Here is a 55,067-nt window from a genome sequence, read left to right as displayed (position 1 = left end):
CCCGCCCCCGAAACGCTCGCCCGCGCGCGCGCCCAGCGCGCCCCTGAAATCCCCGATCCGGCCCGCGCGCCGGATGACGTTGCCGAAGCCAGCGGCCTGATGGCTCGCATCAGCCGGTTGTGGGAACGCGATCCGGTGCCCGACGCCGCCGCGGTCGAGCCGCTGCTGGCCGCGCGCCTGACCGACGTGGCCGCCAACAAGCTGGCGCGCCTGTGGTGCGCCGGCTATACGGCGGCCGACGGCAAGCGGCGGCGCGCCATGCTGGGCGCGCTGGCCCAGGCGGCCGAGGCCAGCCGCGAGCGCGGCGAAGGCTGCGCGCGCCTGTTCAAGCGCTTCAATGCCCTGCCCGAGGGCCTGCGCTTCCTGGTCGAACTGCGCGCCGACATGCTGCGCTGGCGCAAGCAGGTGGCGGGCGTGCAGGCGCTGGACAAGGAATTGGAAGGCCTGCTGTCCGCCTGGTTCGACGTGGGCCTGCTCGAGCTGCGCCGCCTGACCTGGGATTCGCCGGCGTCGCTGCTCGAGAAGCTGATCATCTACGAGGCCGTGCACGAGATCCGCTCGTGGGACGACCTGCGCCATCGCGTGGCGGGCGACCGCCGCTGTTATGCCTATTTCCATCCGCAGATGCCCGACGTGCCGCTGATCTTCGTCGAGGTCGCGTTCTCGCCGCAGATGGCCGACGACGTGCAGGCGCTGCTGGACACGCAGGCGCCCGCGCCCGACATGGACAAGTCGCGCTGGGCGATCTTCTATTCCATCTCGAACACGCAGGCGGGCCTGCGTGGCATCAGCTTCGGAAACTTCCTGCTCAAGCGCGTCATCGAGCGCCTGCTCGAAGAGGCGCCCAAGCTGAAGTCCTTCGCCACGCTGTCGCCCATGCCGGGCCTGCGCGACTGGTTGTCGAAGCTGTCCGCGCAGGAGGTCGAGCAGATCGTGCGTGAAAGCAAGAGCAAGGTCAGCGCCGGCGCGCCGGATGGCGCGCGCTGGGCCGAGCGCCTGGCGCGGTCGGCCAAGGGCAAGCCCAGCGAGGCGCTGCGCCGCGCCGGCCTGCGCCTGGCCGCGCACTATGTGCAGACGCTGAAGAACGGCCAGCCGCTGGACCCCGTGGCGCGCTTCCACATGGGCAACGGCGCGCGCGCCGAACGCGTCAACTGGGCCGCCGACGTGTCCGAGAAGGGCTTGCAGCAGTCCTGCGGCATGATGGTCAATTACCTGTACGAGCTGGACAAGCTGGACGAGAACCTGACGCGCCTGGGCCAGGGCAAGCCGCCCGCCAGCCGCGCCATCTCGCGCCTGGTATGACGGCGCGGGGCGATGCGCGGACAGGCGCCGCGGAAACCGGCGCCGGCCGTGTCCTGGTCCAGCGCGACGGCCCGGTCGCCCGGGTCACGCTATCGCACCCCGGCCGCCTGAACGCCATCACCGTGGCCATGTGGCAGCAGTTGCGCCAGGTCGTCGACGCCCTGTCCGCCGACGACAGCCTGCGCTGCGTGGTGGTCGCGGGCGAGGGCGGCAACTTCGCGGCCGGCGCCGACATCCGCGAGTTTCCGCGGGTGCGCGGCGACCGGGCCGCCGTGCGGCATTATCACCGAGAGGTGCTGGCGCCCGCGCTGCGCGCCGTGGCGCATTGCCCGCATCCCGTGGTGGCCGAAATCGAAGGCGTCTGCGTGGGCGGCGGCCTGGAGATTGCCAGCCAGTGCGACCTGCGCATCGCCGCCGAGTCCGCGCGCTTCGGCGTACCCATCAACCGGCTGGGGTTTCCCATGGCGCCCGACGAGATGCAGGGCCTGCTGGCCCTGGCCGGCCGCGCCGCCACGCTGGCCATCCTGCTGGAAGGGCGGGTGTTCGGCGCGTCCGAGGCGCTGCGCCTGGGCCTCTTGACCCGGGCTGTCCCCGATGGCGAGCTGGCCGATGCGGTGCGAGACTGCGTGGCGGGCATCCAGCGCGGTGCGCCGCTGGCCGCGCGCATCAACAAACGCCAGTCGCGCCGGCTGCTCGATGCCGCGCCGCTGTCGGAAGCCGAATACGACGATTATTTTTCCTATGCGGACAGCCGCGACCACCGCGAGGGCGTACGCGCCTTCCTGGCCGGCCAGTCCCCCACCTTTACCGGAGACTAGACAAGGTGAGCAACGCCAATCTGTATGCCGTGCTGGAAGGCGGCTTTCCCGCCGATCGCAGCAAGGTCGCGCTGGAGACGCCCGACCTGCGTTACACCTGGGACGACATCGACCGCGCCAGCGCCTGCCTGGCGAATCTGCTGGATTCGCTGAATCTGCCCGAAGGCGCGCGCGTGGCCGTGCAGGTCGAGAAATCGCCCGAAGCGCTGCTGCTGTACCTGGCCACGCTGCGCGCGGGTCTGGTCTATCTGCCGCTGAACACCGCCTATCGCGAATCCGAGATCGAATATTTTCTCGGCAACGCCGAGCCCGCCGTGGTGGTGTGCTCGCCCGCCAATCTGGAATGGGTCAAGCGGGCCGCCGACAAGGCAGGCACCGCCCACGTCTACACGCTGGACGAGCACCGCGGCGGCACGCTGCTGCAAGCCGCGGCCTCCATGCCGCAGACCTTCGACACGGTGCAAAGCCAGCCGGACGACCTGGCCGCCATCCTGTACACCTCGGGCACCACGGGCCGCAGCAAGGGCGCCATGCTGTCGCACGAGAATCTCGCTTCCAACGCGCGCACGCTGCACCAGTACTGGGGCTGGCGCGCCGACGACGTGTTGCTGCACATGCTGCCGATCTTCCACGTGCACGGCCTGTTCGTGGCCTCGCACGGCGCGCTGCTGGCCGGCGCGCGCATGATCTGGCTGCCCAGGCTGGACGTCGAGCAGGCCCTGCGCTACCTGCCGCAAAGCACGGTGATGATGGGCGTGCCCACGTACTACGTGCGCCTGCTGGCCGAGCCGCGCTTCGACAGGCAGGTGTGCCGCAACATGCGCCTGTTCATCTCCGGGTCGGCGCCGCTGCTGACCGAAACCTTCAACGATTTCCGCGAGCGCACCGGCCAGACCATCCTGGAACGCTACGGCATGAGCGAGACGGTCATGCTGACCTCGAACCCCTATCACGCTGGCGAAGGCGAGCGGCTGGGCGGCACGGTGGGCAAGCCGCTGCCGGGCGTCGAGGTCCGCGTGGTCGATGACGCGGGCGCGCCGCTGGCCCCGGGCGAGATCGGCAACGTGCAGGTGCGGGGTCCCAATGTGTTCTCGGGCTACTGGCGCATGCCGGAGAAGACCCGCGAAGAGTTCGCCGAGGGCGGCTGGTTCAAGACGGGCGACGTGGGCCGCTGGGGCGGCGAGGCCGGCGGCCGCGCCGCGCCCGACAGCTATCTGTCCATCGTGGGCCGCAGCAAGGACCTGATCATCTCGGGCGGCTACAACGTCTATCCGAAAGAGATCGAGACGCTGATCGACGAGATGCCGGGCGTGTCCGAGTCGGCGGTCATCGGCGTGCCGCATCCCGATTTCGGCGAGGCGGTGGTGGCCGTGGTGGTGCCGCGTACCGGCGCCGCGCTGGACGCCGCGGCCATGCAGGCCGAACTGAAGTCGCGCATCGCCAATTTCAAGGTGCCCAAGCGCATCCACGTCATCGAGCAACTGCCCCGCAACACCATGGGCAAGGTGCAGAAGAACGTGCTGCGCGATACCTACCAGGCGCTGTAGCCCTTGCGGGGCCGGCGGTGACGAGCCCGCCGCCGGCCATCTCATCCCTTTGAAACAGGAGTCCCATCCTCACCCTTGCGCGTTGCTTTGGATGCTGCAGATTCACCGATCCGGTTCCGGTCCCACGCGGGCCAGGCCGGCCATATAACAAGACGGGCGCACGTCCCGTCCTGCGCTGTACCAAAGAGGAGACATCATGAGACAACCCACCATCGGCGTGGCCGCCCTGGCGCTGGCCGCGGCCTTCTCGTCCGCACCCGCCGCGGCCGAGTGGCCCGAACGCCCCATTACCATCGTCGTGCCTTTTCCCGCCGGGGGCGGCACCGACACCTTCGCCAGGCCGCTGGCCCAGCAACTGGGCTCGCAACTGGGCCAGAGCGTCGTCATCGACAACAAGGGCGGCGCGGGCGGCACCGTCGGCGCGGCCTTCGCCGCCAAGGCGCAGCCCGACGGCTACACCTTCTTCATGGGCGGCGCCCACCACGCGCTGGCCCCCTCCCTGTACAAGAGCCTGAAGTACGACATCCAGAAGGATTTCGTGCCGGTCGCGCTATTGGCGCAGCCGCCGCAGGTCATCGTGGTCAATCCCAAGCTGCCCGTGAAAGACCTGAAGGGGCTGATCGAGTACGCGAAGGCGCGGCCCGGCCAGATCAATTTCGGCACGGCGGGCAAGGGCAGCACGCATCACTTGGCCGGCGAGCTGTTCGCCATGCAGACCGGCATCAAGCTGGTCGATGTGCCCTACCAGGGCGCGGGCCCGATGCTGTCGGCGCTGATCGGCAACCAGGTCGACATGGCCTTCGACGGCCTGGGCTCGTCGGCCACGCACATCCGCGGCGGCAGCATCAAGCCGCTGGCGGTCGCATCGCCACAGCGCTCGCCGTCCTTCCCGGACGTGCCCACTGCCGCCGAGGCCGGCGTGCCGAACTACGAGGTCTCGACCTGGTATGCCCTGTGGGCGCCGGCCGGCACCCCGAAAGAGGCGGTCGACAAGATGACGGCCCACGTCACGAAGGCGCTGCAATCGGCCAAGATCAAGGAAATCTGGGCCAGCAACGGCTCGGCCATCCCCGACATGGCCGGGCCGGCCTTCGGCACCTTCGTCAACAGCGAAGTCGCGCGCTGGGCCAAGGTGGTGAAGGATTCCGGGGTGACGCTGGAGTGACGGCGCGGGGCCGGGCGCGTGCGTTCGGCCATTTACCGAATGTCAAACCTGCGGCCTGCCGGGATCCCTACACTGGAAAGCCGATCACCCGTCCGGCGCCGTGGCGGCAGGACCGCACGCGGCGCGGCGCAAACAGGGAGCAGGCGATGAGGAAGATTGTGATGGCTGGCGCGCTGATGGCCGCCATGTCTTCGGGGGCGATGGCCGCCGAGCAGACGACCGTGGAAATGTTCTTCGTCAGTCCGAAGGGCGTGGAGCAGCCCGCCGGCAAGATCCGCATCGAGCAGAACAAGTACGGGGCCTTGCTCACGCCCGACCTGTTCGGGCTGCCGCCCGGCGTGCACGGTTTCCATCTGCACGCCAACGGCTCGTGCGATCCGGGGCCGGTGGACGGCAAGACCGCCCCGGCCGGCGCCGCGGGCGGGCACTGGGACCCGGACAAGACGGGCGCGCACAAGGGCCCGTACGACGACAGCGGCCACAAGGGCGATCTGCCGGCCCTGTACGTGGCGGCCGGCGGCAAGGCCACCTATCCGGTGCTGGCCCCGCGCCTGAAAGCTTCAGACTTCAAGGGTCATGCGCTGATGGTGCATGCGGGGGGGGATAATCACGCCGATCATCCCGAGAAGCTGGGCGGCGGCGGCGCGCGCATCGTGTGCGGCGTCGTGAAATAGACGGGCTGTCTCCGTCGTTCCGCACAGCCTTTTGCCGCACGCGCGGCGTGGGGGCCATCACCTTTAGGGATTCCCCGGGGCGCTTCGCGCCCCGGGCGCGTTAGACTACGCGTCTCATGCCAGCTGGCCGGGGTGGAGAGAGGACCCGGCGGCGACCGCGCATGTCCGTCATTCAACCCAAAGGGTGCAAGGAGCATAAGAAATGCTGATCGGAAAAAAACATTTTCTGACGGTGGGCGCACTGGCGCTGGCCGCGGCCATCCATGCCGCGCCGGCCGTGGCGCAACAGAAGTCGGTGGCCATCACCGCCATCGTCGAGCATCCCGCGCTCGACGCCGTCCGTGACGGCGTGCAGGAAGCGCTGAAGCAGGCCGGATACGTGTCCGGCAAGTCGCTGAAGTGGCAGTATCAAAGCGCCCAGGGCAACACGGGCACCGCCGCGCAGATCGCCCGCAAGTTCGTCGGCGACCGTCCCGACGCCATCGTGGCCATCGCCACCCCGTCCGCGCAGGCCGTCGTGGCCGCCACCAAGGACGTGCCGGTGGTCTATTCGGCGGTCACCGATCCGGTCGCGGCACAGCTGGTGCCCAGCATGCAGGCCTCCGGCACCAACGTCACCGGTGTGTCCGACCTGCTGGCCCTGGACAAGCAGATCGAGCTCATCAAGAAGGTCGTGCCGCAGGCCAAGCGCGTGGGCATGGTCTACAACCCCGGCGAAGCCAACTCGGTGGTGGTGGTCAAGCAGATGCAGGAACTGCTGCCCAAGGCCGGCCTGACGCTGGTCGAAGCCGCCGCGCCGCGTTCGGTGGACGTGGCCTCGGCCGCGCGCAGCCTGATCGGCAAGGTCGATGTCATCTACACCAACACCGACAACAACGTCGTGTCGGCCTACGAGGCGCTGGTCAAGGTCGGCAACGATGCCAAGATCCCGCTGGTCGCGTCGGATACCGACAGCGTCAAGCGCGGCGCCATCGCCGCCCTGGGCATCAACTACAAAGACCTAGGCATGCAGACCGGCCGCATGGTCGTGCGCATCCTGAAGGGCGAGAAGCCCGGCGCCATCCCGTCGGAAACCAGCTCGAAGCTCGAGCTGTACGTGAACCCGGGCGCCGCTGCCAAGCAGGGCGTCACGCTGTCCGACGCGCTGGTCAAGTCCGCCGCGCAAGTCATCAAGTAATGCCGCATCGGGCACGGCGGCCCACGCGGCCGCCGGCCCGCCTTCTTCCTAACGAAACCAAGGAGGCGCCGACCGCGTTCACGAGACCCGGCCGGCCGTGTTCTCTTTCATGTCTCTTTTCTCATTGCTGGGCGCGCTGGAAATCGGCCTGGTGTTCGCCCTGGTCGCGCTGGGCGTACTCATCTCGTTCCGGCTGCTGCGCTTTCCCGACCTGACCGTCGACGGCAGTTTCCCGCTGGGCGGCGCCGTCTGTGCCACGCTGATCTCGGCGGGCTACGATCCCTTCACCTCGACCGTCGCCGCCACGTTCGCGGGCGCGGCCGCCGGCCTGGTCACCGGCTGGCTGCACGTGCGGCTGCGCATCATGGACCTGCTGGCCAGCATCCTGATGATGATCGCGCTGTATTCGATCAACCTGCGCGTGATGGGCAAGCCCAACGTGCCGCTGATCACCGAACCTACCGTCTTCACGCTGCTGCAGCCCGAATGGCTCAGCGACTACGTGGCGCGTCCCGTCATCCTGGTGTTTGTCGTGATCATCGCCAAGCTGCTGCTGGACTGGTTCTTCGGCACGCAGACCGGCCTGGCGATGCGCGCCACCGGCTCCAACGGCCGCATGGCCCGCGTGCAGGGCGTCAACACCGGCGCCATGATCCTGGGCGGCATGGCGCTGTCCAACGCGCTGGTCGGCCTGGCGGGCGCGCTGTTCGCGCAGACGCAGGGCGGCGCCGACATCTCGATGGGCATCGGCACCATCGTCATCGGCCTGGCCGCGGTCATCGTGGGCGAGAGCATCCTGCCGTCGCGCAAGCTGGTCATGGCCACGCTGGCCGTCATCATCGGCGCCATCGTCTACCGCTTCTTCATCGCGCTGGCGCTGAACAGCGATTTCATCGGCCTGCAGGCGCAGGACCTCAACCTGGTCACCGCGGTGCTGGTCACGATCGCGCTGGTGATTCCCATGCTCAAGCGCCGCCTGGCCGGCAAGAAGGGGTAAATCATGCTCAGCGCAAAAGACCTCCGCATCACCTTCAACGCCGGCACGCCCATCGAGACGCGCGCACTGCGCGGGCTGTCGCTGGAGATTCCCAGCGGCCAGTTCGTCACCGTGATCGGCTCGAACGGCGCCGGCAAGTCGACGTTCCTGAATGCCGTGTCGGGCGACCTGTCCGTCGATACCGGCAACATCAGCATCGATGGCCACGACGTCACCCGCCGGCCCGTCTGGGAACGCTCCAACCTGGTGGCCCGCGTCTTCCAGGACCCGATGGCGGGCACCTGCGAAGACCTGACCATCGAAGAGAACATGGCATTGGCGCAGATGCGCGGCGCGCGGCGCGGACTGTCCCGCGCGGTCAAGGCCAGCATGCGCGAGAACTTCCGCGCCCGCCTGGCCACGCTGGGCCTGGGGCTGGAGAACCGCCTGACCGACCGCATCGGCCTGTTGTCGGGCGGCCAGCGCCAGGCGGTCAGCCTGCTGATGGCGGCCCTGCAGCCGTCGCGCATCCTGCTGCTGGACGAACACACCGCCGCGCTCGATCCGCGCACCGCCGACTTCGTGCTGCAACTGACGGCGCGCATCGTCGCCGAAAGCAAGCTGACCACCATGATGGTCACGCACAGCATGCGCCAGGCGCTGGACGTGGGCGAGCGCACCGTGATGCTGCACCAGGGCGAGGTGGTGCTGGACGTGTCCGGCGATGAACGCCGCGGCATGGACGTGAAGGACCTGCTGGCCATGTTCGAGCGCGTGCGCGGCGAACAGCTGGCCGACGACGCGCTGCTGCTGGGCTGACGCGTTCGGGGGCATCCTGTCCGCCATTTCGCGGCGGGCAGGGTGCCCTGTCCATTATCGAAGACGCCCCGGTTGCGTCCCGGCAGGCTTCGCGGCATCATGACCGCGCTGCTTCCAGGAGCTGACCACCGATGATTTCCTTGCCGCGCATCTTGGCGCTGGCCGGGGCCTGCGGCCTGTTGGCCGCCTGCGCCTCGGGGCCGTCCATCCGCAGCGATTACGATCGCAACGCCGATTTCGGGCGCTATCGCACCTTCGGCTTCACGGCGAACGCCGATGCCGGCCAACCGGGCTACCGCACGCAACTGGCCGACCGCCTGAAGGCCGCCGCGCGCGGCCAGATGGAAATGCGCGGCTATGCCTACACCGAGCAAGACCCCGACCTCCTGGTCAACTTCAGCGCCAAGGTCGAAGAGAAATCCGTGGGCGCGCCCGGCGGAGCCGGCGCGCCGTTGCCGGTCTGGGGCTACCGCACCGGCTTCTACTCGGGCTGGCCCGGCCATCCCTTCGGCGGGCCCGACCTGCAGTATGCCGAAGGCACCCTGAACATCGACGTGGTCGACGCGCGCCGCAAGCAACTGGTGTGGGAAGGCGTCAGCGTCGGGCTGGTGGGCGATACGGCATTGGCCCCGTCGCCCGAGCAGGTCGGCCAGGCCGTGGCGCGCATCTACGCCCGTTATCCCTTCCGCGCCGGGGTGTCGGCGCCGCAACTGCCGGTGCAGTGAATGGCATCACGCAAACAACCCTCCAGACTGCCGAACTACGAAACCGTCGCCCTGGTGCTGCAAGGCGGCGGCGCGCTGGGCGCCTACCAGGCGGGCGTCTACGAAGGCCTGCACGAAGCAGGCATCCGGCCCAACTGGGTGTCGGGCATTTCCATCGGATCGATCAACGCGGCCATCATCGCGGGCTCGCCCGAAGAGGAGCGGGTGGCGCGCCTGCGCGGCTTCTGGGAGGCCATCTGCCGTCCCACGGGCTTTGCCGGACTGCCGTGGGGCGAGACGCTGGCGGGCATGTTCGACGGCATGCCGTTCGGTTTCGGTTCGCCGGTGGTCACAGGCCAACTGGCCGCCTTCCGGGCGCTGACGCAAGGCCAGCCCGGCTTCTTCACGCCGCGCGTGCCGTCGCCCTACCTGCTGCGCGATTCGGGCGCGGCCTCCACCAGTTTCTACGACACCTCGCCCCTGGCGGCCACGCTGCGCGAATACGTCGACTTCGAGCTGTTGAACCGCGGCACGGTGCGCGCCAGCTTCGGCGCCGTCAACGTGCGTACCGGCAACTTTGCGTATTTCGACAGTACGCGCCAACCGTTGGGCCCCGAGCACGTCATGGCCTCGGGTGCGCTGCCGCCGGGCTTTCCCGCCGTCGAGGTCGACGGCCAGTCGTACTGGGACGGCGGCATCGTCTCGAACACGCCGCTGGCCGAAGTGCTGCGCGTGCATCCCATGCCCGACACGCTGGCTTTCCAGGTCGACCTGTGGCCGGCACGCGGCGAACTGCCGACCAGCATGGACGAAGTGGCGCAGCGGCAGAAGGACATCCAGTATTCCAGCCGCACGCGCCTGGTTACGGACAATTACCGTAAGATACTCCAGTTGCGCCGCGGCCTGCAGACCCTGCTGGAACGCCTGCCCGCGGGCCAGCGCAACAGCCCGGACCTGGCCGACCTGCGCGCCCAGGCCTGCACCCCGCTGGTCAATGTGGTGAACCTGATCTACCAGGCCAAGCACTACGAGCGCGAGTCCAAGGATTACGAGTTCAGCACCGAGGCCATGCGCGAGCACTGGCAGTTCGGCCTGGCCGATATCCGCCGTACCCTGGCCCAGCCGCGGGTGCTGGACAAGCCCTCGGTGGATCAGAGTTTCATCACCCACGACGTGCACCGCAGCGCCCCTGATTCGCGGTAAAGTGAGCGCCGGTAGGGGAGCGGCACGTCGCAAAAGACCCGCGTTTCGTCGGATCGGGCCCGCTCTTAATAAAAGCTAAAAAACTTCCGCTACAGTAGCGGCCTTTCAGCACGTCCGGGCACTGGCCAGCCGGCCGGCATCGCCCATGCAGAACACGCTTTTTCAAGCATGAGGACTCCATGCGTCTTTCCTACGAGCGATTTTCCGTCATCAGCGCGGCCACCGTCCTGGCGCTCAGCCTGGCTGCCTGCGGCAAGAAGGAAGAGGGCGGCGGCCCCGGCGGCATGATGCCGCAGGTCAGCGTCGTCACCGTCCAGCCGCAACGCACGCCCATCGTCTCCGAACTGCCGGGCCGTGTCGACGCGGTGCGGGATGCGGAAATCCGCGCGCGCGTCACCGGCATCGTCGAGAAGATCGCCTTCGAGCAGGGTGGCGACGTCAAGAAAGGCCAGAAGCTCTTCAAGATCGATCCCGCACCTTATCAAGCCTCGTACGATCAGGCCGCCGCGCAGCTGAAGCAGGCGCAGGCCGACCTGTACAGCGCGAAGGTGCTGGCGGAGCGCTATGCGCCGCTGGTCAAGGCCAATGCGGTCAGCAAGCAGGAGTACGACAACGCCGTGGCCGCGTTCCGCCAGGCCGAGGCCGCCGTGGCCGCCGCCCGCGCCACGCAGACCTCGGCGCGCATCAATCTGGACTACACCGATGTCACCTCGCCCATCGACGGCCGCATCGGCCGTCCGCTGGTCACCGAGGGCGCGCTGGTCGAGTCCGGCTCGGCCACGCAGATGGCGCTGGTGCAGCAGCTCGACCCGGTCTACGTCGACCTGACGCAGTCCACCTCCGAACTGGCCGACCTGCGCCGCGCGCTGGCCTCGGGCAAGCTGCAGAAGGTGGGCGATGGCGCCCGTGTCACGGTGCTGCTGGAAGACGGCACGCCGTACGAACAACCCGCCAAGCTGCTGTTCACCGGCATCACGGTCGACCCGTCGACCAGCCAGGTCACGCTGCGCGCCGAAGTGCCCAATCCGGGCAACGAACTGCTGCCCGGCATGTACGTGCGCGTGCGCGTCGAGCAGGGCGTGGACGAGAATGCCCTGCGCGTGCCGCAGCAGGCCCTGCAACGCACGCCCGACGGCAAGCAGAGCCTGATGGTGGTGCGCGACAACAAGGCCGCCCAGATATCCGTGTCCACCGGCAACGTGGTGGACAACGAATGGGTCATCACCGATGGCCTGAAGGCGGGTGACGTCGTCATCGTCGAGGGCTTCCAGAAGATCCGCCCGGGTGCGCCCGTGCAGGCCACGCCCTGGAAGAAAGGCGGTGGCGCGGGGCAGCCCGGCGCGGGGCAGCCCGGCCAGCCACCGGCCGCGCAAGGCCAGGGCCAGCAGCAAGGCCAGGCCCCGCAGGGCCAGCAACAGGGCCAGCAAGGCCAGAAATGAGCGGCACGCGGCGCATGACGCGCCGCGTTCCCCGTCCGTGAGCAGCGCTTTACGAGTCAGCCGACATGCCGCAATTTTTCATCGACCGACCGATCTTCGCCTGGGTGGTTTCCTTCTTCATCCTTCTGGTGGGGATCCTGGCGGTCAACAACATGCCGATCTCGCAGTATCCGGACGTCGCGCCGCCTGCCATCCAGATCACCGCGACTTACCCCGGCGCCTCGGCCAAAGAGGTGTCCCAGTCCGTCACCAGCATCATCGAGGACGAGCTGAACGGCGCCAAGGGCCTGCTGTACTACGAATCGGTCAGCGATGCGTATGGCCAGGCCCAGATCACCGTCACCTTCGCGCCGGGCACCGATCCCGACCTGGCGCAGGTCGACGTGCAGAACCGCGTGTCCAACGTCTCGGCGCAATTGCCGCAGGCGGTGGTGCAACAGGGCCTGCGCTATGAGAAGACCAGCGCCGGCTTCCTGATGATCGTCACGCTGTCATCGACCGATGGCACGATGGACCAGACAGCGCTGGCCGACTACGTCAAGCGCAACATCCAGAACCCGGTATCGCGCGTGGCCGGCGTGGGCCGTTTCCAGCTGTTCGCCGCCCCGCGCGCCATGCGCGTCTGGGTCGACCCGAACAAGCTGGTGGGCTTCAACATGAGCATCGCCGAGGTCAACCAGGCGATCTCCAACCAGAACGTGCTGATCTCGGGCGGCACCATCGGCCAGCCGCCCAACCCCGACAGCCAGCGCGCCACGGCGACCGTCATCGCCAACGGCCAGTTGTCCACGGTCGAGGGGTTCGGCAACATCCTGCTGCGCGCCAATGCCGACGGCTCTCGCGTGCTGCTGCGCGACGTCGCGCGGGTCGAGGTGGGCGCCGACAACTACCAGTTCGGCGCGCGCCTGAACGGCAAGCCCACGGCGGCCTTCGCCATCGTGCTGGCGCCGGGCGCCAACGCCCTGGCCACGGCCGAGGGCGTGAGGAAACAGATGGACGAACTGTCCAAGTTCTTCCCGGCCAACATCAAGTTCGACGTTCCCTACGACACCGCGCCGTACGTGAAGGTCTCCATCACGCAGGTGCTGCACACCTTGGGCGAAGCCATGGTGCTGGTGTTCCTGGTGATGTTCCTGTTCCTGCAGAACGTGCGCTACACGCTGATTCCCGCCCTGGTGGTGCCGGTGGCGATGCTGGGCGCGTTCGCGGTGATGCTGGCGCTCGGGTTCTCCATCAACGTACTGACCATGTTCGCCATGGTGCTGGCCATCGGGATCCTGGTGGACGACGCCATCGTGGTGGTCGAGAACGTCGAGCGCATCATGGTCGAAGAGGGCCTGCCGCCCAAGGAGGCCACGAAGAAGGCCATGCCGCAGATCAGCGGCGCCATCGTGGGCATCACGCTGGTGCTGATCGCGGTGTTCCTGCCGCTGGCCTTCATGAGCGGGTCGGTGGGCGTCATCTACCGCCAGTTCTCGGTCGCCATGGCCGTGTCGATCTTCTTCTCGGCTTTCCTGGCCCTGAGCTTCACGCCGGCGCTGTGCGCCACCATCCTGAAGCCCATCCCCAAGGGCCAGCATCACCAGAAGCGCGGCTTCTTCGGCTGGTTCAACCGCAAGTTCGACGCCACCACCCACAGTTACCAGAACTGGGTGTCGCGCACCCTGCACAAGGGCGGCCGCATGATGCTGGTGTTCGCCGTGCTGGTGGTCGCGCTGGGCTGGCTGTACCTGCGCATGCCGTCGTCGTTCCTGCCCGAGGAAGACCAGGGCTACGTGATCAGCAATATCGAGCTGCCCGCGGGCGCCTCGGCCAACCGCACCATCGAAGTCATCGAGCAGGTGGAAGCCTATTTCCGCAAGATTCCCGCGGTCGAGAACATCATCACGGTGCAGGGCTTCAGCTTCAACGGCAGCGGCCTGAACGCCGCCATCGCCTTCACCACGCTGAAGGACTTCGACCAGCGCAAAGGCGAGGAAAACGGCGCGGGCGCCATCGCGGGCGGCGCCATCGGCAACCTGCTGATGGGCATCCACGATGCCATGGTCTTCACCGTGGTGCCGCCGGCCATTTCCGAGCTGGGCAATGCCAGCGGTTTCGACTTCCGCCTGCAAGACCGCGCCAACGCCGGCACCGACGCGCTGGCCGCGGCCACCGCGCAACTGATGGGCGCCGCGATGCAGAGTCCCAAGCTGGCCCAGGTGCGCATCACCGGCCTGGGACCGGGCGCGCAGCTCAGCCTGGACATCGACCGCCAGAAGGCGGCGGCGCTGGGCGTCGACTTCGCGGAAGCCGCCAACCTGCTGTCGACCGCCGTGGGCTCCTCCTACATCAACAAGTTCCCCAACCAGGGGCGCATGCAGAACGTGTGGGTGCAGGCCGAGCAGAAGTACCGCATGCAGGTCGAGGACGTGCTGCGCCTGAACGCGCGCAACAGCAGCGGCGGCATGGTGCCCCTGTCGTCCTTCGTCACGGCCAAGTGGATCCAGGGTCCGGTGCAGGTGGTGCGCTACAACAGCTACGAGTCGATCCGTATCGGCGGCGATGCCGCGCCCGGCTACACCTCGGGCGAGGCCATGGCCGAGATGCAGCGCCTGATGGGCGAGCTGCCCCCGGGCTTCGGCTACGAATGGAGCGGCCTGTCCTATCAGGAAATGCAGGCCGGCAGCCAGGCGCCCATCCTGATGGCGCTGGCGCTGCTGGTGGTGTTCCTGGTGTTGGCCGCGCTGTACGAAAGCTGGGCCATCCCGCTGTCGGTGATGCTGGTGGTGCCCCTGGGCATGCTGGGCGCCGTGGGGCTGGTGTCGGCCCTGGGCATGTCCAACGACGTGTACTTCCAGGTGGGCATGGTCACCGTGATCGGCCTGGCGGCCAAGAACGCCATCCTGATCGTGGAATTCGCCAAGGACCAGTACGCCCGCGGCATGGGGCTGTACGAGTCCGCGGTCGAGGCGGCGCGCCTGCGCTTCCGTCCGATCTTGATGACCTCGCTGGCGTTCATCCTGGGCGTGGTGCCGCTGGCCATGGCCAGTGGCGCCGGCGCCGCCAGCCAGCGCGCGGTGGGCTTCGGCGTGCTGGGCGGCATGCTGGCCGCCACCCCGTTCGCCGTGATGTTCGTGCCGACGTTCTTCGTGGTGGTGCTGGGCCTGTTCAAGTCCAAGCCGCGCCTCTTGGGCGCCGAAGCGAAGGCATTCGAAGCCGAGCAGGCTGCCAAGCGCGCCGAAGAACAACAGGCCGCCGGCCAGGCGACCGATCCCCAAGCGCCGCGCAATCCGCAAGGCGGCCAGGAGAACAAGTAATGATGGCCCGTTCCATGACCCGGCCCCAACTGGCGATGTCCGCGCGCGGCGTGCTGGCGACTGTTCTGGTCGCCGCGCTGGCGGGCTGCTCGCTGGCGCCCGACTACAAGCGTCCCGGCGCGCCCGTGCAGGCCACGTACCCCGACCAGCCCAAGGTGCAGTTCGGCGATTCCCAGACGAAGTCTGCCGTCAACAGCCAGCCGGCTGCGGCGGTGGCGCCGGCCGGCGCCTACGCCGCCGCCGATATCGGCTGGCGCGAATTCTTCCGCGATCCGCGCCTGCAGAAGCTGATCGAACTGTCGCTGGCCAACAGCCGCGACCTGCGCGTGGCGGTGCTGCGCGTCGAAGAGGCGCGCGCGCAATATGGCGTGCAGCGCGCCTCGCAGTGGCCCAGCATCGGCGCCGGCGTGCAAGGCACGCGCCAGCGCCTGCCGGCCAACATGCGGCAAGGCGGGCCGGATTCGCCCGCCATCTCCAGCCAATGGCAGGCCGGCCTGGGCCTGACGTCGTTCGAGATCGACCTGTTCGGCCGCCTGCGCAATCTGTCCGAGGCCGCCTACCAGCAGTACCTGTCGACCGAGCAGTCGCAGCGCAGCGTGCACATCACCCTGGTTGGGGCGGTGGCCGAGGCCTACTTCAACCTGCGCGCCGCCGAAGTCCAGCTCGACCTGACCCAGAAGACGCTGGCCTCGCGCCAGCAATCCTATGACCTGGTGAAGACGCGCTTCGACGGCGGCGTGGCTTCCGAACTCGACCTGAACCAGTCCAAGTCGCTGCTGGACACGGCATCGGCCGACCTGGCGCAACTGGCGCGCGCCCGTGCCCAGGCGCAGAATGCCCTGGTGGTGCTGACGGGCCTGCCCGGCCTGCCCGCCGACCTGCCGGCGCCGCTCGAGTTCGGCCGCGACCAACTGGTGGCGTCCGTGCCGTCCGGCCTGCCGTCCGACCTGCTCGAACGCCGCCCGGACATCCTGGCCGCCGAGAACCAGTTGAAGGCCGCCAACGCCAACATCGGCGCGGCGCGCGCGGCATTCTTCCCGACCATCTCGCTGACCGGCCTGCTGGGCTCCACCAGTTCGTCGCTGGGCGACCTGTTCAAGGGCGGGCAGGGCTTCTGGAGCTTCTCGCCGTCGATCCAGACGCCGCTGTTCGCGGGCGGCAGCATTCGCGAGGGCCTGAACCTGGCCCGCGCACGCGATAATATCGCCGTGTCGCAATACGAGCAGACGATCCAGCAGGCATTCCGCGAGGTCGCCGACGCGCTGGCCGGAGAAGCCACCTACAATGCCCAGCTCGACGCCCAACGTGCCCTTCAGGTGTCGTCGGCGCGTACGCTGGAACTGTCGGACATGCGCTATCGTGGCGGCATCGACAGCTTCCTGCAGGTGCAGACCGCGCAGGTGGATTTCTTCAACGCGCAGCTCTCGCTGGTGCAGACCGGGCTCAATTCCCTGGTCAACCGCGTCGAGCTGTACAAGGCGCTGGGCGGCGGCTGGAATGAAACGACCGTAGCCGCGCAGCCCGCGCCGCAAACGGCATCTCAGCAACAATGATAGAACTCGGCGTCAACATCGATCATGTAGCCACCCTGCGCCAGCAGCGCCACACGCCTTACCCCGATCCGGTACAGGCGGCGCTGCGGGCCGAGGATGCGGGCGCCGACCTCATCACCCTGCATCTGCGCGAAGACCGGCGCCACATCCAGGACGCCGACGTGCACGCCATCCGGCCGCTGCTGCGTACGCGCATGAACCTGGAATGCGCCGTCACGCGCGAGATGCTGGACATCGCCTGCGCCGTCCGGCCCAGCGACGTCTGCCTGGTGCCCGAGAAGCGCACCGAACTGACCACCGAAGGCGGCCTGGACGTGGTGGGCGGTTTCGAGGCGGTGTCCGATGCCGTGGCGCAACTGGCCGAGGCCGGCATCCGCGTGTCGTTGTTCATCGATCCCGAACCCGCCCAGATCGACGCCGCCGTGCGCGCCGGCGCGCCGGTGATCGAACTGCATACCGGCGCCTATGCCGAAGCCACCCGTCCCGAGCAGGAGCAGGCCGAGCTTGCCCGCGTGCGCGCCGCCGTGGCCCACGGCCTGCGCGCCGGGCTGCGCGTCAATGCCGGTCACGGACTGCACTACGGCAACGTGTCGGCCATGGCCGCCATCGACGGCATCGCCGAACTGAACATCGGCCACGCCATCGTGGCGCAGGCCGTGTTCGACGGTTGGGAAAAGGCCGTGCGCGACATGAAGGCGCTGATGGTGCAGGCGCGCCTGCAAGCGCAGCGCGGCCAGCGGGGCCGCGTCTGATCCTCTGCTGGCCGTTCGCCGAACCGATCCGCCATGCCCCGCACCGCCACCACCGTTGCCGACGCTTCCAGCGAACTGTCCGCCATCGACCTGACGGCGGTCGTCCGCGCGCTCGAAGAAGACATCGTCCTGGGCCGCCTGCATCCGCGCGAACGCCTGATCGAGGACGACCTGATGCGGCGCTTCAACCTGAAGCGCCACGTCGCCCGCACTGTGCTGGGCGAACTGGCGCTGCTGGGCCTGGTCGAGCGGCGCAAGAACATCGGGTGCGAAGTGCGCGCCTTCTCGCCGCGCGAGGTGGCCGACCTCTACCAGATGCGCGAATTGCTGGAAACCGAGGCGGCCCGTCATCTGACTTGTCCGTTGCCACAGGCCGCCCTGCAGGAACTGATCGCCATCCAGCGCGAGCACGACGCGGCCGTGGCGGGGCTGGATCCGCGCGCGGTGTTCCGCAGCAACGTGCGTTTTCACCAGGCGCTGTTCTCGCATTGCGAGAACGCCGTGCTGGCCAAGGCCATCGTCGAATACGCGCGCCAGACGCATGCCATCCGCTTCAGTTCGCTGGCCGATGCGCGCTACCGCGAACGCGCGCGGCAAGAACACTGGGCGATGATCGAGGCGCTGAAAACGGGCCGGCGGGATGACTTGATCCGCCTGTGCCGCGACCACCTGGCGCCGTCGCGCGATGCCTATCTGGCGATGAACCGCCATCTGGCCACTTGAATTTTCCGGGCGGCGTGCAAGCGGCCGCCCTTCGTCCTTTCCTGGAGCGCTTGCAATGCGTGCCCTTGCGGTACTCGTCTGCCTGACCGCCCTGGCGGCTTCCGCCCACGCCGCTGCCCCCGTCGCCGGACGCTATGGTCCGCTGCTGCTGGCGGTGCATGACGGCGTGGTCAGCGGCGTTTTCTCCGAGGCGCGGGGCGGGCAGGGCGGCCCGTCGTTCTCGTGCACCTTCCTGTTCGAGGGCAGGCTGCAGGACGGCAACGCCGACATCGCGGTGCGCCAGGCCGCGCCGGGCGAGAGCATCGAGGGCAAACTCACCTCGCAGGGCGACGCCGTGGCGCTGCAACTGGACGAGAACGGCGACGGTTGCCTGATGACCTCGGGCGACATGGTCAGCGAACCCTATGTGCTGGACCTCGACGACAGGCAGCCGGCATGGATCGGCGCGGGGGTGGTGTCGGCGAAGAAGACGGTGCTGCAGAAGGGGCCGCAGCGCGACGCCCAGCGCAGCAAACCCTATCTGGTGAAATTCGATGCGTTCGCCGTATTGCAGCGGCAGGGCGACTGGCTGCAGGTGCAGTTCGTGGGCGGCAACAAGCCGGTGACGGGCTGGGTGCGGGCATCGGACGTGATGCTGGCGCCCAGGCCGTAGACACACCCGGACGACGGATGACGCGGGCCGCCGTGCGCCGCCCGAGAGCAGCAGGGCAAGGCCTTGCCAGCCCGCTGCGCGATCGATCCGGAGCCTCGCGTATCATTCGTCCATGAGCGTGCCGCAGCGCCATGCGCGCATTCGTTTCATGCGTCCCTGTTTCCAGCGATTCCCATGTCCGACGACTCGACCGCCCCGATTCCTCCCGCCCCCGCCAGCATCGCCGGCATCGGCATGGACCTGATCCGTGTCGACCGCATCGAGCGGGCGCTGGCGCGGCATGGCGACCGTTTCGCCCGGAAGATCCTGGGCGCCGAGGAACTGCAGAAATTCCACGCTCGCCGGCAACGCGATCCGGCGCGCGGCATCCGCTTCCTGGCGACGCGCTTCGCCGCCAAGGAGGCCTTTTCCAAGGCGATCGGACTGGGCATGCGCATGCCCATGACCTGGACGCGCGTGCAGGCGCTGAACGCGCCGGGCGGCCGTCCCGTATTGGTGCTGTCGCCCGAACTGCGGGTCTGGTACGCCGAGCGCTACGGCGCCGCGCACGTCTCGCTGACCGACGAATCCGACATGGCCGCCGCCTACGTGGTGGTCGAGCATCGTCCCGCCGCGATCGCGGCCGGGCTGGCCGCCGCACTCGCCGCCCTACAACAAGGAGCCGCCCATGGCACGTCGTAAATCCAAGCATGTCCTGCCGCCCGGTCCCGTCGTGGTCGACGTGGCCGGCACGCGGCTGACCAAGGAAGAGAAGCGCCGCCTGCGCCATCCTCTGGTGGGCGGCGTCATCCTGTTCGCGCGCAACTTCGAGAACCGCGAGCAACTGTGCGAACTGACCCGCAAGATCCACGAAGCGCGCGAAGAGCCGTTGCTGATCTCGGTGGACCACGAGGGCGGCCGCGTGCAGCGTTTCCGCGACGACGGCTTCACCGTGCTGCCGCCCATGCAGGCGCTGGGCCGCGTGTGGGACCAGGACCCGCTGGGCGCCATGCGCATGGCCACCGCCGCGGGCCATGTGCTGGCCGCCGAATTGCGGGCCTGCGGCGTCGATTTCACCTTTGCGCCCGTGCTCGACCTGGACTACGGCGTCAGCAAGGTGATCGGCACGCGCGCCTTCCACCGCGACGCCCGCGTGGTCGCCATGCTGGCGCGCGCGCTGTCGCAGGGCCTGGCCTCGGCCGGCATGGGCGCCTGCGGCAAGCATTTCCCGGGCCACGGCTGCGTGGGCGCGGATTCGCACCACGAGATCCCCGTGGACCCGCGCACGCTCGAACGCATCATGACCGACGATGCCGCGCCCTACGGCTGGCTGGGCGAGCACGTGCTGCCGGCCGTGATGCCGGCGCACGTCATCTATCCCAAGGTCGATTCGCAACCGGCCGGTTTCTCGCGCCGCTGGATCCAGGAGATCCTGCGCGGCAGGCTGGATTACGAGGGCGTCGTGTTCTCCGACGACCTGACCATGGAAGGCGCCACGGTGGCCGGCGACATCCTGGGCCGCGCCCAGGCCGCCCTGGTCGCGGGCTGCGACATGGTGCTGGTGTGCAACCGCCCCGACATGGCCGACGATCTGCTGGCCCGCCTGGAATTCACGCCCAGCGCCGAATCGGTGGCCCGCATCCGCCGCCTGGCGCCCAGCCGCCGCGCCCTGAACTGGGATACCCTGCAGGCAGACAGCCGTTATCAGCATGCCCGACGAATTCAATCTCAAATCGTTCCTGTCTGACCTGCCGCACCTGCCGGGCGTGTACCGGCACCTGGATGCCGCGGGCGAGGTGATGTATGTCGGCAAGGCGCGCGACCTGAAGAAGCGCGTCTCGTCGTATTTCCAGAAGACGCTGTCCAGCCCGCGCATCGCGCAGATGGTGGCCAAGGTGGCGCGCGTGGAAGTCACGGTCACGCGCTCCGAGGCCGAGGCGCTGCTGCTGGAAAACAACCTGATCAAGCGCCTGCGTCCGCGCTACAACATCCTGTTCCGCGACGACAAGTCGTACCCGTACCTGCTGATCACGGCGCACAAGTTCCCCCGTATCGCGTATTACCGGGGCTCGACCAGCCGCGCCGGCCAGTTCTTCGGCCCGTTTCCCAACGCCTGGGCGGTGCGCGAGACCATCCAGATCCTGCAGAAGGTGTTCCGCCTGCGCACCTGCGAGGACACGGTCTTCGCCAATCGTTCCCGCCCCTGTCTGCTGCACCAGATCGGCCGCTGCACGGCGCCCTGTGTGGACGCCATCACGCCCGAGGCCTATGACGGCGACGTGCGGCGCGCCGCGCGCTTCATGAATGGGTCGGCGCAGGAGGTGCTGGGCGAGATCGAGGCGCGCATGCTGGAGGCATCCATGGACCTGCGCTTCGAGGAGGCCGCGGCGCTGCGCGACCAGATGGGCACGCTGGCGCGGGTGCTGCATCAGCAGACCATGGAAAGCACCAGCGGGGAAGAGGACACCGACGTCATCGCCGTGGCTATCGCGGGTGGCAAAGTCTGCGTGAATCTGGCCATGGTGCGGGGCGGCCGCCACCTGGGCGACAAGCCGTTCTTTCCCACCCATGCCGAAGGCGAGGCCGCGGCCGACGTGCTGGAGGCCTTCGTGGCCCAGCACTACGTGGAAGGGGCGATGCCGCCGGTGCTGGTGTGCTCCCATGCGCTGCCCGACACCGACCTGACGGTCCTGCTGGCCGAACAAAGCCAGGCGCGTCCGCCGCGCGTGCTGACGCGCCCGCAGGGCCTGCGCCGCTCGTGGCTGGAGCAGGCCCAGAAAAATGCCGAAATGGCCCTGGCCCGCGCCCTGACCGAATCGGGCGCGCGCGCCTCGCGCACGCTGGCGCTGGCCGAGGCGCTGGACCTGGATACCGACGAGACCGCACTGGATGCGCTGCGCATCGAGTGCTTCGACATCAGCCACACCGCCGGCGAGGCCACGCAGGCGTCCTGTGTGGTGTACGAGCACCACGACATGCAGCCTTCGCTGTACCGCCGCTACAACATCGTGGGCATCACGCCGGGCGACGACTACGCCGCCATGCGCCAGGTGCTGACGCGCCGCTTCGGCAAGGTCGCCGACGGCGAGGCGGTCATGCCGGGCCTGGTGCTGATCGACGGCGGCAAGGGGCAGGTCGAGGTGGCGCGCCAGGTTTTCGTCGAGCTGGGCCTGGACATCCAGGCGCTGGTGGGCGTGGCCAAGGGCGAGGGCCGCAAGGTTGGCCTGGAGACGCTGGTGTTCGCCGACGATCGGCTGCCGGTGGCGCTGGGCAAGGAGTCCGCCGCGCTGATGCTGATCGCCCAGGTGCGCGACGAGGCGCACCGCTTCGCCATCACCGGCATGCGCGCCAAGCGCGCCCGCGCCCGCAACGTGTCGCGCCTGGAAGAGATCGAGGGCGTGGGCGCGCGGCGCCGCCAGCGGCTGCTGGCAAGATTCGGCGGGCTGTCGGGGGTGACGTCCGCCAGTGTGTCCGACCTGGCGTCGGTGGATGGCATCTCGGACGAACTGGCCGAACGCATCTACGACGCGCTGCACGGTTGAGCCATCCCGCGCGATATTGTGCACCGCCAGCCCCATTCCGCGTCCTGGCCGCCATCGCCCTGAGGTAGCATACGAACACTATGCCTATAAATGTACCGATCATCCTGACCTGGCTGCGCATCGCCTTGATCCCGCTGGTGGTGGGGTTGTTCTACATCCCCGAAAGCTGGATGGCCATCGAGACGCGCGATACGCTGGCGGCCTGGGCGTTCATCATCGCCGCCCTGACCGACTGGTTCGACGGCTGGCTGGCGCGCCGCTGGAACCAGACCTCGGCGTTCGGCGCCTTCCTGGACCCGGTGGCCGACAAGCTGATGGTCTGCGCCGCGCTGCTGGTGCTGCTGGACCTGAACCGTGTCGACGCCTTCATCGCGCTCATCATCATCGGCCGCGAGATCACCATCTCGGCGCTGCGCGAGTGGATGGCCAAGATCGGCGCCAGCGCCAGCGTGGCCGTGCACCGCCTGGGCAAGTTCAAGACCGCCGCGCAGATGATCGCCATTCCCTGCCTGCTGTACGCGCGTCCGCTCTACGGCGTCGACCTGCGCTGGCTGGGCTTCTGGCTGATCATGGTGGCCGCGGTGCTGACGGTCTGGTCCATGCTGTATTACCTGCAGCGGGCCTGGCCGGCCATCCGCGAGAAAGCGCAGTAGCAGGAAAGCGCAGGAGTAGAATCCGTTACGCGGCCTTCAGGGCCGCGTAATCAATTTCAGGCACCTATAGAACCCGACGCGGCGCATCAGACGCCAGCACGGGCGAAACATGACGGAGGGGCTCGCGGCCGCCGTCCCGGAGACAACCCCCGACGCGTCCACGCGCGTCACCAGGGCGGCCATTGGCCGCAAGTACACATGACCACCGCTGCAGATCCCGCCTTGCTCGACACTCCTTTCCTGCGCCGCCGCGATTGGCAGATCATCATGCTGATCGGCGTGGCGCACGCCAGTTCCCATTTCTTCCAGCTGGTGCTGCCGTCGCTGTACGTGGCGCTGGGGCGCGAGTTCAAGCTGGATTTCGCCGAGTTGGGCCTGCTGGTGTCGACGTTCTATGTGGTGTCCGGCCTGGGGCAGGCCTCGTCCGGCTTCGTGGTCGACCGCATCGGGGCGCGCCCGGTGCTGTGGTTCGGCCTGGCGTGCTTCGTGCTGTCGGGCATCCTGATCGGATCGGCCACCGGCTACGCCATGCTGGTGCTGGCCGCCGTCGTGGGTGGGGTGGGCAATTCGGTGTTCCATCCGGCCGACTACTCCATCATGAACCACCGCATCAGCCCGGCGCGCCTGGGCCATGCCTTCAGCACCCACGGCCTGACGGGCAACCTGGGCTGGGCGCTGACGCCAGTGTTCATCGGCACGATTTCCGCCCTGGCCGGCTGGCGCGTGGCCGCCTTCAGCGCGGCGGCGCTGGTGGCCGTGGTGCTGGGGCTGACCATCCTGGGCCGCAATCTGCTGGGCGATCCGGCGGGCAGGCGAGAGGCCGAAAGCGCCGCGCGCGGCACGCAGCAGGCGGCTTCCCGTCCTCAGGAAAGCGCATGGCAGACGCTGCTGGCCCTGCTGGCGCGGCCGGCGTTGTGGGGCGCCTTCCTGTTCTTCGCGTTCTCGTCGATCGCGCTGTCGTCGGTGCAGAACTACACGATTCCGCTGCTGGATCATCTGTATGGCTTGTCGGAACTGGCGGCCAGTTCGGCGTTGTCGGGCTATATGGTGGCGTCGGCGGTGGGCATGGCGGCGGGCGGTTTCCTGGTGTCGGCCACGCCGCGCACCGAGCGCACGGTCATGCTGGCGCTGATCTGCGCGGGGGTGACGCTGGTGGTGCTGGCCATGGGGTGGCTGCCGCCGCTGATCGCCGCGCCGATGGTGGCGGTGGCGGGGTTCTGCTCGGGCGTCGCCGCCCCGTCCCGGGACATGCTGATCCGGCGCGTCACGCCGCGCGGGGCCACGGGGTCGGTGTACGGGCTGGTGTATTCGGGGATGGACGCGGGGGCGGCGTTGGGGCCGCTGGTGTTCGGGTTGCTGCTGGATGCGGGGTTGTCGCATGGCCCGTGGATCGGGGCGGGGGCGGCGTTCGTGATCGCGGCATTGCTGGCGCAGTGGATTGCGCAGCAGGCGCGGCGGGTGGGGCCTGTGGCGGCTTGATCGCCATTCGGGATCTTCTTTTGGCCGGGAAGGGGCGGTTGCGGGCGGTTGGTTGGAGTTCTTCTGGTCGCCGCAGCCGTCCCTGCGAAGTCCCGTCCTCGCGCTTTCGCGCTGCGGGCGCGACTTCTCCGGAACGGCTGCGGCTAGCAGCCGCTTCAATCGGGCGGCCGCGCTTTCTAGCGCCATACCGTGCAAATAGTCAGACAGAGGCGCGACGCCTCTGTCTTCCCCATATCCATCACTACTGCCGTGCCGTGCGCGATTCCGCGATCACGGGCGCGGCGGCGTTGCTGCGCCACGGGTTGATGTCCAGGCCGCCGCGGCGGGTGTAGCGGGCGTAGACGGTCAGTTCTTCCGGGGCGCAGGCGCGCATCAGGTCGGCGTAGATGGTTTCCACGCAGTGTTCGTGAAAGCCCGCGTGCTCGCGGAAGGAGACGATGTACTTCAGCAGCGCCTCGCGGTCGATGGGACGGCCGCGGTAGCGGATCTGCACGCTGCCCCAGTCGGGTTGGCCGGTGACGGGGCAGTTGGATTTCAGCAGGCGCGAGCACAGGGTTTCTTCGACCACGGGGCCGTCCTGGCAGCGCAGCAGTTCGGGCGCGGGCTGGTAGGCATCGATCTCGACGTCCAGCTTGTCCAGGTCGATGCCGTCCAACTCGGCGATCTGCTGGCGGGCGAAGTGCTGCGGCAACATCATTTCCAGGGTGACGGGGGCGCCGGCGGCGGCGCTCAGGTCGCGCTCGAGCCTGTCGCGCAGGGCCTGGGCGTTGTCCAGACGCGTCTGGTTGAACGAATTCAGATAGAGCTTGAACGACTTGGATTCGATCAGATTGGGGCTGTCGGCCGGCACGGTGAACGTGGCCATGGCCACGCGCGGCTTGCCCTTGGGCGTGAGCCACGACAACTCGTAGGCCGTCCAGATGTCGGCGCCCGTCCACGCTGGCGGCTCGGCCAGTGGCAGCGACGCGCGGTTCTGCGCGCGGGCGATGGGGAACAGGACCGAGGGGTCGTACCGGGAAGGATAAGAGACGGTTTGCCCCAGCGGGGCGTCTGACAGCGACATGGTTCAGGCAGGCGGATGACGAGCCTCCATTGTAGGCCTGCGCGACCGTGCAAATTTCGTATTGTGAAACGCTGTTCGCGGCATGCGGAAATGCATGCCGCACTGCAGCGGCAGGGCATTTCATGCCGGGAAACATCGTTTCGCATTGAGAAATTTAATTGGCAACGTGTTGATTTTAATGATTAAAAAATTTTGTCTTCTATAAGACATAAACCTGCGTTGCCGCGCAGCACGAGGAATAGACTTTTTCCCAACGGCGCGCGTTTTGCGCTGCTGTATCTCCCGCAGTTCCCTACCTGTCCAAATCGAGGAGTCATCATGAACCAACGCGATACCGAGATCCGCAAGCTGGAACAAGACTGGGCGCAGAATCCGCGCTGGGAAGGCATCAAGCGCGGCTACGACGCCGCCGAAGTGGTGCGGCTGCGCGGCTCGCTGGCCGTCGAGCACACGCTGGCCCGCCGCGGCGCCTGCCGCCTGTGGGAACTGCTGCATGCAGAGCCCTTCGTCAATTCGCTGGGCGCGCTCACGGGCAACCAGGCCATGCAGCAGGTCAAGGCTGGCCTGAAGGCCATCTACCTGTCCGGCTGGCAGGTCGCTGGAGACGCCAACCTGGCCGGCGAGATGTACCCCGACCAGTCGCTGTATCCCGCCAACTCGGTGCCGCAGGTCGTGCGCCGCATCAACGCCTCGCTGACCCGCTGCGACCAGATCCAGTGGATGGAAGGCGTCAATCCGGGCGACGAGGGCTACATCGATTTCTTCGCGCCCATCGTGGCCGACGCGGAAGCCGGTTTCGGCGGCGTGTTGAACGCCTACGAGTTGATGAAGGGCATGATCGAGGCCGGCGCGGCCGGCGTGCACTTCGAGGACCAGTTGGCTTCGGTGAAGAAGTGCGGCCACATGGGCGGCAAGGTGCTGGTTCCCACCCGCGAAGCCGTTGCCAAGCTGATCGCCGCGCGCCTGGCCTCCGACGTCATGGGCGCCCCGACACTGCTGCTGGCGCGCACGGACGCCGACGCCGCCGACCTGGTCACCAGCGACGTGGACGAGAACGACCGCCAGTTCATCACGGGTGAGCGCACGGTGGAAGGCTTCTTCCGCACGCGCGCCGGCATCGACCAGGCCATCTCGCGTGGCCTGGCCTACGCCGAGTACGCCGACCTGGTGTGGTGCGAGACCTCGACGCCCAACCTGGAATACGCGCGCAAGTTCGCGGAAGCCCTGCACAAGCGCTTCCCGGGCAAGCTGCTGGCCTACAACTGCTCGCCGTCGTTCAACTGGAAGAAGAACCTGGACGACGCCACCATTGCCAAGTTCCAGCGCGAGCTGGGCGCCATGGGCTACAAGTTCCAGTTCATCACGCTGGCCGGCTTTCACTCGCTGAACTACGGCATGTTCGACCTGGCCCACGGCTATGCCCGCCGCCAGATGAGCGCCTTCGTCGAGCTGCAGCAGAAGGAGTTCGCGGCGGCCGAGCGCGGCTTCACCGCGGTCAAGCACCAGCGCGAGGTCGGCACGGGCTATTTCGATGCGGTGACGCAGACCATCGAGGGCGGCCGCTCGTCGACCACCGCGCTGACCGGCTCGACCGAAGAGGCCCAGTTCCATCACGACGACGCGCCGGCGATGCGCGTGGCCTGATGATCTGACAGAGCAGTGGAGGGCGGCGAGCCCGTTTGCCGTCTTTCTTTCGGCGCCCGATGGGGCGCCGTTTTTTATTGGGGGGTCGGGGGCGTGCCGGTGGGCGTGTCGAGCTTGCGGATGCGGGTGAGCAGCACGTCTTTCAAGGCCAGGTTGGCCTGGCGCAGGTCGAAGTCGATCTGCAGGTGCAGCCAGAAACGGGCCTCCATGCCGAAGAACGCGCCCAGGCGCACGGCGGTGTCGGCGGTGACGGGCCGTTTGCCGTTGACCAGTTCGCTGATGCGGCTGGGCGGCACGTCGATGTCCGCCGCCAGGCGGCGCGCGGTGATGCCCAGCGGTTTCATGAATTCTTCCAGCAGGACTTCGCCGGGGTGGATGTCGGGCAGAAGGGCCGGGGTGGGGAGGGGGCCGGTCATGAGGGGGATCCTAGTGATAGTCCACAATTTCGACATCGTGCGCGCCGTCCATGCGCCAGATGAAGCACACACGCCATTGCGCGTTGATGCGAATGCTGTGCTGGCCCGCGCGATTGCCTTTCAGGGCTTCGAGGCGGTTGCCTGGCGGAACGAGCAAAGTAGCGAGCCAGTTCGCGGCGTGCAACATCAACAGCTTTCGGCGGGCGACCCGTTCGATGTTGGCGAAGCGGGGCACGGCAAAACCAAGGAAGAGCGTTTCGGTGTCGAGACAATTGAACGAGACAATCACAGAATATTCCGTAAAACAGAATCTGTAAAGGAGAATTTATGATCGGAAAGATAGCGGTATGTTGGGGCAAAAGGGGTGTCGCGTCTGGAGGACAGTGCTGTTTTCAGCATCGGCAATAAAAATATCTTGCGATTTAATCGCACACGATCTAATATGGATCCCATCATGAACACGCAAGCCACGCTCTCCCCCTCGCTGCTGCTGGACAACCAGTTGTGCTTCGCGCTGCATTCCACCACGCTGGCGCTGCACAAGGTCTACCGCAAGCTGCTGGCCGGGTTGGGGCTGACGTACCCGCAGTACCTGGTGATGATGGTGTTGTGGGAACAAGACCAACTGACGCTGTCCGATATCGGCAAGCGGTTGTACCTGGATTCCGCCACGCTCACGCCGCTGCTGAAGCGGCTGGAATCGGCGGGCCTGGTCACCCGGATGCGGGCCGAGCACGACGAGCGCCAGGTCATCATCAGCCTGACGGAGCAGGGCCGCGAACTGCAGCGGCAGGCGCTGGCGGTGCCGCAGGAATTGGTCTGCGCCATGGCCTGCACGCCGGACGACCTGCAACGGCTGAAGCAAGAGCTGGAAACCTTGCGCGGCCACCTGGCGGCGCACGAGTAAGACGCAGGACAGATTCAGCATCAATGGCTTGACTAACTAAATAGCGCACGATTTAATAGCTAACGATTTTTAACCGAAACCCGTCCCAGTACGGCACATCCGCCTCGGGACTTCACCGCAAGACCCTCTACGCCAGTCCCTCTACTTTCAGGAGTCTCACCATGTCCGTCGAAAAAGTTCTGTACCGTGCCCAAGCCCAAGCCACCGGTGGCCGTGATGGCCGCGCCACCTCGTCCGATAACGTGCTGGACGTCAAGCTGACCACCCCGCGCGAGCTGGGCGGCGCTGGCGGTGACGGCACGAACCCCGAGCAACTGTTCGCCGCCGGCTACTCGGCCTGCTTCCTGGGCGCCATGAAGTTCGTGGCCGCCCGCGACAAGATCGCCATCCCGTCCGACGTGTCGGTGCAGGGCTCCGTCGGCATCGGTCCCATCCCCACCGGCTTCGGCATCGAAGTCGAGCTGAAGATCTCGCTGCCGGGCATGGACCGCGAAGCGGCCCAGACGCTGGTCGACCGTGCCCACATCGTGTGCCCGTACTCGAACGCCACGCGCGGCAACATCGACGTCACGCTGACCCTGGCCTGATGTCTGCCGTCCACGCGAGCCCGGCGAATGGGCTCGCGGGACGACGCCCCTGGGGCGCGCCCCGGCTTTGGCCGTGGCGCGCCTTTCTCATTGGATGCCGGGCCATGCGCGCCGGACGGGCCCGCCGGCCATCTGGCCATCGACGGCGCGGTGTCTCGTGCAGGATGGCCGCATTTTCGCGCTGATGCCTGGCTGAGCGCTCTTGACCTGCGTGAAACAGACTTGTTCGCCACGGGAACCAATCCTGCCACGCATGCAAAGTAGAATCCCGCAAGAAAGTCCACCCGCGGGCTGTGGGCGCCCCACGCGTGCCCGGTCCGCCGCTATCCCGAGGTGTGCGTGCAGCCAGTCATATCCGTGCAGGGCCTGTCCAAGCAATACAAGTCAGGACACCAGGCCCTCAAGAACATCAATCTAGACATCCGGCGCGGCGAGATCTTCGCCCTGCTGGGCCCCAACGGGGCGGGCAAGACCACGCTGATCAGCATCATCTGCGGCATCGTCAACGCCAGCCAGGGCACCGTGCTGGCCGACGGCCACGACATCGGCGCCAATTACCGCGAGGCGCGCAAGGCCATCGGCCTGGTGCCGCAGGAGCTGACCACCGACGCGTTCGAAACCGTGTGGAACACGGTGACGTTCAGCCGCGGCCTGTTCGGCATGCCGCCCAATCCCGCGCACATCGAGAAGGTGCTGCGCGACCTGTCGCTGTGGGAGAAGAAGGACACGCGCATCATGGCGCTGTCGGGCGGCATGAAGCGGCGCGTGCTGATCGCCAAGGCGCTGTCGCACGAGCCGCGCATCCTGTTCCTGGACGAACCCACCGCGGGCGTGGACGTCGAACTGCGGCGCGGCATGTGGGAAATGGTGCGGCGCCTGCGCGAGAACGGCGTCACCATCATCCTGACCACGCACTACATCGAAGAGGCGCAGGAGATGGCCGACCGCGTGGGCGTGATCCGTCGCGGCGAGATCATCCTGGTCGAGGAAACGCGCACGCTCATGCACAAGCTGGGCCGCAAGCAGTTGGCGCTGTCGCTGGCCGAGCCGCTGGCGGCGCTGCCCGACTCGCTGCAGGGCGAACCGCTGGAGCTCTCTGCCGACGGCCGGCAACTGGTCTACACCTATAACGACCAGCAGGAAGGCGGGGGCGGCATCGCGGCCCTGCTGCGGCGCGTGGACGACGCCGGCATCGTCTTCAACGACCTCAAATCCTCGGAAAGCTCGCTGGAAGAGATTTTCGTCAGCCTGGTGAGCAAGGAATCATGAACTGGTACGGCATACGCGCAATCTATCTGTTCGAGATGGCCCGCGCCTGGCGCACGCTGGCGCAGAGCGTGGCGTCGCCTGTCATCTCGACGGCGCTCTATTTCGTGGTGTTCGGCTCGGCCATCGGCTCGCACATGGTAGAAATCGGCGGCGTCAGCTACGGCGCCTTCATCGTGCCCGGCATGATCATGCTGGCGCTGCTGACGCAAAGCACGGCCAACGCCTCGTTCGGCATCTACATGCCGCGCTTCTCGGGCACCATCTACGAGATCCATTCGGCGCCGGTGTCGTACATCGAGATCGTGATGGGCTATGTCGGCGCGGCCGCCAGCAAGTCCATCATCCTGGGCCTCATCATGCTGGCGACCGCGCGGCTGTTCGTCAGCTTCGGCATCGCGCATCCGTTCGTGATGATCCTGTTCCTGGTGTTGACCTCGGTTACCTTCAGCCTGTTCGGCTTCATCATCGGCATCTGGGCCGACGGCTTCGAGAAGCTGCAGATCATTCCGCTGATGGTCATCACGCCGCTGACCTTCCTGGGCGGCACGTTCTATTCCATCGACATGCTGCCGCCGTTCTGGCGCACGGTCACGCTGTTCAACCCGGTGGTCTACCTGGTCAGCGGGTTCCGCTGGAGCTTCTACGGCATCTCGGACGTCAGCGTATCCGTCAGCCTGGGCATGACCGTGGTGTTCCTGGTGGTGTGCATGCTGATCGTGCGCTGGATGTTCCGCACCGGCTACCGGATGAAGCAGTAAGCGTGGCGGGGCGCGCGGCCGTCCGCCGCTGCGCCCTCAGCCATCGGCGCGCGGGGCCCGCCGCCCCATGCCGCCATGCGCGTCCAGCAGGCGCTCGCGCCAGGCGCGCACCGCCTCGTCGTCTTCGCGCAGCAGTTCCACCGGGCTCACGCACCGCGCCCACATGAACATGCCGAACACCGCGTAGTCCGCGTAGGCCGGCGCGTCGCCCGCCAGATACGGCTGTTCGCGCAGCGTATGGCGCAGCGGCAGCAGCACGCGGTGCAGCGTTTCCAGATGCGCGGGTTGCTCGGCGCGCAGCGCCTGCAGGCTGCCCATGCGCTTCTCGCGCGATTCCACGAAATACGGCCGGTCCGCGGCGTCCAGGCGCGCCGGAATGTCGGCCACGATGATCTTGGCCACGGCGGGCAGCAGCGCGGTGTCGGCCCAACTGTTGGCAAAGCGCGCCAGGGCCCGGGCCTGCGGACCGCCGAACAGGGCGGGACGGTCGGGGTAGTGTTCTTCCAGATGGCAGGCGATCCGCCAGGAGTCGTTGACCCACGCCTCGCCATGCACCAGCACCGGCACCAGTCCCTGGCCCGTGAAGGCGATGCGCGCTTTGTCGCTGAAGCGCCACGGCAGGCGTTCCGCCTGCAAGCCCTTGTGCGCCAGCGCCATGCGGGTCTTCCAGCAATGCGGGCTGAAGCGGACCTCCGGATCCGCGCCCGCCAGTTCGTAGAGGGCCAGTTGTTCGGTCACCGTTGTCTCCTGGTTCATGCCGCTTTTGAAAGGGATATCGGGCAAGGATAGCAGGGGGTGAGGACGCTTGAATAAACCGCCTGGCACGCTCGTTGTGTCCCGTGTTTCCATTGCTGCACCGCCGCATCGGAATTTCGGATCGGGCGGTCAAAAACGGCCACAATGCGCAAGCGTGCCGAAAAATAACGGAGGGAGAGGAGAATGGCTACCACCTACGAGGGCGGGTGCGCCTGTAGCGCCGTGCGCTTTCGTCTTACCAGTGAACCCATGTTCGTGCACTGTTGCCACTGCACCGAGTGCCAGCGGCTGACGGGCAGCGCCTTCGCGATCAGCGCACTGATCGAGGCGGATCGCGTACACATCCTGCGCGGCACGCCGCGCGCCCGTGTCCTGCCTGCCGATACGGGCCGCACGCGCACGATCTTCCGTTGTCCCGACTGCGGGGTGGCATTGTGGAGCCACCATCCCGACCTGGGCGAACGCGTGGCGCTGGTGCACACGGGCACGCTGGATCACGGCGACGAGCTGCCGCCGCAGGCGCATTGCCATACGCAGTCGAAGTTGCCCTGGGTGATGCTGCCGCCCGACATCCATGCCGCCGATGCGCACTATGAACTGGATGCCTGTTGGCCGGCGTCCAGCCTGGCCAGGCTGGACGCCGCCCTGGAGACCTGACGATGCGGCGCGACTTGGGGTCTAATTGCGCCATGGATATTCAAGACGACACCGAGCGGCGCCTGACGCAGCTGGAAATCAAGGCTGGTTTTGCCGACGACCTGCTGGATCAGTTGAACCAGACCGTGTACCGGCAGCAGCAGCAGATCGAACTGCTGATGCGGGAAGTGCTCGAATTGCGGAACCAGGCCGCGCCGTCAGGGGCGGGGCAGTTCCGCAGCCTGCGGGATGAGTTGCCGCCGCATTATTGAAGGGGTGGCGCTGTAGGGCGGTGTATGAGTTCTTGCGGCCGCCGAGGGGTGTCCGAGGGGACCGGGCCGGCCAAGTCGTCGGGCTCTGGCGCGCCAGGAGGCGCCCTCGGTCCCGCTGCGCGGGACTTCCCCGACTCCAATTGGCCGGCGCGCCCCACCCGGAACCGGCGCAGGACGCCTTCAAGCCAAACCCGCCACGATCAAAGATCGACGACCCCGATCACCCCTGCTCCCCACATGGCGGGGCGCTTTCCATGGCTTTGCGGATCTCTTCCGGCGACAAGTCCTGCTTGTGCGTCGCCAGCGACCACTTGTGCCCGAACGGATCGGTCAGTTGGCCGTAGCGGTCGCCCCAGAACATGTCGGCGGGCGGCATGGTGACGGTGGCGCCGGCGGCGGCGGCCTGGGCGATGGCGGCGTCCACGTCTTCGACGTAGAGATGGATGATGACGGGCGAACCGTTCAGGCCCTTGGGGTCGAGCACGCCCCATCCGGGCATCGCATCGACCAGCATCAGCGGGGAGTCGCCGATGCGCACCATGCCGTGCATCAGCTTGCCATCGGGGCCGGCCAGGCGGGCCAGTTCGACGGCGTTGAAGGCCTTGACGTAGAAATCGATGGCGGCGGCGGCGCCGTCGCAGACCAGATGCGGGGTCAGCGCATGCATGCCATCGGGGATGGGTTTCACGGGGGCGGACATGGTCGTGCTCCTGTTACGGGAACGGCGCCGGGCCGGGATGGCCGGCGCTTCATGGATACGACGGACGGGATGAGCGGGATTCGACAGGCGGCCGGATTTATTTTTCTCACCGCCTGACCGGAACCGGCGGGGCCTAGCCCGAGACCAGCACCCCGAAGCCACCCCAAGCCATGCGCTTGAAGTCGAAGACGCCTTCGCAATCCGTCTCTTTCAGGCGTGGGTCGTTCATGACCTGCGCATTGATGCGGTCACGCTCGGCCTTGTTGGCGAAACGAATCCACGAGAACACCACGGCTTCGCCTTCTTGGGCGCCCGCGGCGGTGCGGAATGACGCAAACCCCTCGTTGACGATGTCGTCTTCTACACACTCGCGGAAGTCCAGCGCCCCGTGCTCTTTCCAGATGGCGCCGGCATGTTGCGCCATTTTTTTGTAACGATCCAGGTTCTCCCGGGGGACGGCCAGCAGAAAGCCGTCTACGTACTCTTGTTCCATGGTGAGTCTCCTCGGTTAAGATGCTGACTGTTCGCTGAACGTTTTTGCGATCTCTGACTCTAACCGGGAAACCACTCCGCCGAAGATAGAGGATTGCGACATTCCTGCGGGTGGAATGCGACCTTAACCCAGCCGCGAAGCTGCTTTCATGAAAAATATTGCCTTTCTGCTGCCTGTCGGCGCAAACATCGCTTCTCTCGAAAACGCCCGCCAGGGTTTCCTGGCGGCCAATCAGTTTCTGCAGGATCGCGGCGAGGCGCCGCGGTTCTCGGTGCAAATGCTGGCGGCCACGCCGCAAGTCCACCTGGACGGCGGCCGTTTTACCGTTCACGCCGATGCCGTGCTGGACGAGGCGCGCGGCGTCGACATCTGCATCGTGCCGCCTCTGACGAACACGCTGCCTGAAGCCATGCAGGCCAACCGGCCGATGATCGACTGGTTGGTGCGCCACTACAAAGGCGGCGGCGAAGTCGCCAGCCTGTGCCTGGGCGCGGCCCTGCCGGCGGCCGGCGGCCTGCTCGACGGCCAGCGTGCCGTGGTGCACTGGGCCGCGCAGAACCAATACGCCGGCCTGTTCCCGTCGGTGCAGTGGGTCAGCGACCGCGTGGTGGTGGCCGGCAATGGTATTTATACCAGCGGCGGGGCGTTTTCCGCCGCCCATCTGGTGCTGCATTTGATCGAGAAATATACCGATCGCGACACCGCCATCTGGTGCGCCAAGCTGTTCCAGCTCGACTGGAGCCGCCAGAGCCAACTGCCGTTCGCCATCTTCTCGGGCCGCCGCACGCATGGCGACGACGTGGTGCGCCAGGTGCAGGATCACATCGAGGCCCGCTACGCCGACCGCGTCACGGTCGAACAACTGGCCAGCCGCTACGCCCTGGGCCGCCGCACGCTCGAGCGACGGTTCCGCCAGGCCACCGGCAACAGCGTGGTCGAATACCTGCAGCGCATCCGCGTCGAGGCCGCCAAGTCGCAGCTGGAAGGCTCGCGCAAGACGGTGGCCGAGGTCATGTACGAGGTCGGCTACAACGATGCCAAGGCCTTTCGCGAGATCTTCGGCAAGCACTGCGGCATGTCGCCCGCGGCCTACCGCGAGCGCTACGCCTAAGGCAACGGGCAGGGCGGCGGCGTTCAGAGGTTTGTACGCTGCCGCGTGCTACACCGACGGCGTCGCCCGTCGCGTGTCCCGCGCATGGCGGGCTCGTCACGCACGCCTGCCATGTCCGCCTCCGATCTCCCGGCTTCGGCCAACCGCCCCACTGCGCTGGGGCTGTTTTTCATCTTCGCCCGTATCGGACTGACCAGCTTCGGCGGCGGCCTGAGCGGCTGGTTCCTGCGCGAGTTCGTGCAGCGGCGCCGCTGGATGACGGAAGACGAGTTCCTGAACGGGCTGTCGATCTCGCAGGCGCTGCCCGGCGTCAACGTCAAGAACATGGCCATCTGGATCGGCTACCGGCTGGCCGGTCCGGCAGGGGCGTTCGCGGGCTTCTGCGGCATCATCGTGCCGCCCGCGCTCTTCATCGTGCTGTTGGGCACGCTGTTCGCCTATCTGTCCGGCAGTCCGTTGACGCACGTGGGCCTGGCCGGCGCGGCAGCGGCGGCCATCGGGCTGTCGCTGTCGATGGCCATCACCTCGGTGCGGCGGGTGCGGCGACGCGCATTGCCGCTTGCCGTGATGGCCTTCGTCTTCGTGGCCGTGGCCTTCCTGCACTGGCCCTTGCTGTGGGTGGTGCTGGGCATGGGCGGCCTGAGCGTCGCGGCCGAATATCTGCGCCTGCGCGGCGCAAGCCGGCAGTAGGCCATGGAGAACCCGACCCCACGCCTGCTGCTGGGCCTGCTGACGGTCTTCGCCCCGCTGTCCCTGGCCACCATCGGCGGCGGGCAGGCCACCATCGCCGAGATCCAGCGTCAGGTGGTGGACGTGCATCACTGGCTGACGCAGGCGCAGTTCCTCAGCGACTTCGCCATCGCGCGGCTGGCGCCCGGTCCGGGGTCGCTGCTGGTCACGCTGATCGGCTGGCAGGTGGCGGGCTGGTCGGGCGCGCTCGTGGCCACGCTGGCGCTGTTCGCGCCCACCGCCTTCCTGCTGTATGGCGTGGCCTATCTGTGGCGGCGGCATCACGGCGCGCGCTGGCAACAGGCGCTGGAAAACGGCCTGCGGCCCGTGGCGGCCGGCATGATCGCGGCGGCCGTCTACGTGCTGTTCAGCGCCCTGGACGGCGGGTGGGCGGCCCGGGGCATCGCGGTGGTGTCGACCGTGCTGGTGATGACCACGCGCGTCAACGCGCTGCTGCTGGTGCTGGGCGGCGGCGGGGCGCTGCTGCTGCTGCACGCGGCGGGCTGGACCTTCTGACATGCCTGCCGCGACCGCCCCGTCACGGAACTATTGCGTCCCGCGCCATCTAATCCAGCAATAACAACTCACTCCCCCCGCACCGTGAATCTGGATTGGCATGCGCAACTGAGCGACAGCCTGTGGTGGCTGTTGCGGGCATTCTTCATCACGGCCATTGCCTCGGCGGCTGTCGCCACGCTGCTGGTGCGAACCACGCGCTGGGGGCGGCAGTTCTGGCGCCTGGCCTGGCCTTATCTGACGCCACGGCGCAGTTGGCGGCCCTTGCTGACGCTGGCCCTGCTGCTGCTGCTGGCCTTGTCCGGCGTGCGCCTGACGGTGCTGTTCTCCTTCTGGTACAACGGCTTCTACAGCGCGTTGCAGGCGCTGGATCGCGGCGGATTCTGGACTTATCTGGGCATCTTCTCGGTGCTGGCCGCGATACATGTGGGCCGCAGCCTGGCCGACAGCTACGTCGGCCAGATGTTCGACATCCACTGGCGCACCTGGCTCAACCAGCGGCTGACGCGCGACTGGCTCGAGGGCCGCGCCTATTACCGCAACCAGTTCGCGCAGCCGCCCGCCGACAATCCCGACCAGCGTATCCAGCAGGACATCGGCGATTTCGTGATGAATTCCCGATCGCTGGCCATCGGGGCCTTGAGCGCCATGGTGTCGCTGGTCGAATTCACCCTGATCCTGTGGAATCTGTCCGGTCCGCTGGACATCGCCAGCGTCGAGATCCCGCGCGCGATGGTGTTCATGGTGTACCTGTATGTCATCGTCGCCACGCTGGTGGCTTTTCGCATCGGGAGGCCACTGATCGAACTGAGCTTTCTCGGCGAACGCCTGTCCGCCAATTTCCGTTATGCCTTGATGCGCCTGCGCGAGAACGCCGAGAACGTGGCGTTCTACCAGGGCGAGCGCGCCGAGGGCGGCACGCTGTGGACGCGCTTTTCCGCCTACATCGCCAACCTGTGGGCCATCGTGTACCGGGGCTTGAAATTCGACGGGTTCAACCTGACGATCAGCCAGATCGCGGTGGTGTTTCCCTTCCTGCTGCAGGCGCCGCGCTTTTTCTCGGGCGCGATCAAGCTGGGCGACGTGATGCAGACCGCGCAGGCCTTCGGGCAGGTGCAGGATTCGCTGTCGTTCTTCCGTTCCTCTTATGACACCTTCGCCATGTACCGCGCCACGCTGGATCGCCTGGACGGATTCCTGGATGCCAATGCGCAGGCGCGCGCGCTGCCGGCCGTGCAAACCGTGGCGGCCGAATCGGGCCTGCGTGTCGAGGGCCTGGCCGTGCGGCGGCCGGACGGCGGCGTCCTGCTGCAAGACCTGCGCCTGCACGTGCCGCAAGGGCAGGCCCTGCTCGTCAAGGGACCGTCGGGCAGCGGCAAGACCACGCTGCTGCGCGCGATCGCGGGACTGTGGCCCTATGCGCAGGGTCGCGTGATGCGGCCCGAGGGGCAAGAGGCGCTGTTCCTGTCGCAGCGGCCCTATCTGCCCTTGGGCGCCTTGCGGGTGGCCGTGGCCTATCCGTGCGTGTGCACGCCCGCCGACGATGCGCGCCTGCAGGATGCCTTGCGGCGAGCCAGCCTGGGCCATCTGGCATCACGGCTCGATTGCGTGGACGATTGGTCGCGCATCCTGTCCCTGGGCGAGCAGCAGCGCCTGGCGTTCGCGCGCGTGCTGTTCAACCAGCCGCGCATCGTGTTTCTGGATGAAGCCACTTCCGCGCTGGACGAGGGCCTGGAACACGCCATGTACCAGGCGCTGCGCGGCCTGCTGGCGGGCTGCGCCATCGTCAGCATCGGGCATCGCGGCACGCTGGATGCGTTCCACGACGTGTGCCTGAGGCTGGACGGAAACGGCGGCTGGCGTACCGAGGCGCTGCCGCCCGGGCACGCATTCAATCGCGCGGCGCCGGCCTTCTGATCCTGCCGCACGCATCGGATGGGCGGGGCGGCGCGGCCCCGCCCGTCGGCCTCGGCGGGAGCCGTTTACGTGCCCACGCGCAGCGCGCCGGTCAGCTTGCGCAGCGCGGCCACCACGCTTTGCGCGGTGATGCGGCCGGTCTTGGGGTTCTCGGACGGGATGTTCTGGATTTCCATCGAGAACGCGGCCGAATCCGAATCGACCTCCACGCGGTGGATGTTGCGCGTGACGCCGGGGTCGGCCCAGATTTCCAGCGTGGTGCGGTCCGGTCCGATGCCGGCCAGCGACACGCTGACCGCCACGTTCAGGTTGGCCGGGAAGCCGATGGCCGCGTCGCGCGGCGTGCCGCGGAAGATCAGCGTGGGTTCGGTGATCTTGGTGACGTCGATGCCGTGCGTGTCCAGGTACGGCGCGCCCAGCAGGCCGCGCGGCGGCTTGCGCGTAATCATGGTGACCGAGTGGATGGTGCCTTCGGCCGCGGCCGTGATGGCGTCCAGGCCCAGGATGGCGCCCGAGGGCACGATGATCTGGCCGCCATGCTCGGCCGCCAGCGCGATCAGATCGTCGTTGCGCAGCAGGGCGCCCGAGCTCAGCACCACCAGCTTCTTGCCGGCGCGCAACACGGGTTCGGAGAGCTCGCGGATGACGGCGGCGGGCGCGCATTCGACCACGACGTCGCAACGCTCGGCCAGGCCGGACAGCGTGGTCCATTCGGGGGCGGCGCCTTGCCAGGCGGTGGCGGGGGGATGTTGCGGATCGCGCACGGCGATGGCGGCCAGCGTCAGGCCGGGCACACCGGCATCCAGCACGCGCGCCACGGCCTGGCCGATGGCCCCGAAACCCGCGATGCCGACTCGATAGTGATTCATGCTGCCGTATGTCCTGTTCAATGAGTGAAAGCGAGTGCCCGTGATGTCAGCGGGCGGCTACGTTGGCCATGCCGGCGCGCCACGCGCGGCCAGCATGGCCCGAGACAGCACACTACGGCAGCCGCGCCGCCCCGGCAAACGATTATTCATTCCCCTACGGATGGGCGTGCTCGTCCTGATGCGCCAGTTCGCGCATCAATGCCACGGCATTGCCGACCGACTGCGAGCCGCCGGCGTGCCGGTAGACCATGTCCAGTTGCGCGTGCGGCGCATCGCCGCGGATGGGGCGGTAGGCGATGCCTTCCGCGCCCATGTGCCGCATGGCGGCGGGCACCAGCGCCACGCCGATGCCGGCGGCGACCAGGCTGACGATGGAGGCGATCTGCGGCCCCTCCTGCGCCACGCGCGGCGTGAAGCCGGCGCGCTGGCAGGCATCCATGATGGCGTCGTACAGGCCGGCCCCGATGGCGCGGGGATACAGTACGAAGTCTTCGTGGGCCAGCGCCTGCATCGGCACCGCGCGGCGCCGGCACAGGGGATGATCGGGCGGCAGCGCCAGCAGCATGGGCTCGTCCAGCACGCGCTCGGCGGTGAACTCGGCATCGAGCAGATAGGGCGGCCGCACGAAGGCCACGTCCAGGCCGCCATCGCGCAGGTCGCGCAGCAGGGACACGGTATTGCTTTCGCGCAACTGGATGCGCACGCCCGGATAGCGGTCGCGGTAGGCGCGGATGGCGCGAGGCAGATAGGGATGGAACACCGCCGAGGCCGTGAAGCCCACGGTGATGGCGCCGCTTTCGCCGCGTCCCAGCCGGCGCGCCGTATCGACGGCGCGTTCGGCGCTGGCCAGGATGGCGCGCGCGTCGACCAGGAACTGTACGCCCGCCTCGGTCAGCGCGATGCCGCGCGGCAGGCGCAGGAACAGCGGGGTGCCCAGCTCGCGTTCCAACTGCTGGATCTGCAGGCTGAGCGGCGGCTGGCCGATGCCCAGCCGGGCGGCGGCGCGAGTGAAGTGCAGTTCCTCGGCCACGGCCGTGAAATAGCGCAGGTGACGCAGTTCCATTTTTTATAGGTATGACGATCGCCAGTTCTATATATTGGACAAATGCACGGGCGAGGTCTATCTTTTTTCCCATCTTTTCCCGTGTTATCGAGAGTTTCATCATGTCCGCCCCATCCGCCGCTTCCGTCCCATCCACCGCCGCGCAGGCCGGACCGGGCACGGTGCCCCAGGGTTACGCCCTGGTGCGCGGCAGCGATGCCTTGCGGCGCGCCCAATGGGCGCTGTTCGCCGCCGGCTTCGCCACCTTTTCCATGCTGTATTGCGTGCAGCCGCTGCTGCCGCTGTTCACCCACTCCTTCGGCGTGTCGCCCGCGCAGAGCAGTCTGGTGCTGTCGTTCAGCACCGGCATGCTGGCGCTGTCGATCTTCCTGGTCGGCCTGTGGTCGCAGGCCTTGCCGCGCAAGCGCGTGATGGCCGCCTCGATGTTCGCCTCGGCCGTGCTGGCCACGGTGGCCGCGGCGGCGCCCGACTGGCACTCGCTGCTGTTGCTGCGCGCCGTGCAGGGGCTGGCCATGGGCGGCGTGCCCGCCGTGGCGATGGCTTATCTGGCCGAAGAGGTCGAGCCTGGGACACTGGGCTTCGCCATGGGCCTGTACATCAGCGGCAGCGCGTTCGGCGGGCTGTCGGGCCGCGTGGTCACGGGTACGGTCTCGGACCTGCTGGGATGGCGCTACGCGCTGGGAGCGATGGGCCTGATCGGCCTGGTCGCCGCGGTGTTGTTCATCTGGCTGCTGCCGCCGTCGCGCCGCTTCGCCCCCCGTCGCGGCAATGCGCTGGCCGCCATGCGAGAGGGCCTGTCGATGCATCTGCGCAACGGGCCGCTGGTAGGGCTGTTCGCCATGGGCGGACTGCTGATGGGCGCCTTCGTCACGGTCTACAACTACATCGGTTTCCGGCTGATGCTGCCGCCGTTCTCGCTCAGCCAGACGCTGATCGGCGCGATCTTCGTGGTGTACCTGGTGGGGATCTTCTCGTCCACGTTGTTCGGCCGCCTGGCCGACCGCCACGGACGCGGCACGATGCTGTCGACCGCCACGCTGCTGGCCCTGGCGGGCCTCTTGCTGACGCTGTCGGACAGCCTGCCGGCGGTGGTGGCGGGCATCGTGGTCTTCACGTTCGGATTCTTCGCCGCGCACGCAGTGGCCAGCGGCTGGGTGGGCCAGATGGCGCAGGGCTACAAGGCCCAGGCCGCTTCGCTGTACCTGCTGGTGTACTACGTCGGCTCCAGCGTGCTGGGCGCGCTGGGCGGCAGCAGTTGGTCCGCGGCCGCGTGGATCGGCGTGACGGAACTGGCGGGCGGCTTGCTGGGGGTGGCGCTGGGGATCAGCGTCTGGCTGAATCGCGGCGCGTTGGCGCGCGGGCAAGCCGCCACGGACCCGCGCTAGGGCCTGTTCGCATGCGAGGCTCCTGGCGTCGACAGGCCCGGGGGCGAACCGGCCGCCAAGGCGGCGGGTCCGTTGCACGAACGGCTAGTTGCCGTCCTTCAGTTTCGCGTAGATGCGATCCTTCAGGTGCAGTTTCTCTTTCTTGAGTTTCTCGATCTCGAGGGATGACCCCGTGGCCCGGCCCGTTTCGATGTTCTGGATCTGCTGGTCCAGCGCAGTGTGCTTGCGGCACATGCTGTCGAAATGCCGATCATTGTTCTGAAGCGAGGACAGCCGCTGCTGAAACTCAGGGAACATAAGTGCACCTCCTTGACGAAAACTGCCGTCATGCCGCGCTCGTGGGTGAACTGCTTCAGTCAGGGCGTATCGCCCGGCCTGGCGCGGCCGGCGGCAAAGGCTGCCCCTGCGACGGGCGCGTGACCGTGCGGTCAGGGCCCTACCCAGAGGCGTGAAGGCCTGTCGCCAGGATGGCGGACAGGCCGGTGGGGTTGCCGTTGCCTGGATGTCGTGACCAGTATATCGCCATAAAACGGAAGGGCCGCAGTCCGGTTTTGCACCGGACTGCGGCCCTTTTTTCGGGAATGGCGCGGGAAGCGGGAGGCCGCCGTCAGGAGAGATCCTGCGGCAGGCGCAGGGTCCAGGCGTCGTCGTCGCGCCGCGCCTGCCAGCCATGCACGCCGGCCAGGGCGATGCATTCGTCGGCGGTGATGCCGGAGCGGGCCGTGGTGGCGGTGCCGGGGTTGCCGCCGTGGGCATGGGCGCGCAGCAAGTCGGCGCCGACCGACTCGATGCGCAGCTCGCCGCCGTCGGGAACGTTGTCCAGCATGTTCAGCAGCCAGGCCAGCAGCACGTAGCGCGCGGCGAATTCCGGCAGCACCGCGGTGGGGCATTGCTCGGGCAGGTGGATCTGCTTGCCCGAGCGCAGCAACTGCGTGAACACCAGTTTCTTGCTCAGGGCCAGCAGGTCGGACAGCAGCATGGTGCCGCCGGCATCTTCCAGCCAGTCGCTCAGGCGGCGCACGTCGGCGGTGCTTTCGGACAGCATGCCTTCCAGGTCGCCGATGAGATCGTCCTGGCGGTGCTGGGCGTCGGCGCTGCTGGCGGGATGCTCGGGCACGTGGCGCAGCATGGCCGCCGCCAGCGAGGCGTTGGAGATCGGCCGCATGACCTCGTGGCGCAATACCGGGAAAATCAGCGCCAGTACTCGAAACTGCACGCCAGCCGCGTAGCGGGGATCGGACATGCCTTGCGTCAGGGGAAACGATGACATCCTGCAGGCCTCGTGAAGCGGGAATCAGGCGGGGGTAACCAGCTCGACCAGCCGCGTGGGGTCGGCGGGTTTCTCGACCCAGGAGTCGAAGACGTCCGCATCGCCGCGTTGCGGATCGCGCGGCAGGCCGCTCAGGGCGATCAGGCGCAGGGGCTGGTCGGCGTGCTGCGCGCGCAGCCGGCCGGCCAGCACGTAGCCGTCGGTGTCGGGCAGCACGATGTCGACGATGACCGCGTGCGGCTGGAATGCCGCGCTTTGCTCCAGCGCGTCGGCGCCGTTGCCGGCCCTGCGGACGTCGATGCCGGACAGCGACAGGAAATCGGCCAGCAGTTCTGACGCCATGGCGTTGTCGTCCACCAGCAGTACGCGCGGCGCGTGCGGATTGGTCAAGCGAGGTTCTCCTTTGGAGAGGCTGTGCGAGGCGGCGGCCCGCTGGCCGTGCCGCGTTCGGAGAATTCTGGTTTTTGGTACGGGAAGCGGCCACGCTGGAACGGCGTGGCCTTGCGGGTCCCGGTGCCCCATTATGCCAACTTCCTGGACCGGCAGGGAGCGGCCCGGCGGGCGGGCTCAGGGCACCCGGGCCAAGGTGCCGGCCGCCGCTTGGCTTACGCCAGGGGCGGGCCCCTCGTTCGGAAGCGCTAGCACGTGGCCGTGGACGACCTGGAAACGCCGCCTTCGGCCCGCATCGTCCAGCTCGATCGTGGCGCCATCGGGCAGCCAGGTGAAGGCGCCGCGCGTCACGTCGGGCTGTCCTGCCCGGTCCTGCGGCTGCATGCGCAGTTCATAGCCGCCCGTGGCTTCCAGCGTGAGGCGCGTGCGCACCGCGGGGCACCCGGCGCAGGGCAAGAGGCCCTCGTAGCTGCCGACCCAGTTCAGGGCGTTGCGGGCATTGTTCGATCCGGCGGCGGGAATGGGCCGGGAGTCGGGGCGGCGCAAGCCGGCGACCGGCGCCGTGCAGGCCGCCAGGGTGGCGAGCAGGCCGAGCAGGCCGAGCAGCGCCAGCGCCCGGCAGGTATGGGTGGTTGCAATTGGTAGCAAAATATCCTCGTGCCTAGCCGTCCCGATAGACCTGCACGGCCGCCAGCACGGCGGCCTGCTGCACGGTGTGTGCGAAGCGGAAGCGTTCGCCGTAGACGGTTTCGTCCGGAAATTCGGTCAACAGGGCCAACGGCGCCAATTCCCGGTTACTTTCGGCAAGGGTCACGGCGATGCCATTGACCGTTTCGAAACCACGTTGGCCGGCATGGGCCTCGAACAGGGCGGTTTGCCGCGCATTGAATGCCAGCAGGCCGGGCAATTTCGCCAGGCGGGCGGTCACGCCTTCGATCAGGCGTTCGGCCTGCTGGCGGCGGCCGGCATGGTGGCGCATGACCAGGAAAAAGCCCTTGGGCAGCGTCCACAGTTCGAAGTGGCGAGGCAGATAGCCGGACAGGGGCCGGGTCCATTCGTGGGCGGGGTAGCCGTGCAGGTTGATGTGCAGTTGCGCGCCGCTGATGGCCAGGGCGTCCATGCGGGCCTGCTGTTCGTAGCGGGGCGCGCCCTCGCGATAGGCGACGTCGTCGCCCAGTGCGCTGTAGCGCGCGGCATGATGCATGTGGCGGGGGTGGATGGCGCAGAGCTCCTGGTGCAGCGCATAGCCGTCGGGATTCTCCGACGGGATCAGCGCGAAATGCGCATCGCCCGCCTCCCGAAGCGCCTGGGCCGCACGCAGGGCGCCCACCACGCCGGAGGTTTCATTGGCATGTTGGCCGGCCGAGATCAGCACGGCGGGGCCGGCGCCGCTGAAGTACGCGCCCTGCACGGGGCGGCCCTGCCGGGAGGTGGCGCGGAACGGCTCGCCGCCCAGGGCGGCCAGGTGGCCGGCGATCAGCGCGGGCGCAAGTGGCGCGTCCGCCTGGGCCAGCGGGCTGTCCGGCGGCTGCGGTGCGGCGGTCGCCGCAGTCGGGAAGGGTTCGGCGGCGATGCGCAGCCGCGCCGGCCCGTCGTGCGGCCGCACGTCGGGCACGATCTGGCCGGGCTGCAGGCCGCGGTCGCCGGGCGGACGGCCCGACAGGCGCTGGAAGTGTTCCAGCAGCGAGAAATACAGGTCTTCGTGCAGCGCTTCGCAGGTGCTCAGCAGGTCTTCGTCGCGGTCCAGGGCGAATTCGATGGCGGGGATGTCGATGCGCAGCGACAGCCGCTCGAAAAAGGGTTCGCCGCGATGCCATGCCTGACCCTGCACGCAGGCCAGCGCGGCGTCGTATACGGCCTGGTACTCGGTTCGCCAGGCGGCGTCGCGTACCCGTTCGCCATCGGTATCGCGCACCCGCAGCCAGCCGGTGGGCGACAGGGTGGGGCCGTCGGGGGTGTCTTGCAGCAGGTTCGGCGCCGGCACGTCGTGCGACAGCGTCCGGCCATCGGCATAGTGCAGGGCCAGGGCGTAGCGCGGCATGGGATCCAGCATATCGGCCTGGCCCGCCGTGAAGGATACGGCCACGCCAGGCAGCAGATCCGCCAACGGATACGCTTCCAGGGTGTAGCGATTGGGCGCGGCTTGGGGATGGACCGGATAGCGCACCTCGATCCGCCGCAGGCCGGCGGGATCGACTTCCTCCAGCACGTGGTGCAACAGCGGCTTGTAGGCGCTGCGCAGGTGCGCGGTGACCCCGGCCCGGGCCAGCGTGGCCTGCGCCGAGCGGCGCGCCTCGGGGCCTTCGAACAGCCAGCCTTCCACGCGGGCGCCGCGCCAGGCAGGGGCGGAGAATTCGCGTACCCAGGCGTCGAGGGTGCGGTCGAAGACGGTGTCCAGCAGGATCACGGGCAGCTCCAGGCGATGGGGTGCTCCTGCTTGTACCACGGACGCTCTGTTGCGGTTGGACACGCCCAGGGCCGTCGCGGGCGGCTACCATAGCCGCGGCGGCTCGCCCTGTCGCGGCGGCCGCGCCGTTTCCGAGGTGGTTCCATGAACGTACGCATGCAAGCGCTCGCCGCGCTGGGTTTCTCCGTCCTGTCCTGCGCCGCGCTGGCGCAACCGGTCCAGCAATACGACTTTCCCTCGACGCCGGGCAGCGCCTCGCCGCCGTCGACGTTGCGCATTACCGAGACGCCCGGCGCCATGGCCGTGCCGCCGGCCAACCCGCCCGTGGTCGTGCGCGACACGCCCGAGAGCCTGGACGAATACCAGCGTTGCCGCACGGTGTCGGACCGCGCCGCGGTGGACAGCCAACAGATGCGCATCGGCGTGGCGACCTGCCTGAAGGAACTCGAGGCGCGCCGCCAGCCGCGCTGACGGCGGACAGGCCCGGCGGCGCCGGGCCGGTGGATAGGGGCCAGGCCTTGCAGGGCTGGGGGGCGTCACGAAGCCGCCGCCCGGGCGGTGGTAAGCTGGCTCGCTTCCGAATCCCGCCGCCGTACCCGCCATGAGCCAAGACGATACTCACCTCATCGAAACTCGCTTGCAGAGCGAGCTGATCTGCGACGGCAGTTTCCTGAAGGTCCGCCGCGACACGGTGCGCCTGCCCAGCGGGCGCGAGGCCACGCGCGAGTACGTGGTGCACCCGGGCGCGGTGGTCGTCATCCCCATGCTGGACGATGGGCGCGTGCTGGTCGAACGCCAGTTCCGCTATCCCATCGGGCAGGTGATGACCGAATTCCCGGCCGGCAAGCTCGATCCGGGCGAGGATCCCCTTGTGTGCGCCAAGCGCGAACTGTTCGAGGAAACCGGCTATACGGGTGCGCAGTGGGCCCATGCCGGCCACCTGCACCTGGCCATTGCCTATTCCACCGAGATCATCCACATCTTCTTCGCGCGCGGCCTGACGGAGGGGCAGCGGCAACTGGACGAGGACGAGTTCCTGGATGTGGTGGCCGTCGACGTGGACGAACTGGCGCAAGCCTGCCGGCAGGGCCGCGTCACCGACACCAAGACGCTGACCTGCATGCTGTGGCTGCAGAACGTGAGCAGCGGCGCGTGGGCGCTGGAGTGGCGGGATGCGTGACGCGAGCGCTGGCGTGGGCGCGGACTTTCCGACCGAGGATCCGCCTGGCCGGGACGGCGCGCCCGGTTCGGCGCCGGTTTACAGCGTCGAGCTTCGGCCCAGCGGTTGGCGTTATGCCTGTTCGTCCACCAGCACGCTGCTTCAGGCGGCCGCCAAGGCTGGCATCCGTCTGCGCAGTTCCTGCCGCAACGGCACCTGCCGGACCTGCATGTGCATCATGCTCGAAGGCAAGGTGCGGTACGACACCGAATGGCCGGGGGTGGCCTCTGACGAGCAGGCCGAGGGCTGGATCCTGCCGTGCGTGGCCGTGCCGGAAAGCGACGTGGTGCTGTCGGCGCCCAAGGCCAGCGGGTTGGTGCCGCGTCCGCCGTCGAACAATCTTACGGGTGCGCGGCGCGGCTAGGTTCGATTCCCTTGAGCGCGATGCACGAGGCGGCGTTCGGCGCCGAGACGGCCCCCGCGCCCATCAGCGCCTGCACGCCGCAAACCGAACCGTACAGGTCGGCGTCGCCGTGGCCGGCGTTGCCGACCTCGAAGGCACGATGCGTCAGCGGCGCCACGCGCTGGCTGTCGCGCGTGTCGTAGCGCCAGTAATTCAGGCCGCGCGCCAGCCGCGTGGCGCCCTGCGCCTCGGCGCCGCAGGTCTTGTCCAGGCCGGCCTGCTCGGGATTGTTGTCGGCGCTGCCGAACAGATAGGTGACGCTGCGCGCGGCATAGCGGGCGGCCAGGCGGACGCGGTCGGGCTTGCCCAGCGCGGCCGGCAGGTTGTCCAGGCCATAGCGGTACTGGTCGTAGGTGGGGCAGATGCCGCGTTCGTAGCGGGCAAAGCCCCGGCCATCGGCGCGTGCCCGGTCCGGCGTCAGGTACAGGTACGAGTCGGCGCTGGACACCACGTAGGTCATCGCAATGCCTCCCGCGCGCAGGCCTTCATCGACGTTGTTCAGCACGGCGTAGCGCTGCACCATCTGGCCGCCGCTGCCGTGGCCGGCCAGCACGATCTCGTGCAGCAGGGGCAGGCGGCCCTGGGCGGACAGGTCGCGCAGCAGGTCGTCGAGCACCTGGAAGGCGCCCACCGGCCCCGGGCGGCCCCGCAGCGCGGCGCTGGGCTGGCCGTCTTTCCAGTCGCCGCGCCGCCAGGCGGGCAGGCCGCTGAAACCCGCGTCGACGGCGCTGGGAAACTTGGGCGCGAGCACCAGCGTGTCGTCGGCCCGGTCGCGGTTGCCGGCATACAGGTCGGAAGCGGACTCGTAGGCGCGCGCGGCATCGCGCCGGTCGTCGTGCACCACGATCACTACGCGGCGCACGTTGCGCAGCTGCGCGGGCTGGTCCAGCCGGCGGCTGGCATAGATGGGAAAGGGGTAGCGCTTGCTGGCCGCACCGAGCTCGACGCGGCGCCACTTGGGGGCGGCGCGCGGCGGGGGCGGCAGGTGCTCGATGTAGGGATCTTGCGGCAATGGCCGAACGGCCAGCGCGGCGCCGGGCGCCACGGCGGCGGCCAGCACCGCCACCAGCGCCAGCGCGCCCGTGCGGCGCGGTGTGCGCTGGTCATCCATCAGAAAAACCCGCTGCGGCATTGCAATCCCTTGGAAGCGCGGGCCAGCAGGGCCACGGCGGCGGCGCCATTGTAAGCCTACGTCTGGCCGCGAATCGTGTGTCTCGAAGCAACCCGCGTGCCCGCGGGCGGGGCCGCGTCGCGGCTCAGGCGATAGGCCACCCAGTCGTCGGCGTCGATGTCCGGCGCCTGACCGCGAAAGGCGGGGTCGATGGGGTAGTACTGGCAGGCGACGACGCCGCCGGCAGTATCGGCCTGCGTGTCGGCGCGTACGAAACAGCAGGATGCGTGGGGCGTGTATTCCTCGATCTGGTCCATCAGCGCCAGCAGTTCGGGCGTGACCAGGTAGAGCTCGCCCAGGATGGGACGCGCGTCGGCCGCCGCAGGCAGCAGGCCCGGCCAGTCGCCGAAATCGACCAGACGGCCCCGTACGCGGCCCGGACCGGCGTGGCGTGGCGCCGGCAGGCCGGCCCGTTCGGCCGCGCGGGCCAGGTCGTTGATCTCGCCCTGGCGTAGCGTGCCGTAGACGAATACGTATATGCTGGTCTGCATAGGTCGTGCCAGTCGTGTGAGGGGTGCGGGCGCGGGCGGGTATTGAAATCGCCGCGTGCGTCCGCACATTCAGATCATCGGTTCGCCACCGTCGGCGAGCCCCCAAATTGCCAACCGACACCATGCGATTCGACAAACTTACCACCAAGTTTCAGCAAGCGCTGGCTGACGCGCAAAGTCTTGCCGCCCGCAGCGACCATCCCTATATCGAACCCGCCCACGTGCTGGCCGCCCTGCTGGGCGACCCCGACAGCGGCGCCGCCAGCCTGCTGGCGCGCGCCGGCGTGGCCGTCAACCGCGCGCAGTCCGCGCTGGACACCGCGCTGAAGAACCTGCCGCAGGTGCAGGGCGCCGACAACGTGCAGCCCAGCCGCGACCTGCAGGCCATGTTCACGCGCACCGACAAGGAAGCCGCCAAGCGCGGCGACACCTACATCCCCAGCGAACTGTTCCTGCTGGCGCTGGCCGAGGACAAGGGCGATGCCGGCCGCATCCTGCGCGACGCCGGCCTGCAGAAGAAGGCGCTGGAAGCCGCCATCGACGCCGTGCGCGGCGGCGAGAGCGTCTCGGGCGCCGAGGGCGATGCCAACCGCCAGGCCTTGAGCAAGTACACGATGGACCTGACCGAGCGCGCCCGCCAAGGCAAGCTCGATCCGGTGATCGGCCGCGACGACGAGATCCGCCGCACCATCCAGATCCTGCAGCGCCGCACCAAGAACAACCCTGTCCTGATCGGCGAACCCGGCGTGGGCAAGACGGCCATCGTCGAGGGCCTGGCGCAGCGCATTGTCAACGACGAAGTGCCCGAGACCCTGCGCGGCAAGCGCGTGCTGTCGCTCGACCTGGCGGCCCTGCTGGCCGGCGCCAAGTTCCGCGGCGAGTTCGAGGAACGCCTGAAGGCCGTGCTGAAGGAGCTGTCGCAGGACGACGGCCAGAACATCGTCTTCATCGACGAGATCCACACCATGGTGGGCGCGGGCAAGGCCGAAGGCGCCATGGATGCGGGCAACATGCTCAAGCCCGCGCTGGCGCGCGGCGAGCTGCACTGCATCGGCGCGACCACGCTGGACGAGTACCGCAAGTACATCGAGAAGGACGCCGCGCTGGAGCGCCGCTTCCAGAAGGTGCTGGTGGGCGAGCCCGACGTCGAGTCCACTATCGCCATCCTGCGCGGCCTGCAGGAGCGCTATGAAATCCACCACGGCGTCGAGATCACCGATCCCGCCATCGTGGCGGCGGCCGAACTCTCGCACCGCTACATCACCGACCGCTTCCTGCCCGACAAGGCCATCGACCTGATCGACGAGGCCGGTGCGCGCATCCGCATGGAGATCGACTCCAAGCCGGAAGTGATGGACCGCCTGGACCGCCGCATCATCCAGCTCAAGATCGAGCGCGAGGCCGTCAAGCGCGAGACCGACGATGCGTCCAAGCGCCGCCTGGCCGTCATCGAGGAAGAGCTCGAGAAGCTGCAGCGCGAGTACAACGACTACGAGGAAATCTGGAAGGCCGAGAAGGCCGCGGTGCAGGGCACGCAGGCCATCAAGGAAGAGATCGACCGCGTGCGCGCCGAGATGGCCGAGCTGACCCGCAAGGGCCAGTTCGACAAGCTGGCCGAACTGCAATACGGCAAGCTGCCCGAGCTGGAAGCGCGCCTGCAGGCGGCCGACACGGCCGAACAGCAGGACGCCAAGCCCGCGGACGCCAGCCGCCCCCGCCTGCTGCGCACGCAGGTCGGCGCCGAGGAAATCGCCGAGGTCGTCTCGCGCGCCACGGGCATTCCGGTGGCCAAGATGATGCAGGGCGAGCGCGACAAGCTGCTGCACATGGAAGACGTGCTGCACAACCGTGTGGTGGGCCAGGACGAGGCCGTGCGGCTGGTGTCCGACGCCATCCGGCGTTCGCGCGCCGGGCTGGCCGATCCCTCGCGGCCGTACGGCTCGTTCCTGTTCCTGGGTCCCACGGGCGTGGGCAAGACCGAACTGACGCGCGCGCTGGCCGACTTCCTGTTCGACTCGCAGGAGCACATGATCCGCATCGACATGAGCGAGTTCATGGAGAAGCATTCGGTGGCCCGCCTGATCGGCGCGCCGCCGGGATACGTGGGCTACGAAGAGGGCGGCTACCTGACCGAGGCCGTGCGCCGCAAGCCGTACAGCGTGGTGCTGCTGGACGAGGTCGAGAAGGCGCATCCGGACGTGTTCAATGTGCTGCTGCAGGTGCTGGACGACGGCCGCCTGACCGATGGCCAGGGCCGCACGGTGGACTTCCGCAACACGGTCATCGTGATGACGTCCAACCTGGGCTCGCAGCATATCCAGAGCCTGGCGGGCCAGCCTTACGACGTGATCAAGGAAGTGGTGTGGGATGAGCTGAAGCAGACCCTGCGTCCCGAATTCCTGAACCGCATCGACGAGGTCGTCGTGTTCCATGGCCTGGAGGCGCAGCACATCGAGTCCATCGCGCGCATCCAGTTGAAGCGCCTGGCGCAGCGCCTGGAGAAACAGGAGATGCGCCTGGACGTGACCGACGCGGCGTTGGCCGAGCTGGCGCGCGCGGGCTTCGATCCGGTGTTCGGCGCGCGGCCGTTGAAGCGCGCGATCCAGCAGCAGATCGAGAACCCGGTCGCCAAGCTGATCCTGGAAGGCGTGTTCGGGCCACGCGACGTGGTGCCGGTGGATTGGCGGGACGGCAAGTTCGTGTTTACGCGGACGTTGCAGTAAAGGGGGAACGGTCTCTTCGTAGGGCGTTCCATGGGGCCGGGAGGCCGCGCCGGCCAAGTCGTCGGGCTCGGGCGCGCCAGCAGGCGCCCTCGGTCTCGCTGCGCGAGACTGCCCCTCCTCCAATTGGCCGGCGCGGCCTCCCGGCCCCATGGAACTCTCGCCGTTGTGGGTTGGTATGCCCTTGCGGTCTGTTGGGGGAGGGGGAGGGCGACGTCTCAAGAACGAACGACCTTATCCCCAGCAACACTCGCGCCCATCGGTAGAGAAACTGGATCGCTCAGTCGCAGCCCTTCGACACCCCATCGAGGGGCTTCTTGTTTGGGACCGCCGCAGCGGCGCGCTACGATGTGGCTCTTTTCCCATCGCCCCGCGCCTCGCGACCCATGAACGCTCTGCTTCCCTTCAATTTCCTCGCCATCGGCCTGGGCGCCGCGGCGGGCGCCTGGCTGCGCTGGCTGCTGGGAATGCGCTTCAACGTGGCGGGCTGGCCGTGGGGCACGCTGATGGCCAATCTGGCCGGTGGATACCTGATCGGCGTGCTGGTGGCGGTAGTTGCCGCGCACCCCGAATGGCCAGCCTGGGTGCGGCTGGCTGTCATCACGGGATTCCTGGGGGGATTGACCACGTTCTCGACCTTTTCGGCGGAGACGGTGGGCATGCTGCAGCGGGGGGCCTACGTGACCGCGCTGGGCTACGCGGCGTTCAGCCTGATGGGATCGCTGTGCCTGACGGCACTGGGGCTGGCGACGGTGCACGCGCTGCGCTGAGCGCATCGGATCGGCAGCGCCGCCTCGCAAGAATGCATCGCGGCGCGCCGGCCCTACACGTGCGACGTCGGTCCGCCCGCGGCGCCCGCCTGCACCACGCGCGCGGCCTGCAGGCCGCTGCGCACCGCGCCTTCCAGCACGCCGGGGTAGCCGGTATCGGTCCAGTCGCCGGCCAGGGCCAGCGTGCGCCACGGCGTGTGGTTCAGCGGCCGGGCGCGGTTCGGCACGGCGGCGAAGGTGGCGCGCTTCTCGATGAACAGTTCGGCCAGTTCCACGGCCGGCATGGGCGGCAGGCCGGCGGGATGGCGGGCCGCCTGTTCACGGATCTGTTCGACCAGCTTGGCGATGACGGCGGCGCGGTCCGTGTCGGCCAGCCCGACCGCGGCACTGACCACCACGGCCAGTTCCGCGCCCTGACCGGCGCCGGTCAGCCGCGAACGGTCGAACAGCCATTGGCCGGCATGGCCGCGTGCGCTGTCCTCGCGCAGCATCATCATGGGCTCGGGCAGCGGCCAGGGCTGCGCCAGGCGCAGGTTCAGCGTGGCGATCGGCATGTAGTCGAAAGCCTGCAGCGCCTTCAGCAGCGCCTGCGAGCCGGTCTCGCGCAGCGCGTTGCCCAGCAGGCGCGCCGCCACCAGGGGCGGCACGGCCAGCACGGCGGCGTCGAAACGCTCGCCGTTGACGTCCACCCACCGGTCGGACGGATCCAGCTGGCGCACGGTGCTGCCGTAGCGCATCGTGACCTGGCGGGCCGCCGCATCGGGCCACAGCGCGGACAAATCCACACAGGGCAGCAGGATGTCGCTGTCGCGCAGGCCGCCAGCCAGGCTGTCCTTCAGCACGCGCACGAACAGCGCGGCGCTGGCCAGGGCGGGCGGGGTGTTCAGCGCGGCCAGGCACAGGGGCTCCCAGACCAGCCGGATCAGATCGGAGGTCTGCGCGTGATGGCTCAGCAGACGGCCCACCGTCCATTCGGCGGGCACCTGCCAGCCGTCGCGGCGCAGCGCGTTCATCATGCGGATGGCGGCCAGCTTGTCGCGCCAGTGCATGCCGCGCGCGGCCAAGAGCGCCAGCGCGGCATGCCACGGCGCGGGCAGGCGCGCGGCGGACAGGCGGAACGCCCCGTCCAGGCTGGCCAGGCGCAGGGGCCGGCGCATCAGCAGGGCATTGGGGTTGCGGCCCAGGCGGCGCATCAGCGCCAGGGTCTGCGTGTAGGCGCCCAGCAGGATGTGCTGGCCGTTGTCCAGGCCATCGCCGAACTCGGGGTGCACCACGCGGCGCGCGCGGCCGCCCGGCGTGCGGCCGGCTTCGAAGACGGTGACGGTGGCGCCTGCGTCGCGCAGCGCCGCCGCCGCGGCCAGGCCGGCCCAGCCGGCGCCGATGATCGCGGCCTTCATAGCGACAGGCGGCGCACCAGGCCGCGACCGCCGCCGACCCACACTCGCCACGCCAGCATCAGCTTGCGCAGCGGGGTCAGCGAGATGCGCTGGTGCAGCACCTGCCAGTTGTCGCGTTCGATCTCGTCCAGCAGCGCGTAGTAGATCGCCGCCATCATCAGGCCGGGCCGCTGCGCGCGGCGATCGGCCTCGGGCAGGGTGGTCATGGCTTCGCGGTACAGCTGGCGCGCGCGATCGGCCTGGAAGCGCATCAGCGCGGTGAAGCGTTCGGAGTAGACGCCATTGAGGATGTCCGCGGCCTTCACCTCGAACTGCTGCAGTTCGTCGACGGGCAGGTAGATGCGGCCGCGCCGCGCGTCGTCGCCGACGTCGCGGATGATGTTGGTCATCTGGAAGGCCAGCCCCAGCTTGCTGGCGTATTCGAGCGTGCGCGGGTCGGTGTAGCCGAACACGCCGGCCGACAGCTCGCCCACCACGCCGGCCACGTGCCAGCAGTACTTGCGCAGGCCGGGCCAATCCAGGTAGCGGCTCTGGTCCAGGTCCATCTGCATGCCGTCGACCACGGCGATGAGCCGGTCGCGGGTGATGCCACAGGATTCCAGGTGGGGTTGCAGGGCCAGCGTGACGGGATGGTCGGGCTTGCCCGCGAACATCTGGTCGACCTGGGTGCGCCACCAGGCCAGCTTGATGCGGGCCACGGATTCTTCCTTGGCTTCGTCGACCACGTCGTCGACCTCGCGGCAGAAGGCGTACAGGGCCGTGATGGCGCGCCGCCGCTCCGGGGGCAGGAACAGGAAGGCGTAGTAGAAACTGGAGCCGCTCTTGGCGGCTTTTTCCTGGCAGTATTCGTCAGGGGTCATGTCGTTGCTCGCCCGTCTTCCTGCATCTTGCGTCGTTGCCGCACTGGCTGACGGGTGGGGTTGTTCATCTTAGGGCGCGCCACAGCATGACGGCCCAGTCGCGCGCGCCCAGTTCGGGGCGGTTCATGAAGACGTCGTACCGGGCCTGCTCGATGCGTTGCAGGATGCGCAGACCGCCCTGGACCACCAGCCGGAGTTCCAGGCCGATGCGCCCGGGCAGGCGGCGCGGCAACGCAGCCCCGGAGTGTAGCAGTGCCCGTGTGCGTTCCACCTCGAAGGCCATCAGCGCGCGCCATTCGGGTGTCAGGCGGCCGGTGGCGAGGTCCTGTTCCGACACGCCGTGGCGTTGCAGGTCTTCCTGCGGCAGGTAGACGCGCTGCTTGCGCCAGTCCACCCGCACGTCCTGCCAGAAGTTCACCAGT

General features: G+C 68.2%; 57 protein-coding genes (3 of these 57 cut by a window edge). 39 read left to right on the top strand and 18 right to left on the bottom strand.

What is annotated here, in order from left to right:
- Positions 1 to 47 carry the final stretch of a GntR family transcriptional regulator gene (locus A7W11_RS25055; protein WP_066420559.1) on the top strand. Its footprint begins 727 nt before the window's first position, so only the last 47 of its 774 coding nucleotides appear in the window; the start codon falls outside the window, past its left edge; it ends in the stop codon at positions 45 to 47.
- Positions 1 to 1,302, top strand: partial view of a malonyl-CoA decarboxylase domain-containing protein gene (locus tag A7W11_RS25050; RefSeq protein ID WP_066420557.1) — the 3' portion only. The gene continues 3 nt to the left of window position 1, outside the view; the window shows 1,302 of its 1,305 coding nt (coding positions 4-1,305); its start codon lies beyond the left edge, outside the window; its stop codon occupies positions 1,300 to 1,302. Before A7W11_RS25055 ends, A7W11_RS25050 begins: the two co-directional genes overlap by 50 nt.
- A complete protein-coding gene (locus tag A7W11_RS25045) occupies positions 1,299 to 2,120 on the top strand; it encodes an enoyl-CoA hydratase/isomerase family protein (RefSeq protein WP_066420555.1) in 822 nt (273 codons plus the stop codon). Before A7W11_RS25050 ends, A7W11_RS25045 begins: the two co-directional genes overlap by 4 nt.
- Positions 2,121 to 2,125: 5 nt before the next feature.
- Positions 2,126 to 3,667, top strand: a complete 1,542-nt coding sequence (locus A7W11_RS25040) for a malonate--CoA ligase (RefSeq protein WP_066420553.1) — start codon at positions 2,126 to 2,128, stop codon at positions 3,665 to 3,667.
- A 196-nt stretch (positions 3,668 to 3,863) separates the two neighbouring features.
- Positions 3,864 to 4,832, top strand: coding sequence for a Bug family tripartite tricarboxylate transporter substrate binding protein (locus tag A7W11_RS25035; RefSeq protein WP_066420546.1), 969 nt, complete (start codon positions 3,864 to 3,866; stop codon positions 4,830 to 4,832).
- A 146-nt stretch (positions 4,833 to 4,978) separates the two neighbouring features.
- A complete protein-coding gene (sodC, locus tag A7W11_RS25030) occupies positions 4,979 to 5,506 on the top strand; it encodes a superoxide dismutase family protein (RefSeq protein ID WP_066420540.1) in 528 nt (175 codons plus the stop codon).
- A gap of 202 nt (positions 5,507 to 5,708) precedes the next feature.
- Positions 5,709 to 6,683, top strand: coding sequence for an ABC transporter substrate-binding protein (locus tag A7W11_RS25025; protein ID WP_066420538.1), 975 nt, complete (start codon positions 5,709 to 5,711; stop codon positions 6,681 to 6,683).
- Positions 6,684 to 6,792: 109 nt separating this feature from the next.
- A complete protein-coding gene (locus A7W11_RS25020; protein ID WP_066420536.1) occupies positions 6,793 to 7,680 on the top strand; it encodes an ABC transporter permease in 888 nt (295 codons plus the stop codon).
- A 3-nt stretch (positions 7,681 to 7,683) separates the two neighbouring features.
- Complete coding sequence (locus A7W11_RS25015; protein ID WP_066420534.1) at positions 7,684 to 8,478, top strand: ABC transporter ATP-binding protein; 795 nt, start codon at positions 7,684 to 7,686, stop codon at positions 8,476 to 8,478.
- A 134-nt stretch (positions 8,479 to 8,612) separates the two neighbouring features.
- Positions 8,613 to 9,203: a DUF4136 domain-containing protein gene (locus tag A7W11_RS25010; RefSeq protein ID WP_173678845.1), complete on the top strand. Its 591-nt coding sequence runs from the start codon at positions 8,613 to 8,615 to the stop codon at positions 9,201 to 9,203.
- Positions 9,204 to 10,385 (top strand): DUF3734 domain-containing protein, encoded by a 1,182-nt coding sequence (locus tag A7W11_RS25005; protein ID WP_066420529.1) that lies wholly within the window; start codon positions 9,204 to 9,206, stop codon positions 10,383 to 10,385.
- 179 nt (positions 10,386 to 10,564) lie between these two features.
- Positions 10,565 to 11,824: an efflux RND transporter periplasmic adaptor subunit gene (locus A7W11_RS25000; RefSeq protein ID WP_066420527.1), complete on the top strand. Its 1,260-nt coding sequence runs from the start codon at positions 10,565 to 10,567 to the stop codon at positions 11,822 to 11,824.
- Between the two features lie 65 nt (positions 11,825 to 11,889).
- Positions 11,890 to 15,123, top strand: coding sequence for an efflux RND transporter permease subunit (locus A7W11_RS24995; RefSeq protein ID WP_066420525.1), 3,234 nt, complete (start codon positions 11,890 to 11,892; stop codon positions 15,121 to 15,123).
- 35 nt (positions 15,124 to 15,158) lie between these two features.
- Entirely contained in the window at positions 15,159 to 16,676 is a 1,518-nt protein-coding gene (locus tag A7W11_RS24990; protein WP_156523260.1) for an efflux transporter outer membrane subunit, read from the top strand.
- Positions 16,673 to 17,428: a pyridoxine 5'-phosphate synthase gene (pdxJ, locus tag A7W11_RS24985; RefSeq protein ID WP_066420523.1), complete on the top strand. Its 756-nt coding sequence runs from the start codon at positions 16,673 to 16,675 to the stop codon at positions 17,426 to 17,428. The genes A7W11_RS24990 and pdxJ overlap by 4 nt, the downstream gene beginning before the upstream one ends.
- Positions 17,429 to 17,461: 33 nt before the next feature.
- A complete protein-coding gene (locus A7W11_RS24980; RefSeq protein WP_066420521.1) occupies positions 17,462 to 18,151 on the top strand; it encodes a GntR family transcriptional regulator in 690 nt (229 codons plus the stop codon).
- A gap of 55 nt (positions 18,152 to 18,206) precedes the next feature.
- Entirely contained in the window at positions 18,207 to 18,803 is a 597-nt protein-coding gene (locus A7W11_RS24975) for an SH3 domain-containing protein (protein WP_066420519.1), read from the top strand.
- Positions 18,804 to 18,977: 174 nt separating this feature from the next.
- Positions 18,978 to 19,484, top strand: a complete 507-nt coding sequence (gene acpS / locus A7W11_RS24970; RefSeq protein ID WP_082887473.1) for a holo-ACP synthase — start codon at positions 18,978 to 18,980, stop codon at positions 19,482 to 19,484.
- Positions 19,471 to 20,529 (top strand): beta-N-acetylhexosaminidase, encoded by a 1,059-nt coding sequence (gene nagZ / locus A7W11_RS24965; RefSeq protein ID WP_066420515.1) that lies wholly within the window; start codon positions 19,471 to 19,473, stop codon positions 20,527 to 20,529. Before acpS ends, nagZ begins: the two co-directional genes overlap by 14 nt.
- Positions 20,492 to 22,324 carry an excinuclease ABC subunit UvrC gene (uvrC, locus tag A7W11_RS24960; protein WP_066420507.1) on the top strand — a complete coding sequence of 611 codons (1,833 nt, stop codon included), beginning with the start codon at positions 20,492 to 20,494 and terminating at the stop codon, positions 22,322 to 22,324. Before nagZ ends, uvrC begins: the two co-directional genes overlap by 38 nt.
- Positions 22,325 to 22,404: 80 nt before the next feature.
- On the top strand, positions 22,405 to 22,977 hold the full coding sequence (pgsA, locus tag A7W11_RS24955; RefSeq protein ID WP_066420503.1) for a CDP-diacylglycerol--glycerol-3-phosphate 3-phosphatidyltransferase: 573 nt from the start codon (positions 22,405 to 22,407) through the stop codon (positions 22,975 to 22,977).
- 198 nt (positions 22,978 to 23,175) lie between these two features.
- Positions 23,176 to 24,456, top strand: a complete 1,281-nt coding sequence (locus A7W11_RS24950) for an MFS transporter (protein WP_066420502.1) — start codon at positions 23,176 to 23,178, stop codon at positions 24,454 to 24,456.
- A gap of 241 nt (positions 24,457 to 24,697) precedes the next feature.
- Here the strand turns inward: A7W11_RS24950 and queF are convergent, their stop codons facing one another.
- Positions 24,698 to 25,519, bottom strand: a complete 822-nt coding sequence (queF, locus tag A7W11_RS24945; RefSeq protein ID WP_066420500.1) for an NADPH-dependent 7-cyano-7-deazaguanine reductase QueF — start codon at positions 25,517 to 25,519, stop codon at positions 24,698 to 24,700.
- A 318-nt stretch (positions 25,520 to 25,837) separates the two neighbouring features.
- On the opposite strand from queF, the gene aceA reads away from it, so the two are divergent.
- The gene (gene aceA, locus A7W11_RS24940; RefSeq protein WP_066420497.1) at positions 25,838 to 27,163 is read left to right on the top strand and encodes an isocitrate lyase; all 1,326 of its coding nucleotides are present in this window, start codon (positions 25,838 to 25,840) and stop codon (positions 27,161 to 27,163) included.
- Between the two features lie 74 nt (positions 27,164 to 27,237).
- Here the strand turns inward: aceA and A7W11_RS24935 are convergent, their stop codons facing one another.
- Together A7W11_RS24935 and A7W11_RS24930 are read right to left on the bottom strand one after the other, a co-directional pair.
- Positions 27,238 to 27,579, bottom strand: a complete 342-nt coding sequence (locus A7W11_RS24935) for a HigA family addiction module antitoxin (RefSeq protein WP_066420495.1) — start codon at positions 27,577 to 27,579, stop codon at positions 27,238 to 27,240.
- A gap of 10 nt (positions 27,580 to 27,589) precedes the next feature.
- Positions 27,590 to 27,868 (bottom strand): type II toxin-antitoxin system RelE/ParE family toxin, encoded by a 279-nt coding sequence (locus A7W11_RS24930; RefSeq protein WP_066420494.1) that lies wholly within the window; start codon positions 27,866 to 27,868, stop codon positions 27,590 to 27,592.
- A 165-nt stretch (positions 27,869 to 28,033) separates the two neighbouring features.
- Here A7W11_RS24930 and A7W11_RS24925 point away from each other — a divergent pair, with 165 nt between their 5' ends.
- From A7W11_RS24925 to A7W11_RS24910, 4 genes are all read left to right on the top strand, one after another.
- Positions 28,034 to 28,486 (top strand): MarR family winged helix-turn-helix transcriptional regulator, encoded by a 453-nt coding sequence (locus A7W11_RS24925; protein ID WP_156523225.1) that lies wholly within the window; start codon positions 28,034 to 28,036, stop codon positions 28,484 to 28,486.
- Positions 28,487 to 28,647: 161 nt separating this feature from the next.
- Complete coding sequence (locus A7W11_RS24920; protein ID WP_066420491.1) at positions 28,648 to 29,073, top strand: organic hydroperoxide resistance protein; 426 nt, start codon at positions 28,648 to 28,650, stop codon at positions 29,071 to 29,073.
- 339 nt (positions 29,074 to 29,412) lie between these two features.
- Entirely contained in the window at positions 29,413 to 30,342 is a 930-nt protein-coding gene (locus tag A7W11_RS24915; protein WP_066420489.1) for an ABC transporter ATP-binding protein, read from the top strand.
- A complete protein-coding gene (locus A7W11_RS24910) occupies positions 30,339 to 31,100 on the top strand; it encodes an ABC transporter permease (RefSeq protein WP_066420487.1) in 762 nt (253 codons plus the stop codon). Before A7W11_RS24915 ends, A7W11_RS24910 begins: the two co-directional genes overlap by 4 nt.
- Before the next feature lie 36 nt (positions 31,101 to 31,136).
- Here the strand turns inward: A7W11_RS24910 and A7W11_RS24905 are convergent, their stop codons facing one another.
- Complete coding sequence (locus A7W11_RS24905; protein WP_218188628.1) at positions 31,137 to 31,838, bottom strand: glutathione S-transferase family protein; 702 nt, start codon at positions 31,836 to 31,838, stop codon at positions 31,137 to 31,139.
- 201 nt (positions 31,839 to 32,039) lie between these two features.
- Here A7W11_RS24905 and A7W11_RS24900 point away from each other — a divergent pair, with 201 nt between their 5' ends.
- Both A7W11_RS24900 and A7W11_RS24895 read left to right on the top strand, forming a co-directional pair.
- Positions 32,040 to 32,513, top strand: coding sequence for a GFA family protein (locus A7W11_RS24900; protein WP_066420483.1), 474 nt, complete (start codon positions 32,040 to 32,042; stop codon positions 32,511 to 32,513).
- A 32-nt stretch (positions 32,514 to 32,545) separates the two neighbouring features.
- Positions 32,546 to 32,764: a SlyX family protein gene (locus A7W11_RS24895; RefSeq protein WP_066421795.1), complete on the top strand. Its 219-nt coding sequence runs from the start codon at positions 32,546 to 32,548 to the stop codon at positions 32,762 to 32,764.
- 220 nt (positions 32,765 to 32,984) lie between these two features.
- Here the strand turns inward: A7W11_RS24895 and A7W11_RS24890 are convergent, their stop codons facing one another.
- Together A7W11_RS24890 and A7W11_RS24885 are read right to left on the bottom strand one after the other, a co-directional pair.
- Positions 32,985 to 33,464, bottom strand: a complete 480-nt coding sequence (locus A7W11_RS24890) for a VOC family protein (RefSeq protein ID WP_066420481.1) — start codon at positions 33,462 to 33,464, stop codon at positions 32,985 to 32,987.
- Between the two features lie 133 nt (positions 33,465 to 33,597).
- Positions 33,598 to 33,957 carry a DUF1428 domain-containing protein gene (locus A7W11_RS24885; RefSeq protein WP_066420478.1) on the bottom strand — a complete coding sequence of 120 codons (360 nt, stop codon included), beginning with the start codon at positions 33,955 to 33,957 and terminating at the stop codon, positions 33,598 to 33,600.
- Between the two features lie 148 nt (positions 33,958 to 34,105).
- Between A7W11_RS24885 and A7W11_RS24880 the strand changes: the two genes are divergently transcribed.
- The 4 genes from A7W11_RS24880 (at position 34,106) to A7W11_RS24865 (ending at position 38,230) form a co-directional block, all read left to right on the top strand.
- A complete protein-coding gene (locus A7W11_RS24880; protein WP_066420476.1) occupies positions 34,106 to 35,068 on the top strand; it encodes a GlxA family transcriptional regulator in 963 nt (320 codons plus the stop codon).
- A 111-nt stretch (positions 35,069 to 35,179) separates the two neighbouring features.
- Positions 35,180 to 35,758, top strand: a complete 579-nt coding sequence (locus A7W11_RS24875; RefSeq protein WP_066420475.1) for a chromate transporter — start codon at positions 35,180 to 35,182, stop codon at positions 35,756 to 35,758.
- Positions 35,759 to 35,761: 3 nt separating this feature from the next.
- Entirely contained in the window at positions 35,762 to 36,313 is a 552-nt protein-coding gene (locus tag A7W11_RS24870; protein WP_066420473.1) for a chromate transporter, read from the top strand.
- Between the two features lie 84 nt (positions 36,314 to 36,397).
- On the top strand, positions 36,398 to 38,230 hold the full coding sequence (locus tag A7W11_RS24865; RefSeq protein WP_066420470.1) for an ABC transporter ATP-binding protein/permease: 1,833 nt from the start codon (positions 36,398 to 36,400) through the stop codon (positions 38,228 to 38,230).
- A gap of 65 nt (positions 38,231 to 38,295) precedes the next feature.
- Here A7W11_RS24865 and A7W11_RS24860 read toward each other — a convergent pair whose 3' ends face one another.
- Positions 38,296 to 39,099, bottom strand: a complete 804-nt coding sequence (locus A7W11_RS24860; RefSeq protein ID WP_066420467.1) for an aspartate dehydrogenase — start codon at positions 39,097 to 39,099, stop codon at positions 38,296 to 38,298.
- A gap of 154 nt (positions 39,100 to 39,253) precedes the next feature.
- A complete protein-coding gene (locus tag A7W11_RS24855; RefSeq protein WP_066420465.1) occupies positions 39,254 to 40,162 on the bottom strand; it encodes a LysR family transcriptional regulator in 909 nt (302 codons plus the stop codon).
- Between the two features lie 101 nt (positions 40,163 to 40,263).
- On the opposite strand from A7W11_RS24855, the gene A7W11_RS24850 reads away from it, so the two are divergent.
- Positions 40,264 to 41,547: an MFS transporter gene (locus tag A7W11_RS24850; RefSeq protein WP_066420464.1), complete on the top strand. Its 1,284-nt coding sequence runs from the start codon at positions 40,264 to 40,266 to the stop codon at positions 41,545 to 41,547.
- An 84-nt stretch (positions 41,548 to 41,631) separates the two neighbouring features.
- Here the strand turns inward: A7W11_RS24850 and A7W11_RS24845 are convergent, their stop codons facing one another.
- The 5 genes from A7W11_RS24845 to A7W11_RS24825 form a co-directional block, all read right to left on the bottom strand.
- A complete protein-coding gene (locus A7W11_RS24845; protein ID WP_066420463.1) occupies positions 41,632 to 41,844 on the bottom strand; it encodes a YdcH family protein in 213 nt (70 codons plus the stop codon).
- Between the two features lie 310 nt (positions 41,845 to 42,154).
- The gene (locus tag A7W11_RS24840; protein ID WP_082887472.1) at positions 42,155 to 42,817 is read right to left on the bottom strand and encodes a hypothetical protein; all 663 of its coding nucleotides are present in this window, start codon (positions 42,815 to 42,817) and stop codon (positions 42,155 to 42,157) included.
- Positions 42,818 to 42,841: 24 nt separating this feature from the next.
- Positions 42,842 to 43,207 (bottom strand): response regulator, encoded by a 366-nt coding sequence (locus tag A7W11_RS24835; protein ID WP_066420461.1) that lies wholly within the window; start codon positions 43,205 to 43,207, stop codon positions 42,842 to 42,844.
- A 177-nt stretch (positions 43,208 to 43,384) separates the two neighbouring features.
- Positions 43,385 to 43,855 carry a copper resistance protein NlpE gene (locus tag A7W11_RS24830; RefSeq protein WP_162270309.1) on the bottom strand — a complete coding sequence of 157 codons (471 nt, stop codon included), beginning with the start codon at positions 43,853 to 43,855 and terminating at the stop codon, positions 43,385 to 43,387.
- Positions 43,856 to 43,868: 13 nt separating this feature from the next.
- Entirely contained in the window at positions 43,869 to 45,614 is a 1,746-nt protein-coding gene (locus A7W11_RS24825; protein ID WP_066420459.1) for a M14 family zinc carboxypeptidase, read from the bottom strand.
- Between the two features lie 156 nt (positions 45,615 to 45,770).
- On the opposite strand from A7W11_RS24825, the gene A7W11_RS24820 reads away from it, so the two are divergent.
- The 3 genes from A7W11_RS24820 to A7W11_RS24810 all read left to right on the top strand — a co-directional run bounded on the left by A7W11_RS24820 (position 45,771) and on the right by A7W11_RS24810 (position 47,197).
- On the top strand, positions 45,771 to 46,085 hold the full coding sequence (locus A7W11_RS24820) for a hypothetical protein (RefSeq protein ID WP_235816966.1): 315 nt from the start codon (positions 45,771 to 45,773) through the stop codon (positions 46,083 to 46,085).
- Between the two features lie 130 nt (positions 46,086 to 46,215).
- Positions 46,216 to 46,794, top strand: coding sequence for an NUDIX domain-containing protein (locus A7W11_RS24815; protein ID WP_066420452.1), 579 nt, complete (start codon positions 46,216 to 46,218; stop codon positions 46,792 to 46,794).
- Complete coding sequence (locus A7W11_RS24810) at positions 46,787 to 47,197, top strand: 2Fe-2S iron-sulfur cluster-binding protein (protein WP_082887470.1); 411 nt, start codon at positions 46,787 to 46,789, stop codon at positions 47,195 to 47,197. Before A7W11_RS24815 ends, A7W11_RS24810 begins: the two co-directional genes overlap by 8 nt.
- On the opposite strand, the gene A7W11_RS24805 is transcribed toward A7W11_RS24810, so the two are convergent.
- Positions 47,175 to 48,347, bottom strand: coding sequence for a hypothetical protein (locus A7W11_RS24805; protein WP_066420450.1), 1,173 nt, complete (start codon positions 48,345 to 48,347; stop codon positions 47,175 to 47,177). The genes A7W11_RS24810 and A7W11_RS24805 overlap by 23 nt on opposite strands.
- Before the next feature lie 77 nt (positions 48,348 to 48,424).
- Complete coding sequence (locus A7W11_RS24800; protein WP_066420448.1) at positions 48,425 to 48,898, bottom strand: gamma-glutamylcyclotransferase family protein; 474 nt, start codon at positions 48,896 to 48,898, stop codon at positions 48,425 to 48,427.
- A 122-nt stretch (positions 48,899 to 49,020) separates the two neighbouring features.
- Here A7W11_RS24800 and clpB point away from each other — a divergent pair, with 122 nt between their 5' ends.
- Positions 49,021 to 51,621 carry an ATP-dependent chaperone ClpB gene (clpB, locus tag A7W11_RS24795; RefSeq protein ID WP_066420446.1) on the top strand — a complete coding sequence of 867 codons (2,601 nt, stop codon included), beginning with the start codon at positions 49,021 to 49,023 and terminating at the stop codon, positions 51,619 to 51,621.
- A gap of 383 nt (positions 51,622 to 52,004) precedes the next feature.
- Positions 52,005 to 52,388, top strand: coding sequence for a fluoride efflux transporter CrcB (gene crcB / locus A7W11_RS24790; RefSeq protein WP_066420444.1), 384 nt, complete (start codon positions 52,005 to 52,007; stop codon positions 52,386 to 52,388).
- Between the two features lie 53 nt (positions 52,389 to 52,441).
- Here the strand turns inward: crcB and hpnE are convergent, their stop codons facing one another.
- The 3 genes from hpnE to hpnC form a co-directional block, all read right to left on the bottom strand.
- Entirely contained in the window at positions 52,442 to 53,785 is a 1,344-nt protein-coding gene (hpnE, locus tag A7W11_RS24785) for a hydroxysqualene dehydroxylase HpnE (RefSeq protein WP_066420442.1), read from the bottom strand.
- Positions 53,782 to 54,645 carry a presqualene diphosphate synthase HpnD gene (gene hpnD, locus A7W11_RS24780; RefSeq protein WP_066420439.1) on the bottom strand — a complete coding sequence of 288 codons (864 nt, stop codon included), beginning with the start codon at positions 54,643 to 54,645 and terminating at the stop codon, positions 53,782 to 53,784. Before hpnD ends, hpnE begins: the two co-directional genes overlap by 4 nt.
- Before the next feature lie 64 nt (positions 54,646 to 54,709).
- On the bottom strand, positions 54,710 to 55,067 hold the final stretch of the coding sequence (gene hpnC / locus A7W11_RS24775; protein ID WP_066420437.1) for a squalene synthase HpnC. Its footprint extends 470 nt past the window's final position; 358 of the gene's 828 nt are visible here — the last part of the coding sequence; its start codon lies beyond the right edge, outside the window; the stop codon is at positions 54,710 to 54,712.

Origin of the sequence: Bordetella ansorpii (assembly GCF_900078315.1) — a bacterium.
In the GTDB taxonomy this organism is placed as follows: Bacteria; Pseudomonadota; Gammaproteobacteria; order Burkholderiales; family Burkholderiaceae_B; genus Bordetella; species Bordetella ansorpii.
The sequence above is the reverse complement of the archived record's forward strand: the minus strand, read 5'-3'. Positions and strand labels throughout refer to the sequence as shown.

Excerpts from the sequence above, each read along its gene's own strand:
- clpB (WP_066420446.1), top strand. The coding sequence starts at position 49,021 with ATGCGATTCGACAAACTTACCACCAAGTTTCAGCAAGCGCTGGCTGAC.
- hpnD (WP_066420439.1), bottom strand. The coding sequence starts at position 54,645 with ATGACCCCTGACGAATACTGCCAGGAAAAAGCCGCCAAGAGCGGCTCC.
- A7W11_RS24805 (WP_066420450.1), bottom strand. The coding sequence starts at position 48,347 with ATGGATGACCAGCGCACACCGCGCCGCACGGGCGCGCTGGCGCTGGTG.
- hpnE (WP_066420442.1), bottom strand. The coding sequence starts at position 53,785 with ATGAAGGCCGCGATCATCGGCGCCGGCTGGGCCGGCCTGGCCGCGGCG.
- A7W11_RS24860 (WP_066420467.1), bottom strand. The coding sequence starts at position 39,099 with ATGAATCACTATCGAGTCGGCATCGCGGGTTTCGGGGCCATCGGCCAG.
- A7W11_RS24910 (WP_066420487.1), top strand. The coding sequence starts at position 30,339 with ATGAACTGGTACGGCATACGCGCAATCTATCTGTTCGAGATGGCCCGC.
- A7W11_RS25005 (WP_066420529.1), top strand. The coding sequence starts at position 9,204 with ATGGCATCACGCAAACAACCCTCCAGACTGCCGAACTACGAAACCGTC.
- A7W11_RS24975 (WP_066420519.1), top strand. The coding sequence starts at position 18,207 with ATGCGTGCCCTTGCGGTACTCGTCTGCCTGACCGCCCTGGCGGCTTCC.
- A7W11_RS24810 (WP_082887470.1), top strand. The coding sequence starts at position 46,787 with ATGCGTGACGCGAGCGCTGGCGTGGGCGCGGACTTTCCGACCGAGGAT.
- sodC (WP_066420540.1), top strand. The coding sequence starts at position 4,979 with ATGAGGAAGATTGTGATGGCTGGCGCGCTGATGGCCGCCATGTCTTCG.
- uvrC (WP_066420507.1), top strand. The coding sequence starts at position 20,492 with ATGCCCGACGAATTCAATCTCAAATCGTTCCTGTCTGACCTGCCGCAC.
- A7W11_RS24880 (WP_066420476.1), top strand. The coding sequence starts at position 34,106 with ATGAAAAATATTGCCTTTCTGCTGCCTGTCGGCGCAAACATCGCTTCT.
- A7W11_RS25045 (WP_066420555.1), top strand. The coding sequence starts at position 1,299 with ATGACGGCGCGGGGCGATGCGCGGACAGGCGCCGCGGAAACCGGCGCC.
- A7W11_RS24870 (WP_066420473.1), top strand. The coding sequence starts at position 35,762 with ATGGAGAACCCGACCCCACGCCTGCTGCTGGGCCTGCTGACGGTCTTC.
- A7W11_RS24980 (WP_066420521.1), top strand. The coding sequence starts at position 17,462 with ATGCCCCGCACCGCCACCACCGTTGCCGACGCTTCCAGCGAACTGTCC.
- A7W11_RS25035 (WP_066420546.1), top strand. The coding sequence starts at position 3,864 with ATGAGACAACCCACCATCGGCGTGGCCGCCCTGGCGCTGGCCGCGGCC.
- A7W11_RS24890 (WP_066420481.1), bottom strand. The coding sequence starts at position 33,464 with ATGTCCGCCCCCGTGAAACCCATCCCCGATGGCATGCATGCGCTGACC.
- A7W11_RS25020 (WP_066420536.1), top strand. The coding sequence starts at position 6,793 with ATGTCTCTTTTCTCATTGCTGGGCGCGCTGGAAATCGGCCTGGTGTTC.
- A7W11_RS25000 (WP_066420527.1), top strand. The coding sequence starts at position 10,565 with ATGCGTCTTTCCTACGAGCGATTTTCCGTCATCAGCGCGGCCACCGTC.
- A7W11_RS24820 (WP_235816966.1), top strand. The coding sequence starts at position 45,771 with ATGCAAGCGCTCGCCGCGCTGGGTTTCTCCGTCCTGTCCTGCGCCGCG.
- A7W11_RS25015 (WP_066420534.1), top strand. The coding sequence starts at position 7,684 with ATGCTCAGCGCAAAAGACCTCCGCATCACCTTCAACGCCGGCACGCCC.
- A7W11_RS24895 (WP_066421795.1), top strand. The coding sequence starts at position 32,546 with ATGGATATTCAAGACGACACCGAGCGGCGCCTGACGCAGCTGGAAATC.
- queF (WP_066420500.1), bottom strand. The coding sequence starts at position 25,519 with ATGTCGCTGTCAGACGCCCCGCTGGGGCAAACCGTCTCTTATCCTTCC.
- aceA (WP_066420497.1), top strand. The coding sequence starts at position 25,838 with ATGAACCAACGCGATACCGAGATCCGCAAGCTGGAACAAGACTGGGCG.
- A7W11_RS25025 (WP_066420538.1), top strand. The coding sequence starts at position 5,709 with ATGCTGATCGGAAAAAAACATTTTCTGACGGTGGGCGCACTGGCGCTG.
- crcB (WP_066420444.1), top strand. The coding sequence starts at position 52,005 with ATGAACGCTCTGCTTCCCTTCAATTTCCTCGCCATCGGCCTGGGCGCC.
- A7W11_RS24845 (WP_066420463.1), bottom strand. The coding sequence starts at position 41,844 with ATGTTCCCTGAGTTTCAGCAGCGGCTGTCCTCGCTTCAGAACAATGAT.
- A7W11_RS24920 (WP_066420491.1), top strand. The coding sequence starts at position 28,648 with ATGTCCGTCGAAAAAGTTCTGTACCGTGCCCAAGCCCAAGCCACCGGT.
- A7W11_RS24935 (WP_066420495.1), bottom strand. The coding sequence starts at position 27,579 with ATGACCGGCCCCCTCCCCACCCCGGCCCTTCTGCCCGACATCCACCCC.
- A7W11_RS24875 (WP_066420475.1), top strand. The coding sequence starts at position 35,180 with ATGTCCGCCTCCGATCTCCCGGCTTCGGCCAACCGCCCCACTGCGCTG.
- nagZ (WP_066420515.1), top strand. The coding sequence starts at position 19,471 with ATGGCACGTCGTAAATCCAAGCATGTCCTGCCGCCCGGTCCCGTCGTG.
- A7W11_RS24995 (WP_066420525.1), top strand. The coding sequence starts at position 11,890 with ATGCCGCAATTTTTCATCGACCGACCGATCTTCGCCTGGGTGGTTTCC.
- A7W11_RS24990 (WP_156523260.1), top strand. The coding sequence starts at position 15,159 with ATGTCCGCGCGCGGCGTGCTGGCGACTGTTCTGGTCGCCGCGCTGGCG.
- A7W11_RS24925 (WP_156523225.1), top strand. The coding sequence starts at position 28,034 with ATGAACACGCAAGCCACGCTCTCCCCCTCGCTGCTGCTGGACAACCAG.
- A7W11_RS24900 (WP_066420483.1), top strand. The coding sequence starts at position 32,040 with ATGGCTACCACCTACGAGGGCGGGTGCGCCTGTAGCGCCGTGCGCTTT.
- A7W11_RS24950 (WP_066420502.1), top strand. The coding sequence starts at position 23,176 with ATGACCACCGCTGCAGATCCCGCCTTGCTCGACACTCCTTTCCTGCGC.
- pdxJ (WP_066420523.1), top strand. The coding sequence starts at position 16,673 with ATGATAGAACTCGGCGTCAACATCGATCATGTAGCCACCCTGCGCCAG.
- A7W11_RS24815 (WP_066420452.1), top strand. The coding sequence starts at position 46,216 with ATGAGCCAAGACGATACTCACCTCATCGAAACTCGCTTGCAGAGCGAG.
- A7W11_RS24840 (WP_082887472.1), bottom strand. The coding sequence starts at position 42,817 with ATGTCATCGTTTCCCCTGACGCAAGGCATGTCCGATCCCCGCTACGCG.
- A7W11_RS24850 (WP_066420464.1), top strand. The coding sequence starts at position 40,264 with ATGTCCGCCCCATCCGCCGCTTCCGTCCCATCCACCGCCGCGCAGGCC.
- A7W11_RS24885 (WP_066420478.1), bottom strand. The coding sequence starts at position 33,957 with ATGGAACAAGAGTACGTAGACGGCTTTCTGCTGGCCGTCCCCCGGGAG.
- A7W11_RS24800 (WP_066420448.1), bottom strand. The coding sequence starts at position 48,898 with ATGCAGACCAGCATATACGTATTCGTCTACGGCACGCTACGCCAGGGC.
- pgsA (WP_066420503.1), top strand. The coding sequence starts at position 22,405 with ATGCCTATAAATGTACCGATCATCCTGACCTGGCTGCGCATCGCCTTG.
- acpS (WP_082887473.1), top strand. The coding sequence starts at position 18,978 with ATGTCCGACGACTCGACCGCCCCGATTCCTCCCGCCCCCGCCAGCATC.
- A7W11_RS24855 (WP_066420465.1), bottom strand. The coding sequence starts at position 40,162 with ATGGAACTGCGTCACCTGCGCTATTTCACGGCCGTGGCCGAGGAACTG.